The following is a 51,836-nucleotide window of genomic DNA, read 5'->3' on the forward strand; positions in this document are numbered from 1 at the left end:
AAGATCCGGGGCAGCCGTCCGCTGCGGTGCAGCCACCAGTCGGCGATCAGCGTGAACAGGGGCGGCACGGAGGCGGCCAGCGCCAGCAGGGTCGGCCACACGCCCCAGCGCAGGTGGACGGCCGAGACCAGGCAGATCAGCACGTAGAGGACGAAGGCGATCCCGTGCAGCATGCCGAAGACCTCCACGCCCCTCTCGTTCCCGCTCCCGAGGTACTTGACGTACATGCCCGCCAGGAGTCCGACCCAGGTCAGGGCCTCGACGACGGCGATCACGCGGAAGACGATCGCGTTCACCAGGGCTGCGATGTTCACGGGTTCCCTCTGGTCACGGTGGTACGGACACGGTCGATCCCGACGCGGGCGCACCGGGATCGGTCCCAGGCTAGGCCACGGTTCCGGACATCCGATTCCGGGGTCGCATGTCCCTCCCGTGTTTCCCACGGCACTGGGAGGGCTCCCGAAAGGTGACAAAAGCCTCACTTCCGACATGTTTCGGGGATGTTTCCCCGCGCGCCGGTGGAACCGGCGGCGCGTCGGCGGACGAATCCCTCGATCTCCGAGGGATGTCGTGACCTGTGCGGATCCCGCGGACTCCGGGCTCCCCGGAGGTTAGGTGTGCCTAACCGAGGGGCTCCGAAGCGGTCGGGTTGTGACCCGGGCCACGGATCGGCCGCTGTTGACAGCGGGGAGCGGTCGGCCGGAGACTTGCCGCGGACTTCTTAGGTAAGGATTACCTAATTGCCGGGTCAACGATTTGGAGAGAGGAGAAACCGCAGGTGAGCGAGAAGGGCATCGACGGCAGCGTCTCCGTGGTCACCGGTGCCGCGAGCGGGATCGGCCGCGCCGTGGCGCTGGACCTGGCCGAACGCGGTTCCCGCGTCGCCGTCGCGGACATCGACCCGGTCGGCCTGGCCGCCACCGCGGACCTCTTGGCGGAACGGGGCCACAAGCCCCTCGCCCGCGCCGTCGACGTCAGCGACCCCGCCCGGGTCGAGGAGTTCTTCGACGAGGCCGAAGCCGACCTCGGCCCCGTCGACACCGTCGTCTCCGCCGCCGGCGCCCTGGCCACCGGCCCCGTCGCCGACTGCGCCGACCAGGTCTGGCACCGGGTGCTCGCGGTCAACGCCACCGGCGTCTTCGCCGTCGGCCGCGCCGCCGCCCGGCGTCTGGGACCGCGCGGCCGCGGCTGCCTGGTCACCGTCTCCTCCAACGCCGGCGGGGTCCCCCGGGCGGGCATGGCCGCCTACGCCGCCTCCAAGGCCGCGGCCACCGCCTTCACCAAGAGCCTCGGCCTGGAACTGGCCCCCCTCGGGGTGCGCTGCAACGTCGTCTCGCCCGGCTCCACCGACACCCCCATGCTGCGCGCCATGACCGCGGACACCGGCTACGCGCCGCTCCTGGCCGGGGACCCCGCCGCCTTCAAGGTCGGCATCCCCCTGGGCCGGGTCGGCACCCCGCAGGACGTCGCCGCCGCCGTCCGGTTCCTGGTCTCCGACGCCGCCCGCCACATCACCATGCACGAGCTCTACGTGGACGGCGGGGCCACCCTCCGCTGACCGCCCCCACGCCCCCGGCCGAGTACCCAGGCCACCCCCGCGGCCCACCCGGCCGCCCCTTCGCGCGCCCGACACAGAAAGGCCCCCGACCCATGCCCGAACAACGCGCCGAGACCCCCGCCGCGAACGCGGGCGACCTCCTGGCGGCCTACCGGCCGGGGGACTCGTTCCTCGCGTCGCCCGCCGGGGTCCTGCACGGCACCGGAACGCTCGCCGTCCTGGACCGGTTGGACGCCCTCTCCGACGCCCTCGCCGACGCCGGACCCGGGGCCGTCGCCCTGGGAGCCGTCCCCTTCGACACCTCCCGGCCCGCCCACCTGGTCGTCCCCGAAACCGTCCGCACCGCACCGCCGCTGCGCGAGGGCGCCGCGGCCCTGAGCTGGCGGGCCCTGCGCGGTGAGTGGACCCTCACCCCCGACCCCGCCCCGGCCGAGCACACCGCCGCCGTCGAGCGGGCCGTCAAGCTCATGGCCGAACACCCCGAGCTGCGCAAGGTCGTCCTCGCCCGCCGGCTGCGCCTGGAGGGCGGGCAGGACATCGACGTCCCCACCGTCCTGGGCAACCTGCTGCGCCGCGACCCCGACGCGCACGTGTTCGCCGTCAACCTGCCCGAACGCGGTGCCGGGACGCGCACCCTCATCGGTGCCAGCCCCGAACTGCTCGTCTCGCGCAAGGGCCGCGACGTGCTGTCCAACCCGCTGGCAGGCTCCGCCCCGCGCAGCGCCGACCCCACCAAGGACCAGGTCAACGCGGTGGAGCTGCTCACCTCCGCCAAGGACCGGCACGAGCACGCCGTCGTGGTGGAGGGCGTCGCCGACGCGCTCGCCCCCTACTGCGAACGGCTCACGGTGCCCGCCGAACCCGAACTGGTCAAGACCGCCACCATGTGGCACCTGTCCACCCGGGTGACCGGCCGCCTGCGCGACACCGACACCCCGGCGCACGCCCTGGCCGCCGCACTGCACCCCACCCCGGCGGTGTGCGGCACCCCCACCACCGCGGCCTTCGACACCATCGGCGCCATCGAGTCCTTCGACCGCGGCTTCTACACCGGCGCCGTCGGCCACAGCGACGCCGACGGCGACGGCGCCTGGGTGGTCACCATCCGCTGCGCCGACGTGGCCGGACCGGCCCTGGACCTGTTCGCCGGCGGCGGCATCATGCCCGAGTCCGACCCCGAGGCGGAACTCGCCGAGACCTCCGCCAAACTGCGCACCCTGCTGCTCGCCCTCGGCGTGGACCGGACGGCCTGACATGGACGACACCGCCGCCACCCCCCGCTCCCCCGGCGCCGACCGGCGCCGCCGCTTCGTTCCCGAGGGCTGGGTCCCCTATCCGGAGGAGTTCGCGGCCCGCTACCGGGCGGCCGGGTACTGGACCGGGGAGAACTTCGGCGCGTTCCTGCGCGAGCGGGCCCGGCGCTTCGCCGGCCGCACCGCCGTCGTCGCCGGGGACACCCGCCTGACCTACGCCGACCTGGACGCCCGCGCCGACTCCCTGGCCACCGGGCTGGCCCGGCTCGGCCTGGGCGAGGGCGACCGGGTCATCGTCCACCTGCCCAACGTCGCCGAACTCTTCGAGGTGGTCTTCGGCCTGTTCCGACTGGGCGCCGTCCCCGTCTACGCGCTGCCGGCCCACCGGCGCAGCGAACTCGTCCACATGGCCACCGTGTCCGGAGCGCGCGCCCTGGTCACCGCCGGGGTGCACGCCGGGTTCGACCACCGCGTCCCGGCCCGCGAGGTCCGCGATGCCGTGCCCACGGTGGAGCACCTGGTCATCGTCGGCGACCCCGGGCAGGAGCCCGGGCTCACCGCCCTGGACTCCCTGCGCGCGGACCCCGACCCGGCCCTTGCGGCCGACCCCCACCCCGAGGGCGTGGCGTTCCTCCAGCTCTCCGGCGGCACCACCGGCCTGCCCAAGCTCATCGCCCGCACCCACGACGACTACCTGTACTCGGTCCGGGCCAGCGCCGACATCTGCCGCCTGGACACCGACACCGTCTACCTCGGGGTGCTGCCGGTCGTCCACAACTTCCCGATGAGCTCGCCCGGTTTCCTGGGGGTGTTCCACGCCGGCGGCACCGTCGTGCTCGCCCCGGACCCCTCGCCCGCCACGGCCCTGGGCCTGATCGAGTCCGAACGCGTCACCCACACCGCCGTGGTCCCGCCCATCGCACTGCTGTGGGCGGACGCCGTCGAGCACGGGTCCCAGAGGGACCGGGACCTGTCCTCGCTGCGGGTCCTCCAGGTGGGCGGCGCACCCTTCGGGGCGGAGGCGGCCCGCCGCATCACCCCCGTCCTGGGCTGCTCCCTACAGCAGGTGTTCGGCATGGCCGAGGGCCTGGTGAACTACACGCGCCACGACGACTCCGACGAGGTCGTCACGACGACCCAGGGACGTCCCATCAGCCCCCTGGACGAGATCCGCATCGTCGACGACCTGGACCGACCCGTCCCCGAAGGCGAGCCCGGGCACCTCCTCACCCGCGGCCCCTACACCATCCGCGGCTACTTCCGGGCGGCCGACCACAACAGGGACGCGTTCACCGCCGACGGGTTCTACCGCACCGGCGACCTCGTCCGCCGCACCCCCGACGGGAACCTCGTCGTCTCCGGGCGCGCCAAGGAGCAGATCAACCGCGGCGGCGAGAAGGTCGGCGCCGAAGAGGTCGAGGACCACCTGCTGGCCCACCCCGCCGTGCGCGACGCCGCCGTCGTCGCCGTCCCCGACCGCTATCTGGGAGAACGCGTGCACGCCTACGTCATCGCCCGCGGGGAGCCGCCCGCCCGCGGCGCCCTCCCGGCCTTCCTGCGCGAACGCGGCCTGGCCGCCTACAAGATCCCCGACCGGATCGAGTTCGTGGAGGCCTTCCCGTCCACCGCCGTCGGCAAGGTCTCCAAGCGGGACCTGCGCGGCACCGCCACCGATCACGACCAGGACCGCTGATGGCACTGCCCACCATCGCCCCCTATCCACTGCCCTCCGCCGCCGATCTGCCCCCGAACAAGGTCGACTGGCCGCTGGACCCCGACCGCGCCGTCCTGCTCGTCCACGACATGCAGCGCTACTTCCTCGGCCCCTACGACGCCGACGCGGAACCCCTGTCGCCGGTCCGCGCCAACATCGCCGACCTGCGCCGGGCCTGCCGCGACGCCGGGGTGCCCGTGGTGTACACCGCCAAGCCCGGCGACATGACCCCCCGCCAGCGCGGCCTGGAACGCGACTTCTGGGGCGCCGGCATGAAGGCCGTCGCCGAGCACACCGACATCGACCCGGCACTGGCCCCGGCCGGTGACGACGTGCTCCTCACCAAGTGGCGCTACAGCGCGTTCGCCCAGACCGACCTGGCCGAGCGCATGGCCGCCCAGGGCCGGGACCAGATCGTCGTCACCGGCGTGTACGCGCACATCGGCTGCCAGCTCACCGCCGCCGACGCGTTCATGCGCGACATCCGGCCGTTCCTGGTCGCCGACGCCGTCGCCGACTTCAGCGCCGACCACCACCGCTCCGCCCTGCACTACGCCGCCGGGCGCTGCGCCCGGGTCGTCCTCACCGGGGACGCCCTGGCCGAGCTGGGCGCCGCCGACGCCCGTACCGGGGCCTGACCGATGGCCCCGCAGCAGAACCACCACAACGAAGGGACCACGGTGTCCACAACTGACCGCCCCGTCCACGACCTGGTCGGCGTGGGGTTCGGCCCCTCCAACCTCGGCCTGGCCATCGCCCTGGCCGAACGCGACGCGGCCGGGCGGGGGCCCGCCCTCAGCGGGGTGTTCCTGGAACGCCAGGACGCCTTCGGCTGGCACCGGGGGATGCTCCTGGAGGACGCCACCATGCAGGTGTCGTTCCTCAAGGACCTGGTGACGCCCCGCAACCCGGCCAGCGACTTCAGCTTCCTGGCATTCCTGCACCACGTGGGCCGCCTGCACGACTTCATCAACCACAAGACCCTGTTCCCGCTGCGCCGGGAGTTCCACGACTACCTGTCCTGGTGCGCCGACCGGGTCGCGGACCGGGTCCGCTACGGGCACGAGGTGGTCGAGGTCCGGCCGGTGCGCGGCGCCGGGGACCGGATCACCCACCTGGACGTGGTGGCGCGCACCGCCGACGGCACGGAGACCGTGCTGCGCGCCCGCAACGTGGTGTTCGCCCCCGGCCTGCGCCCGCGCATGCCCGAGGGCGTCGAGACGTCCGCCCGGGTCTGGCACAACGAGTACCTGCTGGACCGGCTGGGTGAGCTGGGCCCCAAGGCGTCCCCGCACGCGTTCGTGGTGGTCGGCGCCGGGCAGAGCGCCGCCGAGGTCGTCGAGCACCTGCACCGGCGCTTCCCCGCCTCCCAGGTGCACGCCGTGTTCTCCCGCTACGGGTACAGCCCCTCCGACGACAGCCCCTTCGCCAACCGCATCTTCGACCCCGAGGCCGTGGACGCCTTCCACGCCGCCCCCCAGGAGGTCAAGGACAGGCTCGTCGGCTACCACCGCAACACCAACTACTCGGTGGTGGACCCCGACCTCATCGACGCCCTCTACCAGCGCCACTACGCGGAGAAGGTCGAAGGCGTCCAGCGCCTGCACCTGCACAACACCGCACGGGTCGCCGGGCTCATCGAGAGCCCCGCGGGAGTGGCGGTGGCCGTGGAGGACCTGGTCACCGGCAAGCACACCCCCATCGCCGCCGACCACGTCGTGTTCGCCACCGGTTACCACCCGGCCGACCCCCGGCCGCTGCTGGGCGACCTGGCCGAGCTGCTGGTCGCCACCGACGGCGGGCGCCCCGCGGTGGAACGGGATTACCGGGTTCTGACCAGCGACGACCTGACCTGCGGGCTCTACCTCCAGGGCGGCACCGAGCACACCCACGGGGTGTCCTCCTCGCTGCTGTCCAACGTGGCCACCCGCGCCGCCGAGATCATCGACTCCATCGCGGCCCGCGCCGCCTGACCCACAGAACAAGGAGGCGCCGCGTGGCCGCCGTCCTCACCGTCGAACGCCTGCTCGCCGACATCGCCGACGCCCTGGGCGAGCCCGTCGCCGACCTGGACCCCGACGAGAACCTCTTCGACCGCGGGCTGGACTCCGTGCGGCTGATGAGCCTGGTCGAGGCCTGGCGCACCGCCGGGGCCGAACCCGACTTCGCGGCCCTGGCCGAACAGCCGACCGCCGCCGCCTGGGCCCGCCTGCTGCACGGCTGAGCCCGCCCCGCCCCCGATCCCGTCCTTTTCCTGAGGAGTCCCCGAACCATGGCCTTCGACGTCACCCGAACGGGCCTGACCGGCGCCCAGGCCGGTGTGTGGTACGCGCAGCAGGCGGCACCGGACAGCCCGGTGTTCAACGTCGGCCAGTACACCGACATCCCGGCCGACCTGGACACCGCCCGGTTCTCCGCCGCCGTGCGCGCCGTCGTCGCCGACACCGACGCCCTGCGGGCCCGGGTCGTCGCCGACGGCGGCCGCCCCGTGCAGGAGGTCGCCGCCGAGGTGCCGCGGGACGTCGAGGTCGTGGACCTGACCGGCGACGACGGGGAGGAGGGTGCGCTGGCCCGGGCCTGGGCGTGGGCCGGCGCCGACCTGGCCCGGCCGGTGGACGTCACCGCCGAACCCCTGTACCGGTACGCGCTGCTGCGGGTGGGGGCGCGGCGGTGGCTGTGGTTCCAGCGCTACCACCACCTGGCGGTGGACGCGTACGCGATCATGATGATCGCCCGCCGCGTCGCCGACGTGTACACCCGTCTGGGCGCGGGGGAGGAGGCCGCGCCCTCCGGGTTCGGCCGGCTGGCCGACGTGGTCGCCGACGAGGAGGCCTACGCCGCCGGGGAGCGGCGCGCCGCCGACCGGCAGCACTGGCTGCGGGTGCTCGCCGACCGGCCCGCCCCGGCGCTGCTGTCCACGGCGCCGCCCGCGCCCCACGCGGGCTTCCTGCGCGAACGCCTGGAGGTGGCCGCGCCGGTCGCCGCCGGTTTGGACACCCTCGCCAAGGCGACCGGGGCCACCTGGGTGGACGCCCTCACCGGGGCGTTCGCCGGGTACGTGCACCGGCTGACCGGTGCCCGCGACCTGCTGCTGGGCGCCCCCGTCATGGGGCGGTTGGGCACCCCGGCGCTGCGCACCCCGGCCATGGTCGTCAACGTGCTGCCGCTGCGGTTGGGCGTGCACTCCGCGGACACCGTGCTGGAGACCGCCGACACCGCCATGGCGGCGGCCCGGGGGCTGCGCGCCCACCACCGGTACCGGGCCGAGTGGCTGCGCCGCGACCTGTCGGCGGTGGGGGAGCGGTTCGGGCTGTTCGGACCCGAGCTGAACATCAAGCTGTTCGACTACGTGCTGGAGTTCGACGGGCACCGCGCCGACACCGTCAACCTGTCCGAGGGGCCGGTGGACGACCTGGCGGTGTCGGTGTACCGGCCCGCCGGGGGCGGCGGCCTGGTGCTGGAGGCCAACGCCAACGCCGAACGTTACGACCGGGACGGGGCCCGCGCCCGGCTGGCGGGGTTCGCCCGCCTGCTCACGGAGTTCGCGGCCGCCGACCCGGACACACCGCTGGCGGCCCTGGACACCGTCGACCCCGCCGCGGCGCGCCTGAGCGCGCCGCGGCCCGCCGAACCCGCCGGGAACGGCCGCAACGGCGCGGCCCCCGGTGACCGGCCGGCGGCGGGCGGGTCCGGCCCCGCCCGCCCGGCCGGTACCCCGTTCACCCCGGTGACCGCTCTACTGGCCCGGTCGCTGGCCGCCGACCCCGGGCGCACCGCGATCGTGCACGGGGACGAGCGCCTCACCCGCGCGGAGTTCCTGGACCGGGTGGACGCGCTGGCCCGCCGCCTGCGCGCCCTGGGCGCGGGCCCGGAGCGGTTCGTGGCCCTGGCGCTGCCGCGCTCGATCGACCTGGTCGTCGCCCTGTTCGCGGTGCTGCGCTCGGGTGCCGCCTACGTGCCCCTGGACCCGGACCACCCGGCCGAGCGCACCGCCCACGTCCTGGAGGACACCCGCCCTGTACTGGTGCTGACCCGCACCGATGTCGCCGCGGGGCTGCCCGGTCCCGGCGGTGCCCGCATCGTCCACCTGGACGCCCTCGACACCGGTGCGCCGCCCATCGCCGCCGATGCCGATACGGCGGGTGCGAACCCCGCGGACGTACGGGATGCCGCCGACGCCCCGGCCGCGTCCGGGGCCGGGACCGGGGAGGACGCCGGGGGACCGCCCCGGCCCCGGCCGGGGGACGCCGCGTACGTCATCCACACATCCGGGTCCACGGGGCGGCCCAAGGGGGTCGTGGTCGAGCACCGCTCGCTCGCCGCCCTCGCGGTGGCACAGGCGGAACAGCTCGGCCTCCCGCCGCACTCGCGGATCGGGCACATCGGGGCGTTCACCTTCGACGCCTCCTGGGACACACTGCTCGGCCTGGTGCACGGGCACGAGTTCCACCTGATCGACACCGACCTGGTCTTCGACCACGCCCGACTGGGCGACCACCTGGCCGAACAGCGCATCGACCACCTCGACACCACCCCCGCCTACCTGTGGACCCTGCTGGACAGCGGGCGGCCGCGGCACATCCCGCGCCTGCTCACCTTCGGCGGCGAGGCCTGCCCGCAGCCGCTCTGGGACCGGCTGCGCGAGCTGCCCGGGGTGCGGGCGCTCAACTTCTACGGCCCCACCGAGAACACCGTCGACGCCCTGGTCGGCGACGTCGCCGACACCCCCGACACGGCGATCGGCCACCCCGTGGCCGGGGTCGGCGCCCTGGTCCTGGACGCGGCCCTGCGGCCCGTCCCGCCCGGCGTCCCCGGCGAGCTGTACCTGGACGGCGACCGGCTGGCCCGCGGCTACCTGGGCCGCCCCGACCTGACCGCCGAACGCTTCGTCGCCTCTCCCCTCGGCCCGCCCGGCGCCCGCATGTACCGCACCGGCGACCGCGCGGTGGTCGGCCCCGACGGCGCCGTCCGCTACCTGGGCCGGGTCGACGACCAGGTCCAGGTCCGCGGGTACCGGGTCGAGCCCGCCGAGATCGACGCCGCCGCCGAGGCCCACCCCGGGGTCGCCCGCTGCGCCACCGTGGCGCGCACCGGTCCCACCGGCGCGGTCCGGCTCGTCGCCTACGCCGTGGGCGCCGACACCCTCACCGAGGACGACCTGCGCACCCACCTGGCCGCCCGGCTGCCCGACCACATGGTGCCCTCACGGGTGGTCGTCCTGGACCGGCTGCCGCTCAACTCCAGCGGCAAGGTCGACCGCGACGCCCTGCCCGACGCCCCCGAGCACACCGCCGGAACCGAGGCGGCCGACCCGGTGGAGCGCACCCTCACCTCGGTGCTCGGCGAGGTCCTGGGCACCGCCGTCGGCGTGTACGACGACTTCTTCCGCCTGGGCGGCGACAGCATCCTCGCCATCCAGGCCGTCAACCGGGCCCGCACCGCGGGCCTGGGGATCACCGTCCGCGACGTGTTCGAGGCGCCCACCGCCGCCGCCCTGGCCGCACGTGCCCGCACCGGGGCGGCCGCCGCCCCCGCCCACGACGACCCGGTGGGCGAGATCGTCCCCACCCCGGTGGCCGCCGCCCTGCTGGAGCAGGGCCCGCCCCCGGCCGGATTCACCCAGGCCCAGGCGCTGTGGACCCCCGCCGGGGTCACCGCCGACACCCTGGAGCGGGCGCTGGCCGCGGTCGTCGCCCACCACGGCGCCCTGCGGCTGCGGGCGCGCACCACCGGCGACGGCACCGTTCTGGAGGTCCCGCCCGCGGCCGAGGCCCCCGACCGGCTCATCGAGCGGATCGCCGCCGAGCCCACCGACGAAGCCGTCACGGCGGCCGCCGCCGGCCTGCGCGAGCGCATCGACCTGGAGCGGGGCCGCCCCCTGGCGGCCTCCTGGTTCGACGCCGGACCCGACCGCCCCGGAGTACTGCTCCTGCGCGTCCACCACCTCGCCGTCGACGGCGTTTCCTGGCGGGTCATCGGCCCCGACCTGGCCGCCGCCGTCGCCGCCCTGGACGCCGGTCGGGACATCGACCTGCCCGCCGCCGGGACCTCGCTGCGCCGCTGGACCGCCCTGCTGGCCCAGGAGGCCCGCCGCCCCGAGCGGGTCGCCGAACTCGGCCACTGGCTGGCCGTCACCGACCCCGCCGCCCACCGCCCCCGGGGCTCCCGCCCCGTCGACCCGGCCCGCGACACCGTCGCCGACCGCCGCACCCTCGACCTGGTGCTGGACCCCGGGCTCACCCGTTCCGCCCTCACCGACCTGGGCGGGCGTTACCGCGTCAACGCCGAGGACGTGCTGCTCACCGCCCTGGCCCTGGCCGGGGCCGCCGACGGCCGACTACTCGTGGAGGTCGAGGGCCACGGCCGCCGCGACCTGCACGCGGACGCCGACCCCGCGCGCACCGTCGGCTGGCTCACCAGCACCCATCCGGTCGCCCTCGACCCCGTCGGCCCCGACCCCGTCCGGGCCCTCAAGCGCACCAAGGAGATGCTCCGCGCCGTCCCCGGCCACGGCCTCGGCCACGGGCTGCTGGCCCGCCTCAACCCCGACACCGCACCCCTCCTGGCCGGCCGCGCCCGCCCCGACGTGCTGTTCAACCACCTGGGCCGGTTCGGCGCCCCCGGCACCCGGCCCTTCGAGACCGCCCCCGTCACCGCCCGCGTCATGCTCGGCGAGGACCCCGACCAGCCCCTCACCCACGGCCTGGAACTGGGCTCGGCCGTCCACGAGGGCCCCGACGGCCCCCGCCTGCACCTGACCTGGCGCTGGGCCCCCGGCGTCTGGGACACCACCGCGGTCCACGCCCTGGCCGACGCCTTCACCGAGGCCCTGCACGCCCTGGCCGCGGCCGCCCACGCCCCCGGCCCGCACGCCCTCACCCCCTCCGACGTGCCCCTGGTCGACCTGGACCAGGACCGCATCGAACGCGTCGAACGCGCCTGGGCCGACCGCTCCGGCGACCCCGGCGCCCGCCTCGCCGACCTGTGGCCGCCCACCCCGCTCCAGGCCGGGCTGGTCTTCCACGGCCTGTACGGCGACGGCCACGACGCCTACACCGCCCAGTCCGTCACCCGCATCCGGGGCCCGCTGGACCCGGCCCGGCTGCGCGCCGCCGCCGACGCCCTGCTGCGCGACCACCCGGGCCTGCGCGTCGGCTTCCTCACCGACGGCGAGGACCTGGTCCAGTTCGTGCCCGCCGCCGTGCCCGCCCGCTGGGCCGAGGCGGACGTGTCCGGCGCCGCCGACCCCGGCGCCGAGCTGGAGGGGCTGTGCGCGCGGGAGCTGGCCACCCCCTTCGACCTGGCCCACCCGCCGCTGATCCGGTTCACCCTGGTGCGCCGCGCCGACGACGACCACACCCTGGTCGCCACCGACCACCACACCCTGCTCGACGGCTGGTCCACCCCGCTGTTCCTGCGGGCGCTCTTCGACCGCTACGCCGACCCGGCCGCCCCCGCCCCCGCCCTGGGGTTCCGCGACCACCTGGCCTGGCTGGCCTCGCGCGACGCCGAGGCGGCCGACGCCGCCTGGCGGGCCGAGCTCGACGGACTGGACGGCCCCACCCTGATCGCCCCCGGTGCCCCCGCCCACGGCGGCGCCGGGCAGGACGTCCTCACCGGCGCCCTGGGCGAGGAGTCCACCGGGGCGCTCTCCGCCGCCGCCCGCGGCCTGGGCGTCACCGTCAACACCCTGGTCCAGGCCGCCTGGGCGCTGGTCCTGGGCGGCGCCACCGGCCGCACCGACGTGGTGTTCGGCGCGACCGTCTCCGGGCGGCCCGCCGACCTGCCCGGGGTGGAGTCCATCCTCGGACTGTTCATCAACACCGTCCCGGTCCGGGTGCGCACCGACCCCGGCACCGCGGTCGCCGACCTGGCCCGCGACCTCCAGCGCCGCCAGGTCGCCCTGGCCGACCACCACCACACCGCGCTCACCCGCACGCAGGAGCTGGCCGGGGCATCGCCCCTGTTCGACACCCTGCTGGTGTTCGAGAACTTCCCGGCCCGCGACGCCCTCGCCGACCGTGACCACGCCGGGGTGCGGCTCACCGACGTGCGCGTGGAGGACGCCACCCACTACCCGGTGTCCCTCAACGTGTTCCCGGGCGAGCGGCTGGGCCTGCGGCTGTGCCACCGCCCCGACGCCGTGGACGCCGCCACCGCCCGCACCCTGCTGGAGCGGCTGCGCGACACCCTGGCCGCGATCGCCGCCGACCCCGGGCGCACCGTCGCCGCCACCCCCGCCACGACCGGTGCCGAACGCGACCTGCTGGCCGGCTTCAACACCACCGACCGGGAGATCGACACCGACCGGCCCTGCGACGCGCTTGCCGCCTGGGCCGTGCGCACCCCCGACGCGGTCGCCGTCGTCGACGCCGAGGGCGAGCACACCTACGCCCGGCTCGCCACCCGGGTCGAACGCGTCATCGCCCTGCTGCACGCCCGCGGGGTGCGTCCCGGGCAGGTGGTGGCGGTGGCGCTGCCGCGCACCGCCGACCTGGTGGCGTCGCTGCTGGCCGTGCAGCGCGTCGGCGGCGTGTACCTGCCGCTGGACCCGGAGTTCCCGGCCGACCGGATCGCGTACATGCTGGAGGACTCCGGCGCCGCGCTGCTCATCACCGGCGGCGGCACCGCGGCCCCCGCCGGGTCCCCGGTCCCCGTTCTGGACCTGGACACCGCCGGGCCGGTCGCCGTGCCCGCCGACGCCGACGGACACGACCCGGTCGCCTACATCCTCTACACGTCCGGCTCCACCGGCCGTCCCAAGGGTGTGGTGGTGTCCCACCGCAACCTGGCGAACTTCCTCACCGACATGGCGGAGCGGTTCCCGCTGGCGCCGGGGGAGCGGTGGCTGGCGGTGACCACGGTCGGTTTCGACATCTCCGCCCTGGAGCTGTACCTGCCGCTGCGGTTCGGTGCGACGATCGTGCTCGCCGACAAGGACACCGTCCGCGACCCCCGACTCCTCGCCGGCCTGCTCGAACGCAGCGGGGCGACCATCGCCCAGGCCACCCCGTCGCTGTGGCGGTCCCTGACCGAGTACGACCCCGCCGTCCTGGCCGACCTGCGGGTCCTGGTCGGCGGCGAGGCCGTCCCCGCGGACCTGGCCGCGCTGCTGGCCACCGGCGCGGCGGCCGCCCACAACGTGTACGGGCCCACCGAGACGACCATCTGGTCCACCACCGCGCCGCTGACCGCGGACGGCCCGGTCACCATCGGCCGCCCCATGGCCAACACGCAGGTGTACGTCCTGGACGCGGCGCTGCGCCCGGCGCCCGTCGGCGTCCCCGGCGACCTGTACATCGCGGGTGAGGGGGTGGCGCTGGGCTACCACGGCCGGCTGCCGCTGACCGCGGAGCGGTTCGTGCCCGACCCGTTCGGCCCGCCCGGTTCGCGGATGTACCGCACCGGTGACCTGGCCCGCTGGAACCCCGACGGCACCCTGGACTTCCTCGGCCGCGCCGACTTCCAGGTCAAGGTGCGCGGCTTCCGGATCGAACTCGGCGAGATCGAGACCGCACTGGCCGCCGCCGACGGCGTCGCCCAGGCCGTCGTCACCGCCCACACCGACCCGGCCGGGAACGCCCGGCTGGCCGCGCACATCGTCCCCGACCCCGGCGGGACCGCACCCGCTCCGGCAACGCTGCGCGCCCACCTGGCCCGGAGCCTGCCCGACTACATGGTCCCCTCGGCGTTCGTGTCCGTGGACGCGTTCCCCCTGACCGCCAACGGCAAGATCGACCGCAAGGCCCTGCCCGACCCGGGGGCGGCGGAGGCAACCGGGGCCGGGGGCCGCGCACCGGCCACCGACCGCGAGGAGATCCTCTGCCGCCTGTTCGGCGACGTCCTGGGCCTGGACCGGGTCGGACCCGACGACGACTTCTTCACGCTGGGCGGTCACTCGCTGCTGGCCACCCGCGTCGCCGCCCGCGCCCGCGCCCTGCTCGGCTGCGACGTGGGTGTGCGCGACCTCTTCGAGGCGCCCACCCCGGCCGCCCTGGCCCGGCACACCGAGCAGGCCGGGACGGGCCGCCCGCCGGTGGTGCCGCTCGCCGACGGCCGCCCGCGCCTGTCCCACGCCCAACGGAGGCTGTGGCTCATCGACCGGGTCCACGAACCCGGCGGCGCCTACAACGTCCCGCTGGCCGTGCGCGTCGCGGACGTGCTGGACGAGGACGCCCTGCGCGCCGCCGCCGTGGACCTCGCCGAGCGCCACGAGGTGCTGCGCACCGTCGTGCGGACGGTCGCCGACGAGCCCGAACCCGTGCTGCTGGAGGCCGCCGCCGTCGCCGAGGACGTGCGCGCCGTGCGCGTGGACGGGCCGGTGGAGGACGAACTGGCCCGGCTCACCGCGATCCCCTTCGACCTGGCCGCCCGGCCGCCGCTGCGGGTGCGCCTGCTCACCGGCCCCGGGGTGGGACAGGGGTGCGTGCTGCTGATCGTGCTGCACCACCTGGCCGCCGACGAGTGGTCCTTCGGTCCGCTGCTGGCCGACCTGGACACCGCCTACCGGGCCCGCCTTCAGGGGAGCGCCCCGCGGTGGGCACCGCTGCCGGTGCGCTACTCCGACTACGCCGCCGCCCGTGCCGACTGGCTGGGCGAGGCCGCCGACCCCGACAGCCCGCTCGCCGCCCACCTCGACCACTGGCGGCGCGCCCTGGAGGGCCTGCCCGACGAGCTGTCCCTGCCCGTCGACCGGCCCCGCCCCGCCCTGGCCTCCCACCGCGGCGGTCTGGCCCAGGTGCCCGTGGACCCCGACCTCGACGCCGCCCTGCGGGAGCTGGCGGTACGCCACGGCGTCACGGTGTTCATGGTCGTGCAGGCGGCCGTGGCGGTGCTGCTGCACCGGCTCGGCGCCGGGGACGACATCCCCCTGGGCAGCCCGGTCGCCGACCGGGCCGACGAGGGCACCCAGGACGCCGTCGGGTTCTTCCTCAACACCCTGGTCCTGCGCCTGGACCTGAGCGGGCGGCCCACCTTCGCCGAACTCCTGGAGCGGGTGCGGGCCGTGGACCTGGCCGGTTTCGCCCACGCCGACGCCCCCTTCGACGCGGTCGTGGAGGCGCTGGCCCCCGAGCGGTCGGTCAGCCGCCACCCGCTGTTCCAGACCATGGTGTCCCACCAGCGGCGCCCCGCCGGGGTCGGCGGCCTGTTCGGGTCGGCCGCGCACCTGGTGGAGGTGCCGTTGGACACCGCCAGGTTCGACCTGGAGTTCGCCTACATCGAGGACCCGGAACAGGGCGTCCGGCTGGCGCTCAACCACTCGGCGGACCTGTTCGACCCCGACAGCGCCGAGCGGATCGCCCGCCGCCTGGTGCGGGTGCTCGCCGCGGCCGCCGCCGACCCGGAGCGCCCGGTGTCGGGCATCGGGGTGCTGGAGGACGCGGAGCGGGAGCGGCTGGCCGGGTTCAACGCCACCGACGCCGCGATCACGGCCGCCCGCCCCTGCGACGCCCTGGCCGACCGGGCCGTGCGCACCCCCGACGCGGTCGCCGTGCGGGACGCCGCCGGGGAGCACACCTACGCCGAGGTGGACGCCCGGGTGGGGGAGATCGCCGCGCTGCTGCGCGCCCGCGGGGTGCGTCCCGGGCAGGTGGTGGCGGTGGCGCTGCCGCGCACCGCCGACCTGGTGGCGTCGCTGCTGGCCGTGCAGCGCGTCGGCGGCGTGTACCTGCCGCTGGACCCGGAGTTCCCGGCCGACCGGATCGCGTACATGCTGGAGGACTCCGGCGCCGCGCTGCTCATCACCGGCGGCGGGACCGCCGCGCCCGCGGGGTCGGCGACCCCCGTTCTGGACCTGGACTCCGCCGGGCCGGTGCCGGCCGCCGGGGAGACCACCCGGGTGTGGGACACGCGGACCGACCCCGACCGGGCCGCGTACATCCTCTACACCTCGGGTTCCACCGGCCGTCCCAAGGGTGTGGTGGTGTCCCACCGCAACCTGGCGAACTTCCTCACCGACATGGCGGAGCGGTTCCCGCTGGCGCCGGGGGAGCGGTGGCTGGCGGTGACCACGGTCGGTTTCGACATCTCCGCCCTGGAGCTGTACCTGCCGCTGCTCTTCGGCGCCACCGTGGTCCTGGCCGACAAGGACACCGTCCGCGACGGCGCCGCCCTGGGGGAGATGCTCGCCTCCGGCCGCATCGGCATCATGCAGGCCACCCCCACCCTGTGGCGCATGCTCCTGGAGACCGGGCCCGAAGCCCTGGACGGCCTGCGCGTCCTGGTCGGCGGCGAGGCGCTGCCCCAGGACCTGGGCGAGGCGCTGGCCTCGCGCGCCGCCGCGGTCACCAACGTGTACGGGCCCACCGAGACCACCATCTGGTCCACCACCGCACCCGTGCGCCCCGAAAGCCCGGTCACCATCGGCCGCCCCATGGCCAACACGCAGGTGTACGTCCTGGACACCGACCTGGCCCCGGTCCCGATCGGGGTGCCCGGCGACCTGTACATCGCGGGTGAGGGGGTGGCGCTGGGCTACCACGGCCGTCTGCCGCTGACCGCGGAGCGGTTCGTGCCCGACCCGTTCGGCCCGCCCGGTTCGCGGATGTACCGCACCGGCGATCTGGCCCGCTGGAACCCCGACGGCACCCTGGACTTCCTCGGCCGCGCCGACTTCCAGGTCAAGGTGCGCGGCTTCCGGATCGAACTCGGCGAGATCGAGACCGCACTGGGCCGGGTCGACGGTGTCACCCAGGCCGTCGTCACCGCCCGGGAGGACACCGCCGGACACCACCGGCTCATCGCCCACGTGCTGGCCGACACCGCCGTCACCGGCGCCGGGCTGCGCGCCGCACTGGCGGCCACCCTGCCGGACTACATGATCCCGTCGGCGTTCGTGTCCGTGGACGCGTTCCCCCTGACCGCCAACGGCAAGATCGACCGCAAGGCCCTGCCCGACCCGGCGCCCGACACCGGCCGCACCGTCGGCCGCGCACCCGCCACCGACGCCGAACGCGCCCTGTGCGCGGTCTACGCCGAGGTCCTGGGCCTGGACCGGGTCGGCGCCGACGAGGACTTCTTCGCCCTGGGCGGCGACAGCGTCCTGACCCTGCGCCTGGTCGGCGCCGCCCGCAAGGCGGGCTGGGAGGTCACCGGCCGCCAGGTCTTCCGCCACCCCGTCGTCGCCGACCTGGCCGCGGTCGCCGCGCCCGCCGCCGACACCCCGCCCGAACCCGCCGCACCGGAGGAACCCCTGATCGCCTTGGCCCCCGACCAGATGGACCGACTCGCATCGATGTGGAGGAAGCGGCGATGACGGCGCAGGAGAACACCGGGACGATCGCCGACGTCCTGCCGCTGGGGCCCCTCCAGGAGGGGTTGCTCTTCCACCACGTGCTGGCCGACGGCGACGGCACCGGCGACGTGTACAACATCCAGGTACGCCTGGAGCTGCTGGGCCCGGTCGACCCCGGCCGGCTGCACCGGGCCGCCACCGCGCTGCTGGAGCGCCACCCGCACCTGCGCGCCGGGTTCTGGCACGAGGAGCTGGACGAGCCCGTGCAGTTCGTGCCCGCCGACGCGGACGCGGACTGGCACCTCACCGCCCTGCCCGCCGAGGGCGCACAGGAGGCCGAGGACCGCGCCGCCGAGGCCGAGTTCGCCCACCGGTTCGACCTGGCCGCCCCGCCGCTGATCCGCTTCCACGCGCTCACAGGCGGGCCCGGGCGCACGGTCCTGCTGGTCACCGCCCACCACATCCTCCTGGACGGGTGGTCGCTGCCGCTGCTGGTCCGCGACCTGTTGCGGCTCTACGGCGCCGACGGTGCCGAGCTGGAGCCCGCGCCGCGCTACCGGGACCACCTGGCCCGGCTGGCGCGCCGCGACCGCGAGGCGGACCTGGCCGCTTGGGGTGCGGCCCTGGCGGACCTGGACGGGCCCACCCTGCTCGCCCCCGGCGCCGATCCCGCCGGGACGGTCCACCGGATCGAACGCACCCTCGACGAGGGGACGGGTGAGCGGTTGCGCGCCCTGGCCGCGCGGGCCGGGACCGGCGTCAACACCGTCCTCCAGGCGGTGTGGGGGCTGACCCTGGGCGCCGCCACCGGCCGCACCGACACCGTGTTCGGCCAGCCCTTCTCCGGGCGGCCCGCCGACCTGCCCGGGGTGCAGGACATGATCGGCCTGTTCACGAACACCCTGCCGGTGCGGGTGCGCCCGCGCCCCGACGAGAGCGCCCTGGACCTGCTGGGCCGCCTGCACCTGGAGCAGGCCGACCTGCTCGACCACCAGTGGGCGGGGCTCGCCGGGATCCAGCGGGCGGCCGGGCACGGCACCCTCTTCGACACCCTCCTGGTCGTCGAGAACTACCCGCTGGAACCCGAGTCCGGTGCGGCCGGGGTGCGCCCCGGCCGGGTGCGGGTACGCGACGCCACCCACTACCCCGTGGTGCTCACCGCCCTGCCCGAGGAAGGGGCGCTGTACCTGGACCACCGCGGCGTGCCCGGGGAGGACGCACACCGCGTCTTCGCGCTCTTCGCGCACCTGCTGGAGCGTGTCCTGGACGCCCCGGACGCGCCGCTGTACGCGCTGGACCCGCTCACCGCCGACCAGCACGCGGTGCTGCGCCGACACAACGACACCGCCGTCCCGGGCGCCCGCACCACGCTCACCGCGCTGCTCGCCCCGGCGGCCGCCGTCCACGCCGAGAGCACCGCCGTCATCGACGGCGACCGCGAACTGACGTACACGGAGCTGCACGACGCCGCCGGAAGGCTGGCCGCCCTGCTCGCCGAACACGGCGCCGGGCCGGAGAAGGTCGTGGCCGTGGCCCTGCCCCGCGGCGCCGACCTGGTCACAGCGCTCCTCGCCGTGGTCCGCACCGGCGCCGCCCACCTGCCGCTGGACCTGGACCACCCGCCCGCGCGCCTGGCCGACATGGCCCTCCGCGCCGACGCCGTCGCCCTCATCACCGATACCGCGACGGCCCCCGCCCTGACCGCCGCCCTCGCCGACGGTGCCGATGCGCCGGGTGGGGCGCGCGGCGCCGGCGCGGCGCCCGCCGACGGCGACGCCGCGACCCCCACCGGTGCCGCCACCTCGGTGGACGTGCCACGTGGGACGCATGTGGTCGGTGCGGCGGCAACCGGCACGAGCGCCGCCGGCCGCACCGGCGGCGGTGCCCGAAGGGGCGGGGTGGCGGTGCTGGAGGTGGATGCGGCGGGGACGCGGGAGCGGCTGGCCGCGGCCGACCCGCTGCCCTGGGTGGAGCCGCACCCCGACAGCCTGGCGTACACCGTTTTCACCTCCGGGTCGACGGGGCGGCCCAAGGGCGTCGGGGTCGCACACCGGGCGCTGGCCAACCGGCTGGAGTGGACCCAGGACCGGTACCGGCTCGGCCCCGGCGACCGGGTCGCGCAGAAGACCCCGGTGGGCTTCGACGTCGCGGTGTGGGAGTTCTTCTGGCCGTTGGCGGCGGGCGCCGCCATCGTCACCGTGCCGCCCGGCGGCCACCGCGACCCCGCGCTGCTCGCCGACCTGTTCACGACCCGGGGCGTCACGGTCTGCCACTTCGTGCCGTCCATGCTGCGGCCCTTCCTGGACGAGCCGGCGGCCGCCCGGGTCCGGGGGCTGCGGCTGGTCATCGCCAGCGGCGAGGGCCTGCCCGGCGATCTCGCGCGCGACTTCGGCCGGGTGCTGCCGACGGCGGTCCTGGAGAACCTCTACGGCCCCACCGAGGCCGCCATCGACGTCACCTCCCAGACCGCCGCCCCTGTTGCGCAGAGCGCCACCGTGCCCATCGGCGCCCCCGTCCACAACACCGTCCTGCACGTCCTGGACCCCTGGCTGCGCCCGCTGCCGCCCGGCGTCCCCGGCGAGCTGTACCTGGGCGGTGTCCAACTCGCCCGCGGCTACGTCGGCCGCCCCGACCTGACCGCCGAACGCTTCGTCGCCGACCCCTTCGGCGACGGCGGCCGCCTCTACCGCACCGGCGACCTCGTGCTGCGCCTGGACGACGGCACCGTCGTCCACCTCGGCCGTACCGACGACCAGGTCAAGATCAACGGGGTGCGCGTCGAGCCCGGCGAGATCGAGGCCGCCCTGGCCCGCCTGGACGGGGTCGCCGCGGCCGCCGTCGCCGTCCGGCCCGGACCCGGCGGAGCACCCCGGATCACCGGCTACGCCGTCCCCGCGGCGGGAACGGCACCCGACCCCGCCGCCCTGCGCGAAGCCCTGGCCCGTGACCTGCCCGCCGCCATGGTCCCCACCGCGGTCCTGCTCCTGGACGCCCTGCCGCTGAGCGTCAACGGCAAGCTCGACCGGCGGGCCCTGCCCGCACCCGACCCGGCCGCCACCGCGACGGGAGGCCGCCCCGCGCGCACCGAAGCCGAGCGGGCCCTGTGCGCCGCCGTCGCCGACATCCTCGGCCTGCCCCGGGCCGACGCCGACGCCGACTTCTTCGCCCTGGGCGGCGACAGCATCACCGCCGTCCGCCTGGTCGGCCGGGCCCGCGGCGCCGGACTGGAGTTCACCGTCCGCGACGTGTTCGACCACCGCACCCCCGAACGGCTGGCCGCCCACGCGGCCCCCGCCGCCCCCGGGCCGGACCCCGCGCAGGACGGGGGCGACCCCTTCGCCGACCTGCTCGACGCCGACGGAGTGGACGAACTCCACCGGCTGTGGGGCCCGGACGCATGAACCACCGACCCACTCGACAAGGAAAGGGCACCATGACCGCCAACCCCGGGGGTCCCGGCGACATCCAGGACGTGCTCCCCCTGGCCACTCTCCAGGAAGGGCTGCTGTTCCACTCCGTCAAGGACGAGCAGCCCCTGGACGTCTACACCGTCCAGAACGTCTTCGAGTTCACCCGCCGCGTGGACGCCACCGCCCTCAGGGCCGCGGCCCAGGCCGTCCTGGACCGCCACCCCGCGCTGCGCGCCGGGTTCATGCACGAGGGCGTGGAGCGGCCCGTCCAGTTCATCCCCCGGTCGGTCCCCGTCGCCTGGCAGGAGGTCGACCTGTCCGACCTGCCCGAGGCCGAGGCCCGCCGCCGGTTCGACCTGGTCCGCGTCGCCCAGCGCGAACGCCGCTTCGACCTGGCCCGGCCGCCGCTGATCCGGCACGTCCTGGTGCGCCTGGGCCCCGACCGCGACGCCCTCGTCCTCACCTTCCACCACATCGTCATGGACGGCTGGTCGGGCGAGCTGTACAACGCCGAGCTGATGGAGCTGTACCTGCGCGGCGGCGACCCCGCCGGGCTGCCCGAGCCCCGCCCCTACCGCGACTACCTGGTGTGGCTGTCCCGCCAGGACCGGGCCCGCTCCCTGGCCGCCTGGCGCACCGCCCTGGCCGGGGTGGACGAGGGCACCCTGGTCAGCCCGGGCGAGGGCGGCGACGCCACCCTCATGCCCCGCACCGTCGACGGCGTGCTGGAGCCCGCCCTGGTCGACCGGGTGTCCGCCCTGGCCCGCGAGCTGGGCGTCACCGTCAACACCGTGCTGCTCGCCGCCTGGGGGCTGGCCCTGCGCTCCCACACCGGCCGCGACGACGTCGTGTTCGGCAGCACCGTCGCCGGGCGCCCGCCCGAGATCGACGGGGTGGACGCCATCATCGGCGTCTTCTTCAACACCATCCCGGTGCGGGTCCGGCTGAACCCCGCCGAGACCGTCCGCGACCTGCTGGTCCGGGTCCAGGGGGAGCAGGCCGAGCTGCTGCCCCACCACCACGTCGGCCTGGCCGACATCCAGGGCGCGGTGGGCGGCCGCCGCCTGTTCGACACCCTGTACGTGCAGCGCAACATCCCCCGCGACGACGAGGGCTACGAGAAGGTGCGCGAGGCCACCGGCCTGGAATCGGTGACCGGTTCCGACGCCACCCACTACCCGCTGACGTTCGTCGCCCAGCCGGGCGAGGAGTTCCGGCTCAGCCTGGCCTACCGGACCGACGTCGTCACCGCCGACACCGCACAGGACCTGTTCGACCGGGTGGTGCGGCTGCTGGAGCACATCACCGCCGGACCCGACGCGCCCCTGGGCGCCCTGCGCCCGCTCACCGACGCCCAGGAGCGGGCCGCCCTCCTTCCGGGCCGCGGACGCGACCGGGAGCTGCCCGGGTCCACCCTGGCCGAGCTGTTCGAGGAGTCCGCCCTGCGGTGGCCGGACCGCACCGCCCTGGTGACCCGGGACGAATCCCTCACCTTCGCCGACCTGGACGGGCGTGCCGAACGCCTGGCCCGGCTGCTGGCCGGGCACGGGGTGCGGCCCGAGACGAGGGTCGCCATCGCCCTGCCCCGCTCCGCCGACTGGGTGGCCGCCCTGTTCGCCGTGCTCAAGCTGGGCGCCGCCTACGTCCCCCTGGACCTGGAGCACCCCGCCGAGCGCCTGGGCCACATGCTCCGGGACGCCGACCCGAGCGTCACCGTCACCACCGCGACCGCCGCCGCCGGGCTGCCGGACGGCCCCGGCGGGCACCGGCTGCTGCTGGACGCCCCGGAGGTCGCCGCCGCCCTGGCGGACTCCGACGAGCCCGCGCCCCGGTTCGCGCACCGGCCCGACCACCTGGCGTACGTCATCTACACCTCCGGCTCCACCGGCCGTCCCAAGGGCGTGCAGATCCCCTACCTGGGGCTGGTGAACATGCTGGTCAACCACCGCGCCGAGATATTCGGCCCGGTGGTCGCCGAACAGGGCGGCCGGGTGCTGCGGGTGGCCCACACCGTGTCGTTCTCCTTCGACATGTCGTGGGAGGAGCTGCTGTGGCTGATCGACGGGCACGAGGTCCACCTCATGGACGAGGAGCTGCGCCGCGACTCCGCGGGCCTGGTCTCCTACTGCGCCGAACACGGCATCGACGTCGTCAACGTCACCCCCTCCTACTGCGGCCAGCTGCTGGAGGACGGACTGCTCGACGCCGGGCACCACCGGCCCCCGCTGGTGCTGCTGGGCGGGGAGGCCGTGGGCACCACCGTCTGGGACACCCTGCGCGACACCCCCGGGGTGCTCGGCTACAACCTGTACGGGCCCACCGAGTACACCATCAACACCCTGGGCGGCGGTACCGCCGACAGCGACACCCCCACCGTCGGGCGGCCCATCTCCGGTACCGACGTGCACGTCCTGGACACCGCGCTGCGTCCTGTCGCCGCCGGGGTCCCCGGCGAGCTGTACGTGACGGGGGTGGGCCTGGCCCGCGGCTACGCCGGGCGTCCCGACCTGACCGCCGAACGCTTCGTCGCCGACCCCTACGGCCCGCCCGGGGCGCGCATGTACCGCACCGGCGACCTGGTCCGCTGGAGTGCGGACGGACTCATCGACTACCTGGGCCGGGCCGACGACCAGGTCAAGATCCGCGGCGTGCGCATCGAACCCGCCGAGGTCGTCGCCGCACTGGAGGACCACCCCGCGGTGGTGCAGGCCGCCGTCATGGTCCGCGAGGACACCCCCGGCCTCAAACGCCTGGTCGGCTACCTCGTCCCCGCCGACGGCGTTGTCCACAGGGCGCCGGGGGCGGACTCGCCCGGGGGGCGCGCTCCGGGGGACACTGGAATTCGGGGGGCCACCCCACCCGACGGTTCCGCCGTGCCCGCCTTCGACGCCGAGGCCGTCCGCCGCGACCTGCGCGCGGTCCTGCCCGACGCCATGGTGCCCTCCGCCCTGGTCGCCCTGGACCGGCTCCCGCTCACCGTCAACGGCAAACTCGACCGCGCCGCGCTGCCGGCCCCCGCCGGCCGCGGCACCGCCGGGCGCCCGCCGCGCGACGCCGTCGACCGCGACCTGTGCGCCGACTTCGCCGCCGTCCTGGGCGTGCCCGAAGTGGGCGTCGACGACGACTTCTTCGACCTGGGCGGCCACTCCCTGCTCGCCATGCGGCTGGTCGGCCGCATCCGCAAGCGCACCGGGCAGCGGTTGCGGGCGGGCGACCTCATCGCCGCGCCCACCGTCGCCCGCCTGCGCGACTACCTGGAGTCGCCGCGCCGCGAGGACCTGCTGGCCACCGTGCTGCGGCTGCGCGAGGGCGGCCGCAGACGGCCCCTGTTCTGCCTGCACCCCGCCAGCGGCTTCTCCTGGGGGTACGCCGGACTCGCCCCGCACCTGGACCGGGAGCGGCCCGTCGTCGGGCTCCAGTTCCCGGGCCTGCGCGGCGAGGAGGTGCCGCCCGCCCTGGACGACCTGGTCGACGTCTACCTGCGGCACGTCCGCACCGTCCAGCCCGACGGCCCCTACCACCTGCTGGGCTGGTCCTTCGGCGGGCAGATCGCGCACGCCCTGGCCACCCGGTTGCAGTCCGACGGCGAGGAGGTGGCGTTCCTGGCGCTGCTGGACACCTACCCCATGGACGCCGAGCCCGTCCGGGCCGCCGGGGGGCCGATGAGCGAGGCCGAGGCCGAGCAGGAGGCGTTGGAGTTCCTGCTCGCCAGCGGTCAGCGCGACCTGCCCGAACGCCTGGTCCCGCCCTACCGGCGCGAGGACGTGGTGGAGTTCCTGCGCGACAGCGAAGGCGTGTGGGCCGACTTCGACGCGGCCACCATCGACCGCGTCGTGCGCGCCCGCATGTACACCACCGAGGTCATGCACGATCCCCGCTACCGGGTCTTCCGGGGCGACCTGCACTTCTTCACCGCCACCGCCGGGCGCGACCCCTCCTCCGGGATCACCGCGGAGCTGTGGAAGGAGCACGTGGACGGCCGGATCGTCGAGACCGCCGTGGACCACCACCACAACGACCTCACCGGTCCGGCGGCGCTCGCCGTGGTCGGCCCGGTCCTGGACGCGGCGCTGCGCGCCACCCGCTCCGGGCCCGGAAGGTGAGGTCCGCCTGACCGGAAAGCGACCCCCGGCATCCATGGCCGATTAGGTTAGGCTATCCTTATCCGGCCTGGGCGTTCGGGGTGCGACGGGCCGCCCGCTCACCGGCCCGACCCCCCACCCCTTCCCCCACCACGACACACAGGAAGCGACCACAGTGACACACCGGACGACCCACCTGCGCGGCGGCGCCCTGACCGCCGCCGGTCTCTCCCTCCTCCTGGCCCTGACCGCCTGCGGGAGCGACGCGGCCGACGGGGACACCGACGGCGGCACCGACGCCGCCACGGGCGAGACCGTCACCGTCGAGACCGACTACGGGCCCGTCGAGATCCCCGCGGACCCCCAGGCCATCGTCGCCCTGGAGTTCGGCAACGAGGTCCTGCTCGAAGCCGGCATCGACCCCGCCGGAGCCATCGAGCCCGGCCCCGGCCTCTACACCGAGGAGCAGCTCGGCATCCTGGAGCAGGTCCCCGTCGTCCAGGCCACCGACCTCACCATCAACATCGAGGCCGTCGCCACCGCCGAACCCGACCTCATCATCGGCGGCGTCCGCGAACAGAGCCACGCCGACTTCGAGGCCCACAAGGCCGACCTGGAGGAGATCGCCCCCACGGTCCTCTTCGACTTCGACGGCGCCGGTGACGAGCTGCGCGAGATGTCGATCGAGCTCGCCGAGGTCGTCGGCGACGGCGAGCGCGCCGCCCGGGCCAAGACCGACTTCGAGGAGCGCTCCGCCCAGATCGCCGAAACCTACGCCGAGCAGCTGGAGGACACCACCTTCGCGGTGGTCTTCGCCGTCGAGGGCCAGTTCGCGGTCGTCAACTCCAACGCCTGGGGCGCCTACACCCTGGACAGCCTCGGTGTGAACCTCACCGGCGCCATCGAGCCCGCCGGGGACGACTTCGCCGCCTGGTACTCCCTGGAGGAGATCGACGCCCTCGACGACGCCGACGTCATCTTCTACGAGACCGACGTGACCCTCGAAGCCGACCCCATCACCGAGGAGCTGATCGGCAACGAGCTGTGGGCTTCTCTGCCCGCCGCCGAGAACGACCGGGTCTTCCCGCTGCGCTACAGCTTCTCGCGCACCTACGGGCAGGCCAACGACGTCCTCGACCAGGTGGAGACGGTCCTGGCCGACCTGTGACACCCCCGCAACCCGAGTGAGGAGCAGACCCATGACCAACCCGTTCGACGACCCCGACGGCACCTACCTCGTGGTCGTCAACGACGAGGACCAGCACTCGCTGTGGCCGGAGTTCGCCCCGGTCCCCGCCGGGTGGACCACCGTGTACGGCCCCGTCTCCCGGGACGAGGCCCTGGAGTACGTCGACACCCACTGGACCGACCTGCGCCCCCGCAGCCTGCGGGAGGCCATGGCCTGACCCGCCCCTGACGCGGCGGGGGTCGGCTCTCCCGTCCCCCGCCGCCCCCGCCCCGGACACCGCCGTCCACCGAACCCGCGACCCGCGAAGGAATCCGTGAAGCTCTCCCGGCTGATGGTCGACACCAGCCCCCTGCGCCTGAGCCGTGAATTCAGGATCGTCTTCACCGCCAGGCTCATCTCCGTGTTCGGACTGGGGTTCGCCGCCGTCGCCCTGCCGTTGCAGGTGTACCAGCTGACCGGCTCCTCCCTGATGGTGGCCACCGTGCACACCAGCACCGCCGTCAGCATCCTGGCCGGGACCCTCATCGGCGGCCTGCTCGCCGACCGGGGCGACCGGCGGCGGCTCATCGTCATCGGCCGCGCCTCCGCCGTCGTCGGCTTCGGCGCCCTGGCCGCCAACACCCTGGTCCCCGACACCCCCTGGCTGTGGGTGATCTACGCGGCCGCCGTCGTCAACGGCCTGTTCGGGTCCTTCAGCGCCGTCGCCCTCCAGGCCGCCGCCCCCGGGTTCGTGCCCCCCGAGAGGCTGCCCGCCGCCGGGGCCCTGCTCGCCCTCAACGCCGAACTCGGCTCCGTGCTGGCCCCGGCCCTGGGCGGCGTCGTCATCGCCGCCTGGGGGACGGGCACCAACTACGTCATCACCGCCGCCCTGTCCCTGGTCACCACCGCCCTGGTATGGCGGCTGCCCCGGCTGGACGCGCCGCCCGCCGAGGGCGAGCGCCCCTCCGCCCTGGCCGACCTGCGCGAAGGCGCGCGGTTCGCGGTCCGGCACCGGGTGGTGGGGCCGCTGCTGCTGCTCGGCCTCGTCCAGATGCTCTTCGCCGCGCCCGCCGTGCTCATCCCCGAGTTCACCGACAAGGTGCTGGGCGGGGGCGAGGCCCTGGTCGGCCTGCTGTACACCGCCCCCGCGCTGGGCGCGCTCATCGGCTCGCTCACCAGCGGCTGGGCCGGGCGCGCCCACCGCACCGGGGGGCTGCTGCTGGCCGCCGTCGCCCTGTGCGGGACGGCCGTGCTGGCCCTGGGTGCGTCCCCCTGGGCGCCGCTCGCGTTCGCGTTCCTGGTGTTGCTCGGATTCGGCCAGGTCGTGGAGGAGATCCTGCGCTACGCCCTGCTACAGTCGCACACCCCCGATCGGCTGCGCGGGCGCGTCAACGCCGTGTGGACCGCCCAGGCCACCGTCGGCGACTCCACCGGCGCCCTCACCCTGGGTGCCCTGGCCCCGCTGATCGGCGCGGCGGGCGCCCTCGTGGCGGGCGGCGTCCTCACCCTCGCCTCCACCGGCCTCATCGCCCTGGCCTTCGTCGGCCTGCGCACCGGCCGGGTGCTCACCGCCCGGCCCGAAGACCCCTCCGTCCCGTAACGGAGTCCCAACCGCAAGGAGTATGGAATGACCACCCCGACTCACGAGCGCCGCCTCCAGATGTACCCGCTGCGGCCGCGCGTGCTGGAGGTCGCCGAGGTCGAGCGCGTCACCCCGCGCATGATCCGCGTCCACCTGTCCGGCCCCGACCTGGAGGGGATGCGCAGCGACAACTTCGCCGACCACGTCAAGCTGTGGTTCCCCAACGAGGACGGGGAGCACGTCCTGCCCGTGGTGGAGGACGACCGCTGCCTCAACTTCCGCGCCCCCGGCGTGATCTTCCGCGACTACACCGTGCGCGCCCTGGACGGCGAGCGCCTCACCGTCGACTTCGTGTCCCACGACCACGGCCCCGCCGGGCGCTGGGCGCAGGCCGCCCGGCCCGGTGACAGGCTGGGCGTGCTGGGCCCGCGCGGCACCGCGTGGATCACCGGGGAGTTCGACTACCACGTGCTGCTGGCGGACGAGACGGCGCTGCCCGCCGCCGCCCGGTACGTGGAGGAGCTGCCCGCCGACGCCCGGGTGTTCGCGTTCTTCGAGGTGGTGGACGCCGCCGAGGAGCAGAAGCTCGACGCCCCCGAGGACGCGCGGATCACCTGGCTGCACCGGGGCGAGGCCGAAGCCGGCACCACCGACCTGCTACTGGAGGCGTTCCGGGCGCTGGAACTGCCCGAGGGGGACGGGATGGTGTACGCGGCCGGGGAGGCGAACACCCTCAAGCCGATCCGCCGCCTGCTCAAGGAGCGCGGGTTCGTCCGCAACGTCACCTGCGAGGTGGACGGGTACTGGCGGCGCGGGACCGCCAACCTCGACCACCACGAGGCCGAGGACGACGAGTAGCCTGCCCGCCGTGTGCGCCGCGCCCCGGAGCCCGGCGGGTTCGAGGGGGCGTCGCGACACCGATCGAACCGAACGGGTTCCGGCGGACGCTCGGCCGGGGAGTCCCGGCCGAGCGTTCCGCGTGGACGGCGCTTCGGCTTCTGAGCGACGTGCCCGAGATCCAACGGCCCGTGGACGGACGGGTCCGTGCCCTTGGGGAGGTACCGCCGCAGCGGGATGGTGTCCCACCGAGTGGTGTGGCCTCGTTCGACCCCCTGGTCCCGGGGGTGACGACGCACTGGTCGGCGATCCGTTCTTGTTCGAACAGCCGTTGTTCTCACACCACTCGACGGGACACGACCCGCAGCGGGCCGTCGGTGTTCTCGTTCGACCCACGCCCCGAAGCCGGGGCGTGGGTCGTCCCGCGGGCGCTCAGTCGACGGGCCGGCGGGTGATCCGCCGGGGCGGCCGCCCGGCCAGGGTCGCGGCCGCCAGGCCGACCACGGCGACCGTCGCCGCCAGCACCGCCTGCACCCCCCACAGCGGAACGGTGTCCAGCCAGGCGCCGCCCACCCCCACCGAGCGGTTCCAGGCGACCCGGTAGGCGCCCAGGGCGACCCCCGCCGCCAGGCCGAGCGGCAGTCCGGCGGCGAGCACCAGCACCGCCTGGGTGAACGCGAACCGGCGCAGGAACCGCGGGGTCGCGCCGACCGCGTTCATCGTGGCGAAGTCCCGCCGCGACTGGGTGCGGGCCAGCAGCAGCGAGATCGCGGCCGCCGCCACGGCCAGGGCGGCGAGCAGGGCGATGGGGACCAGCCCCTCGGTGTACCCCCACGGGTGCCGGTACGCGGGCTCGGCCATCCTCACCAGTGCCGTGTGCCCCTGGACGATCTCCCTGGCCCGGTCCAGCTCGGCGTGGGTGAGCTCCCGGGACAGGACCGGGTACTCGGCGATGTACGCGAGCCCGGTGACCTCCAGTTCCCGCGCCGTGTCCGGGGAGAGCGCGGCCCTGGGGGCGAACCCGCGCAGGAACGCCCCGGGCAGCTCCACCACCCGTTCGGCGGTGTCCTCGTCGGGCAGCGGCTCGGCGGAGAGTGCGACCCGCACCGTGCCGTCCTCCGACAGCACGGCCGCGTTGTTGACCACCACGCCCCCGGAGTCCAGGACCCGTGCGGCCTCCCGCGCCCCGGGCAGTCCCGAGGCGCGCAGCGCGTCCCCGGTCAGGACGAAGGCGTCCGAACCGCCCCACCAGGCGGTGGACATCCCCGGGGAGTAGGCCTGCTCCCGGTCGGTGCAGGTCAGCGGTGCGCCGACCGTGATCGCCGAGGCCGTGTCGGGGTAGCGGTCCTCGGGACAGGTGCGGCCCTCGGGGAGCAGGGGGGCGAAGTGCACGACCTCGACGCCCTCGGCGGACTGCGGCGAGCGGATCGGCTCGTGGCCGACCACGGGCAGTTCCTCGGCGAGCGCGTCGATGGTGTCGGTGACGACCAGCCTGTCGAACCCGTCTCCGACGGGGACCTGTGCGCCCAGCACCAGGTGTCCGCCCGCGACCGCTTCCCCTGTCCGGTTCCTCTCGTTGGCCGTGGTGGAGCCGGCCATGACCGCCAGGTGGGCCGCGGCGCACACCGTGACCAGGACCGCGAGGGCGGCCGGGAGGAACCGGGACCGGTGGTCGGCGGCGTCGCGCAGGGCCAGGCGCGGTGCCACGGGGAGGCGACCGGCGAACCGGGCCCCCGCCACGGTGATCGACCGCACGCACAGCATCAGCCCCGCCACGGCGCACCCGAGGGTGAGCACCAGCAGAACCACGGTCGGGCCCGATCCGGGTGGCGGCCCCATCGGGGGCAGGTGCTGCGGGCGCTCCGGCACCGGCAGGGCCAGGCCCGCCGCCCCCGTCGCGACCGCGGCCGCGAGCAGGAGCGGTCCCGCGGCGTCGGACAGCAGGCGCACCGCCGGCCGGTCCGCGCCGCGACGGCGCCGGGACGGTCGGTCCTTGAGGGCCTCCACCGGTTGCAGGCGCGCCGCGGCGCGGGCCGGGACCAGAGTGGACAGGACGCCCAGCAGCACCGCCACCCCGACCGCCGCCGGGAACACCCACCATGGGAAGTGGACGGCCGGGTCGACCAGCCCGGGGTCGGTCCGGCGCATCCGCGCCAGGACCAGGTCGGCGGCGAACGCCAGGCCCGCCCCCAGACCCGCGCCCAGCACGCCGCCCGCCAGGCCGACCAGGAGCCCCTGCGCCGTGATGGTGCGGCGCAGGTCCGCCGGGGCGGCGCCGGTCGCCGCCGCCAGCCCCAGGGTGCGGCGCGCCTGGTCGGCGGACACCGCGAACGCCGGGGTGGCCAGGAACAGCACCAGCATCCCGCCCAGCACCGCGGTGAGGACCACCGAGACCACGGCCAGCAGCACCTGACGCGGATCGACCGGTACCGGGTACAGGCCGTCCGGCCCGGGGTAGCCGTCGGTGAGCACGTGCCGCGACACCACGAACGCCTGCAACGGGTTGACCGCCCGCGCCTGTTCCCAGGTCACCGGGGCCGGGCCGACCACCAGCCAGTGCCGGTCGATCCCGGCCGGGTCCGCCTCGGCCAGCCGGGACACCCAGGCGTCGTGCGCCCAGGCCAGCGGCTCGGTGCCGGTCGCGATCCCGGAGACCCGGTAGGCGCGCTGGGAGTCCTGCACGGCGTCGCCGATCCGCCCGTCCGTGCTGAGCCAGCCGTTGAACGGCGGGGCGACGAAGGTGAGCGGGTCCCCCACCCCCAGGTCCAGGCGGTCGGCCAGGGCGGAGGTGACCACGACCTCGGTCGCGTCCGCCGGGGCGGCCCCCTCGACGGGTTCGGGCAGCAGCAGGTCCAGCGCCTCGCCGCCCGCCTCGGTCATCCGCGCGGTGGCCACCTCCGCGAGGTCGACGCCCTCCACCACGTGGGCGCCCGCGGGGGCCTCCTCGCCCGGTGCCAGGTCGATCCCCGTGGTGACCAGCAGCTCCGGCGAGTTCCAGTAGGGGAGCAGCCGGTTCTCGGCGGGCAGGTGCGCGGACACCTCCTCTCGGGAGGCGGGCATCTGCTCGGTGTCGTCCACCCATGGGCCGGGCGCGCCCTCGGGCAGTTGCGGGAAGGGCTCGCCCGTGCGGTGCACGGCCGTGGCGGTCACCACCGCCTGCGCCCCGTCCGGGACGCCCGCCAGGGCGGTCTCCCGGGCCGGCGGCCCCGAATCCGTCAGCGAGGTGCCCGTGATCAGTGCGGCCACCGGCAGCGCGACCAGCAGGGCGGCCAGGACGGTGCGCACCCGGTGGCGGGCCGCGTCCCGGACGGCCAGCCGCAGCAGGGGGCGCCACCGGTTCCAGCGGGTCACCGGCCCGCGGGGGAACGCCTTCACCACCCGGCACCGCCCAGCAGCTCGTCGGCGTCGGAGGGTCCGGTCTCGTCGATGATCCGGCCGTCGCGCAGGAACACCGTCCGGTCCGCCCAGGCGGCGAACCGCGCCTCGTGGGTGACCATCAGCACCGCCGCACCCGCGTCGGCGCGGTCGCGCAGCAGCCGCAGCACGGCCATCCCCATCGCCGAGTCCAGCGCCCCCGTGGGTTCGTCGGCCAGCAGCAGGCGGCGCGGCCCCACCAGCGCCCGGGCGATCGCCACGCGCTGGGCCTGTCCGCCCGACATGTCCTCGGGGCGGCGGTCGGCCAGGTCTCCCACACCCACCTCCGCCAGGGCGTCCAGCGCGGCACGGCGGGCCGCGCGCGCCGACCGGCCGTCCAGTTCCAGGGGGAACGCCACGTTCTCGACCGCGGTGAGGGCGGGCAGCAGGTTGAAGTCCTGGAACACGTACCCCACCGAGCGGCGCCGCACCACCGCACGTTCGGCGGCGGAGAGCGCGCCCAGGTCGACGCCCTGGACCAGGATCCGGCCCGAGGTCGGTGCGTCCAGGCCGCCCGCCAGGTGCAGCAGTGTGGACTTGCCCGAGCCGGAGGGGCCCATGACGGCGACGAACTCGCCCGGGTGCAGGACCAGGTCGGCGTCGACGAGGGCCGTCACGCGCCGGGCGTTCTCGCCGTGGACGCGGGTCACTCCGGACAGGGCCAGCACGGGGGTCGGGGCGGGCGATCGGGTGGAGGCGTCGGCGGGGGAGGGGTGGTTCATCGGTTCACCTCGGAACGTTCGGCGTCGGCGGTGGGGGCGGGGGCGGCCGGGACGTGTCCGGCGCGGGCCACCTCGCCCTCCACCGCGTCCAGCCAGCGCAGCTCGGCCTCGGTCGTGAAGATGTGGTGGTCCAGCACCAGCCGCGCGGTCAGGTCGCCCGGTTCGACCGCGCGCCGGGCGCGGGTGACGTCGTGCAGCAGGCGCTGCATCGCCGACCGCTGCCGTTGCACCAGGGCCGCCACGTCCACGTCCGGGACGGCGACCGCCAGGGCGAGTTTGACCATCAGCTCGTCGCGGCCCTGGTGTCTGCGGGACACCGGGCTCAGCCACCAGCGGGCGAGCTCGTCGCGGCCGGCGGCGGTCAGGTGCCAGGGCTCGGCCGCGGCGTCGCCTGCGGAACCGCCGTCGCGTTCGAGCAGGCCGTCGCGTTCCAGGCGGCGCAGGGTGGTGGACACCTGGCCGATGTTCAGCGGCCAGGTCCGGCCGGTGGTGAGGTCGAAGTCCTTCTTGAGCTGGTAGGCGGTGCCGGGGCCGCGGGAGAGCAGCGCCAGCAGACCGTATTTCACCGGCATGCGAACCTCCGGGGGTCTCATCGAGCGAGGGGTTACCCGGTAATCGGGTTACTCGGTAACCATAGGCGCACAAAGGACCGCCCTTCAACTCGGAAGGGCGGCCCTGCGGGGTGCTCCGGAGGTCAGGCGGCCTCGGCGGTCGCCTTGAGGTGGCCCAACCAGGTGTCCAGGGCGGCGTCCAGGTCCCGCTGCGCCGCCGCCACGTCGGCGAGCACCCGCTCACCGCTCCAGGACTCGTGGCTCTGGGCCAGCACCCCGCCGTCGACGGGGGTGAAGATCCAGGCATGGATCCCGGTGGTGCCGAAGCTCGTCCCGCTCCACAGGGTCCGTTGCCCGGGGACCACCTCGTGGACCGTGGAGACGATGTCGCTGCCCTGGGTGAGCCAGTGCAGGGTCATCCCCGGGGCCAGCGCGGGCTCGGTGCCCAGCACCTTGTCGATGCCGGGGTGCCAGACGGGCCAGGAGGTGTGGGCGGCGTGCAGGTTCCACACGGTGCGCAGCGGCGCGGCGATGGTCAGGCTGCGGCGGGAGATGACGGGGGCGTCGAGGTCGATGCCGTTCACAGGGGCCTCTTCCGAGGAGCGGGCGCGCGGCGGCGCCCGGCGATGACGGTGGACGTGCATCCGGGAGTGCGGTGCCCCGAAGGTGCGAACGGGAACCGATATCCCAATACACACGAACCACCACCGCACCGTCAAGCGGGCCCCGCCGGGCCGGGGCGGTCGGGGGATGTCAAGTCAAGTGAGATGTTGACCTGGCCGAACACTCTGTGATGTGCCCTCCCGGCGGCGGGCCGGGTCGTTGATCCATACCGTCTCGGGCAGACGGGGTGGTTCCGGCCGCCGGGAGAACCGCTCCGGACGGGCGGCATAGGCCTCGGCCAACGTAGCGGCCCGCTGGTCGCGGACCTGACCGGCGGTGCCGAAGTGCGCCGATGCCGGGGTGTGGTAGCCGATCCCCGCATGGCGGTGCTCGTGGTTGTAGTAGGCCATGAACCCCTCCGGCCACTCACGGGCATGGGCCGGCGACGCGAACCGGTCCGGGTGGTCCGGCGCGTACTTGAGGGTTTTGAACCGCGCCTCGGAGTAGGGGTTTCGGGTAGGGGAGGGGCACCCGTTCTCCCATGGACACCGGGGGCGGGAACAGTCTGTGGTCGGATGCAGGAGTCTACACCTGGGTGTGCGTCTCAGTAGCCAACAGGGAAAATTTCTCCGAGAACAAGCTCTAAAGGCACATGGAAGCAATGTTCGCGGGTTACGGTAACTAGTGTCAGACCCTTGACGCAGAGATATCCGGGAGGTGGCGGCCGTGCTTCTGCGGTTCCGTGTGGCGAACTGGGAGTCCATCCGAGACGAACAGGAGTTGAGCTTGGTCGCCGCCGACGAACACGACGACCTCGCCGTGCGGGACATCCCGGGCACGGAGCTGAAAGCCCTGCCCGTGGTCGGGGTCTTCGGTGCCAACGCCTCGGGCAAGTCCAAATTGATGAGGGCGATGGCCTACGCACGCGACGCCGTCCGGTACTCGCACGGCCGCTGGAACCCTAGGGGTGGAACCGGGCGCATCGCCTTCGCAATGCAAGCGGACGTTGCGGCGCGGCCCTCGGAGTTCGTCTTCGACTTCGTTCTGGACGGCGAACGCTACGAGTACGGCTTCGCGGTGGACGACCGGGCGGTGGTCTCCGAGTGGCTGTACACCTGGCCGCGGGGCCGGATGCGGGTCCTCTTCGAAAGAGACGGACCACAGGAGATCGAGCTCGGTCCCGGTCTACGCAGAGGTTTCGGAAACCGGACCCGCATGGTGTGGGAGACAGTGCGTCCCAACAGCCTCTTCGTGTCGGCCGGCGCGGCGGGCAACCACCCACTGCTCACAAAGGTTTTCGGGTGGATCGACCGGATGACGATGGCGTTCGACGGGAACGCTCAGACACGTCTGGACCTCACCCTGCGTATGCTCACGGGGCCCGAGCGGGAACTGTGTCATCTCCTGACGCAGTACGCCGACCTCGGTATTTCCGGTATCCGTTCGGAGGAACGGGAACTGCCGAAGGAGGCCGCGGCGCACTTTGCGGCGGGCTTTCGCGTACTCCACCCGGACGGTCCTCCGATGACGGAAGAGAACTGGCGCCAGTCACCGGAGATCGTCGTCTCGCACCGGACTCCCGACGGAACCGTGGAACTGCCGTACGCGGCGGAGTCCCATGGCACGCACACCTGGTTGGAACTGGTGGGTGTCGTGGTCAGGGCCCTGGAGCAGAAGCGTGTTCTCGTGGTCGACGAGCTGGACGCCCGGCTGCACCCCAATCTGGCAGGCCAGCTGGTCCGGCTCTTTTCTGAGCCGGAGACCAACCCCCGTGGTGCCCAGCTCGTGTTCAACACACACGACGTCACACTGCTGAGCAGGCGCTCCTACGGCTACCTGACGAGAGACCAGGTGTGGTTCGCGGAGAAAGGGTCGGACGGGGCGACAGAGCTGGTCGCTCTAAGGGAGTACAAGGTACGTGATGATCGCGACGATGTGGTCAAAAAATACCTTTTGGGCGCTTATTCTGCCGTGCCCATATTTTATGGTGATGTGGGGCGAGAACTCACCCGTCTCATCGCCGAACGTGCGGTAGCGTTTCGGGGTGGCGCTGAAAAGGAAGAAGCGGAACAGTTCCCTCGACCCGAAGCGGATCGGGATGAGGAATCCCAGGAGAAGGTACCTCCTCTTCTGTGAGGACACTTATGGTGGGACGACCTACTTTACCGAGATGAGAAGACGGCAGCGCTTCTCGAACGTGTCGATCGAGGTCGGCCCCGATCACGGAGAGCCGTCCAAGCTGGTCAAGGCCGCACGGAAGCGGATGGGCGCTGCGGGCGGGAGGCGCAGGGACCAGGGCACTGAGTACGATGAGGTGTGGTGTGTGGTCGATGTCGAGGCGCCGCGTGCGCACGACTCCCTGGACGAAGCGATGAGCCTGGCGCGTGAATGCGGTATCCACGTCGCCTACGCCAATCCGTGTTTCGAACTCTGGCTGCTCCTGCACCAACAGGATATCGGTGGATATCTGAGCACCGATGGCGCCATGGACAAGATGAAGAAGCTGAAGTGCTGCTACACCGGCAGCAAGGATTTCAATGCCGCGCACTTCTTCGGTGATCCGCAGCGCGAGGCGATCAAGCGCGCCGAACGGCTGCATGGGCGGCACAAGGGGACGGCACACCCGCGCGATAGGAACCCGTGGACGGACATTCATCTCTTGGTCCGCCGCCTGCTCGACCAGGAGTGAGGTTCCGTGTCCGAGGTGTCGACGAGGCGGGGTGGCCGCTCTGTCGGCACGGCGCTTTTGCGGCCAAGGATGTTCGACGTTCACGCGGTCGGCGCGGACGCTGTGCAGCGAGCCGCTCGCCCCTGGCCGCGCCCTCCCCGACCCTCCAGGGGAGGGCGCGGCCAGGGGCCGCCGGTCGGGCTGCAAGAAAGGGGCGGACAGCGGTGCCGCCGTGTGCTGTCTGGCCCCTATTTTATCGGCCGCGGGTTTTTGCGGGTGGTTTCCACAGAAAACCCGAGAGGATTTCCTCGGCGGTGCATGAGGGGATTGTCCGTGTGCTTTTTGCGCCGCCCGTCGAGTCTGCGGCTGCCGCTCGGCCGCCGTGCCAGAGATCGCCCGGCGGACGCTCGTGTCTTCCGGCGCAAGCGCCGAACCGAACGAAAGCATCCGCCGAACACGCCCTAGGAGCGTCATCCCCGTGTCCACGTGCTGCTCGCTGATGGGCGTTCACCCCACCAGGTCGTCCTCGGTGTAGATGACGACCCGTTCCACCTCCTCCGGGGTGCTGCGCTCCAGGATGGCTCCCGCGGACAGGGCCTTGCGGGTGGAGGCGTACGCGAACCGGTCATCGGCGTGGTGGTCGATATCCGCCCCGGTGCCGGTGTCGATCGCGTACACCCCCAGGCGGGCGTCGAACTCCTCCGCCAGGGCGGCCGGTCGATGGCGGACGCGGAGGCGGACGGCGACGGCATCGCCGGTTCCGGGTCGGCGCCTTCGCAGCCGACCAGGGGTAGCAGGGCCGACAGGGCGGCCGGGGCCGGGTGGCGGACGGAACGGGGGATCGCTCAGGGGATCTCTTCGAACTCGGACGGTAGCGGCACCGGGGTGCGGGCGGCCGCCCGACCGCCCCGCACCCCGGGGGGTCAGCCCAGTTCGTCGACCACGATCTCGGTGGCGTCCGCGATGATCTCGTTGATCGGCTCCGCGTCCTGGGCGTCCTGGCTGGTGTAGACCGCGATGACGATCGGGTCGGCGCCCTCCTGCGGCCACACGAGCGCGATGTCGTTGCGGCTGCCGTAGCCGGCCGAGCCGGTCTTGTCACCGACGATCCAGCCCTCGGGGACGCCCGCGCGGATGGTCTCGTCGCCGGTCGTGTTGCGGACGAGCAGGTCGATGAGGACGTCCTGCTCCTCCTCGGGCAGGGCGTCGCCCAACGTGTACTCGCGCAGGCTGTCGGCCATCGCCTGCGGGGTGCTGGTGTCGCGGACGTCGCCCGGGGTGGCCTCGTTGAGCCCGGTCTCGTAGCGGGCGGGTTCGGTGACCTCGTCGCCGATCGCGCGCAGGTCCTCCTTGAAGGCCTCCACGCCGCCGAGTTCCTCCAGGATCAGGTTGGCGGCGGTGTTGTCGCTGAAGCGCACCGCGGCGTCGATGATCTCCATCCGGGTCATCCCGGTGTCGACGTGCTGTTCGGTGACGGGGGAGTACTCCACCAGGTCGTCCTCGGTGTAGGTGACCACCTCCTCCATCTCCGCCGGGGTGTGCTCGGCGAGCAGCGCCCCCGCGGACAGGGCCTTGTGGGTGGAGGCGTAGGCGAAGCGTTCGTCCGCCCGGTGGGCGACCTCCTCGCCGGTGCCGGTGTCGACGGCGTAGACCCCGAGTCGGGCCCCGTACTCGGTCTCCAGGGCGGCGAACCCGGGGTGGGCCGAGGGCGACTCCGAGGGGGTGGCCGACGCTCCCCGGGGTTCGGCCTCGGAGGTGCCGCAGGCGGTGAGGGCCAGCAGCGCCACGGTGGCGGCGGCCGGCCGCAGCCCGGTGAGGCGGGCGGTGCGGGTGAGCATCAGTGGTGCCTTTCGTCTACGGATGAGCGTGCCGGGGCCGGGGAACGCCGGGGCGGTGCGGCCCCGCCAGCAGTCTGCCCCCCGGACTCTCATGCCGTCCAAGACACAAATCGCTGTTTCCATGCGTTCACGGCATAATCTCGGCTCATGGATCTGGTCGGTGCCTGTCGGGCCTTCGTGTACGTGAGCGATCGGGGCGGTTTCACCCCCGGCGCGGCCGCCGCGCGCATTCCGCAACCGGTGGCCAGCCGCCGGGTGGCGGCGCTGGAACGCCATCTGGGCGGCCTGCTGTTCGACCGGTCCACGCGCGGGGCGGTGCTGACACCGTTCGGACGCGAGGTGCTGCCCGCGGCGCGGCGCCTGGTGCGGCTGGCGGAGGAGCTGGAGTACGACGCCGAACGCGCCCGGCACAGCCCGGTGCGGCTGGCGGTGCCCGAGACGTGTGCGACACGGGATCTGGCGGCGCTGGGCGCGGCGGGGCGCGACGCGGGACTGCGGCTGGACTTCCGGCCGGGGCCGCCCGCGGTGCGGGCGGCCGCGCTGCGCGACCGCGAGGTGCGGGCCGCGGTGGTGGCGGTGCCCCCGGGGGACGCGACGTGGCGGGTGCCGCTGGGGGTGGGCTCGGCGACGGCGTTCGAGGTGCGGACCCTGTACCTGGAGACGCTGCGGGTGGGCCGCGGGGAGCGGCCCGGTGGCCGCCGGCTGTGGATCCAGCCGGAGGACGACGTGCCGCACGTGCGCGATCCGCTGTCGCGGGCGCGCGACGCCCTGGGGCTGGGGCCCGGGCAGGTCCTGGTCGCGCCGTCCCTGGCGGACGCGGCGACGGAGGTCCTGGCCCGCGGTGACCTGCTGGTGTGCCCGGCGGCGCAGGCGGAGGCGCTGGGGCTGTACTGGTGCGGGCTGGGCGAGCCGGTGCTGGAGCGCGGCTACGATCTGGTGGCCCGGGGGCCGGAGGAGGCGGAGTCGTTGCGGGTTCCGCTGGCCGCGGCCCTGGCCCACTGCCTGGACGCCGTCCCCGTCGCCGTCCCCGATCCCGGGAGGACCCTGTGAACGTCGCCACCACCACCGCCCTGCTGCGCGGGCTGCGCCGCGAGCTGGAGGAGGGGGGTCTGCGGGGGTCCTTCCTGGTGCGGGACCTGCGGACGGGGGAGGAGATCGGGATCGAGCCCGAGGTGGAGTTCCCGTCCGCGTCGCTGGTGAAGGTCCCGCTGGCGATCGCGGTGCTGGAGCGGGTGCGGGCCGGGGAGCTGGACGGGGCGGAGCAGGTCCCGGTGGACCCCGGTCGGGTCACCACGTTCGGGCCGATCGGCATCTCCCGGTTCCGCCATCCGGCCCGGGTGGCGGTGGAGGACCTGGTGTACCTGAGCACGTGCCTGAGCGACGGCGCGGCCGCGGACGCCCTGCTGGCGCTGACCCCGCCGGAGCGGGTGGCGGCCTCGCTGCGGGCGGCGGGGATCGCGGGCATCACGGTCCGGCACGCGATGGAGGACCTGCACCACACGCCGGTGGACCGGCTGGACCCGGACGAGGCGCACCTGGCGCACAGCCTGGCCATCGACGCGGGGACGGCGGGCCGGGGCCACCGGATTCCGCAGCTGGACGTGGCGCGGGCGAGCACGGGGACCGCGCGGGCCTTCGTCGACCTGTTGCAGGCGCTGTGGACGCCGTCGAGGATCCACCCGGAGGTGGCGGCGCGGGTGCGGGGGCTGATGGCGCACAACGTGCTGCGGCACCGGCTGGCCCCGGATTTCGCGTCGGACGCGACGACGTGGTCGTCCAAGACGGGGAGCCTGCTGAACCTGCGCCACGAGGTGGGTGTGGTGGAGCACGCGGACGGCGCGGTGTTCGCGGTGGCGGCGTTGACGGAGTCGCGGGTCCCGGCGGTGCACCAGCCGGGCGCGGAGGCGCTGATGGCGCGGGTGGCGCGCACCCTGCGCGACCGGCTCAGGTCCGGGTGAGACGGCCCCCGGACCTCGGTCCCGCCGGTCACAGCGGTCGTCTCCCGGCGAGTGGTGTGAGGACGGCGGCCGCGCGGACAAGAACGGACCGCCGACCGGCGCGTCGTCACCTCCGGGGCCGGGGCCGGGGGCACCCGAAGCCGCACCATCCGGGACGCCACCGGTCACAGCGGGTGCAGGTGGGCGGCGGCGTGGCGGCGGACCACCTCGGTGAGCCGGTCCAGGGCGGGGGAGCGCAGGTTCCAGCGCTGCCAGTAGAGGCGGACGTCGACGGGGTGGTCGGGGGCCAGGGGGACCAGCTCCCCGGCGTCCAGGGCGTCCCGGCACTGGCCCTCGGGCACGGCGCCCCAGCCCATGCCCAGGTGGACGGCGCGGGCGAAGTCCTGTGAGGCGGGGATGTAGTGGCGCGGCCCCTGCGGGCCCTGCCCCAGGACCTCGCGCAGGAACCGGTCCTGGAGGTCGTCGCGGCGGTCGAAGTTGACCATGGGCGAGCGGGCCAGGAGTTCGGGGTCGCCGCGGCCGCCCAGGTACCGGGCGTCGAACTCCGGCGTGCACACCACCAGGTAGCGCATGGTGCCCAGCCCTTCCACGGTGCAGCCCTGGACCGCCTCGGGGGTGGAGGTGACCGCGGCCATGACCGTCCCCGAGCGCAGCAGGGACGTGGTGTGCTCCTCGTCCTCCCGGTGGACCTCGAACGCCACCGGGAGTTCCTCGGTGACCACGGCCAGCGCCTCCAGGAACCAGGTGGAGAGGCTGTCGGCGTTGACGGCGACGGGCAGCAGGCGGTCCCCGTCGTCCGCGCCGAGCTCCCCGAGCGCGTCCTCGTCCAGCACCAGGACCTGGCGGGCGTGGCGCAGGACCACGTCCCCGGCGGGGGTGGTGGTGACCGGTGTGGTGCGGCGGACCAGCACCTTGCCGACGGCCTGTTCCATGGCCCGGACGCGCTGCGACACCGCCGAGGGCGTCACGTGCAGGGTCCGGGCGGCGGCTTCGAAGGTGCCCTCGTCCACCAGGGCGGTGAGGGTGCGCAGGTGCTCGAACTGAAAAGGCATATTAAGCCTCTCTTAGGGGTTCTAAGAAAGTTTAGCTTTACTGCGCACGGGTGCGGTTCTAGCGTTCCCCTGTGAACGCGACTCTTCTTCCCGCGATGCTCGGTCTGGGTACCGGGCTCGCCCTCATCATCGCCATCGGCGCCCAGAACGCCTTCGTCCTGCGCCTGGGCATCGCCGGGCGCACCGCCACGGTCCTGCCGGTGGTCCTGGTCTGCTCCCTGTCCGACGCCCTGCTGATCACGCTGGGCGTGCTGGGCATCGGCGCGGTGATCACGGCCCTGCCGGGGCTGGTCACGGCGGTCCGGGTGCTGGGGGCGGGGTTCCTGCTCGTGTACGGGGCGATGGCGGCCCGGCGGGCGCTGCGCCTGGGCGGCGAGGCGCTGGACGCGAACGTGGGCGAGGTGGTGGGGCGCGGCGCGGCCATCGCCACCGCGGTGGTGCTGACCTGGCTCAACCCGCACGTGTACCTGGACACGGTGCTGTTCCTGGGCTCCCTGGCCAACCAGTACGACGGCGCCCGCTGGTGGTGGGCGGCCGGTGCGGTCAGCGCCAGCTTCCTGTGGTTCTTCTCCCTGGGGTTCGGCGCGCGGCTGCTGCGGCCGGTGTTCGCCCGCCCGGGCGCGTGGCGGGTGCTGGACGGGGTGATCGCGGTGGTCATGCTGGCGCTGGGCGTGCGGATGGCCCTGGGCGGCTGAGGCCGGGGCCGGCCTCAGCCGCCCGCGCGGGTCAGACACCCCGTCAGCGGTCCGGCCTCCCGGCCGACCGGCAGGGGCACGGTCCGACCCCGGAAGTCACGCGCTTCAGGAGAGGAAAGCGCTCACCTGCCGGCGGGCCACGGCATCGAGTCCCTACGACCTGACGACTCCCATCAGGCGCGGCGGTACCGCAGCAGGACCACCTGGGAGTCGAACACCCGGGACTCCGCCAGGGTCAGGCCCAGGCGCCCCACGGAGTCGGGGAACACGGGCTTACCGCCGCCCAGGGCGACCGGGTGCACGAAGACGCGGTACTCGTCGATGAGCCGACGGCGGGTGAGCTCGGCGGCCAGGTCGGAGCCGCCGAACAGGACGAGGTCCCCACCGGCGGCCTTGAGGTCGGCGACCTGCTCGACGTCGTCGAGGACCCGGGTGTTCCAGTCGGCCTTGTCCAGGGTGCGCGACACCACGACCTTGGGTTTGGCCCGCCAGATGGGGGCGAAGGCCAGGTCGTGGGGGTCGTCGGAGAAGTCCTCGGCGCGGGGCCAGAAGCCCGACATCATCTCCCAGACCACCCGGCCGTAGAGGAACGCGTCGGCCCGCTCGCCCAGGGCACGGGAGTCCTCGGACAGCTCGGGCCCCATGACCGGCCAGTCGAACTCGCCGTTCGGCCCTTCGATGCAGCCGTCCAGGGACTGGTGGACGAAGTGGACGAGTTCGGCCATCGGGGGCTCCCGCGGGTTCGGTGCCCGGTCCTGACCGCCGGGCGCGCGCCCACCGTAATCCTCGCCTGCGACGTTCGGCGGGTTCCCCGCGGCGGTGGGCGTGTGACGGACGCGCGGCGGGCCGGCCCGCCGCGCGTCCGGGCGGATCGGCGGCGCCTACGGCTTGCGGGCCAGGCCGCAGTACTGGGGCAGGTCGCGGACGTCGCCGACCTCGGTGGACTCGGGGCGCCAGCGCAGGACCGTGACCACACCCGGGTCGAGCAGCTCGAACCCGTCGAAGTACCGGGTGAAGTCCTCCACCGAACGCATGTGGTAGTCCTGCGCCACACCCTGCCGCCACAGTTCCATGGCCTCGGCGACGTCCTTCTCCCGGAGGGGTTCGATGTGGGCGTCGACCCCGTCGCAGACCGCCAGGAAGCTGCCGGAGGGCAGCGCGTCCATGTAGGCGCGGACGATGCCCAGGGCCTCCTCCACGTCGCCGAAGTGGCCCATGGTGCCCATGAGGGTGAGGCCGATGGGCCGGTCGAAGTCGAGGGTCTCGCGGGCGGCGGCCAGCACGGTGTCGATCTCGCGCAGGTCCGACCCGACGAACCGGGTGGCGCCCTCGTCGGTGCCGCGCAGCAGGGCGCGGGCGTGGGCCAGGACCAGGGGGTCGTTGTCGACGTAGACGATGCGGGCGTCGGGCGCGAGCCGCTGGGCGACCTCGTGGGTGTTGTCGGCGGTGGGCAGGCCGGTGCCGATGTCGAGGAACTGGCGGACGCCCTCTTCCCGCACCAGGTGGGTGACGGTGCGGCGCAGGAACAGGCGGTCGCCGCGGGCGGCCTCCACGACCTGGGGGAAGAGCTTCGCCATCCGGTCTCCCACCTCGCGGTCGACCGGATAGTTGTCCTTGCCGCCGAGCCAGTGGTTCCAGACCCGGGCGGTGTGCGCGACGGTCGTGTCGATGGGGGTGTCGGTCATGGGGGGCCTTTTCCTTCCGGGGAGGACGCGTCACGAGATTACCCGCTGTGCGGATGCGAAACCCTTGCCCTGTCGGGCTTTGCGCACGGCAGAGCGCCCTCCCCGGAGGGCGGGGGAGGGCGCTCTGCGGTGGTTTCAGCCGGCGGTCGGGCGGGTCCCGGCGGCGCCGGTGTCCTCGGCCTCGGCGATGACCTGTTCCGCGGGTTCGGGCAGGTCCAGGCTGTCGCGCAGGCGCACCCGGGGCAGCAGGACGCCGACGAGGACGCCCACGACGGCGATGCCGGTGGCGACGAGGAAGATGTCGCCGGTGGCGGAGCCGTAGGCGTCGGCGACGATGTCGCGGAGGAACGGCGGCATGGCGTCCAGGTCGAGGGTGCCGCTGCCGGAGGCGGCGGCACCGGCGGTGTCCGCCCCGGCGGCGGTCAGGCCCTCGGTGATGCCGGTGGCGACCCGGTCGGCCAGGACGGCGCCCAGGACGGACACGCCGATGGTGCCGCCCAGGGAGCGGAAGAACGTGATGGCGCCGCTGGCGGCGCCCAGTTCGCTCAGGGGCACCGAGTTCTGCACCACCAGGACCAGGTTCTGCATGGACAGGCCCACGCCGGTGCCGACCAGGAGCATGCCCAGGCCCACGTAGGGCAGGGGGCTGTCGGCGTCGATGGTGGACAGCAGGAAGAACCCGGCGGCGAGGGTGACCAGCCCGGTCATGACGTAGGACTTGACCCGGCCGGAGCGGGAGACCATGCGCCCGGAGACGGTGGAGGCGACCAGTACGCCCAGCATCAGCGGGATGGTGAGCAGCCCGGCCTCGGTGGGCGAGTGGCCGCGGGCGAGCTGGAAGTACTGGCCCAGGAACACGGCGCCGCCGAACATGGCCATGCCCACGGCGACGCTGGCCAGGATGGCGACGGCGGTCTCGCGGCGCACCACCAGGCGCAGCGGGATGACCGGCTGGGACACCCGGGACTCGACCCACACGGCCAGGCCGAGCAGGAGCGCGGCGCCGCCGACCATGGCGGCGCTCTGCCAGGAGATCCAGGCGAAGTCCCCGCCGACGAAGGTGATCCACAGCAGCAGGAGGCCGACCCCGGCGGCGATGAGGGTGGCCCCGGCGTAGTCGACCCTGGTGTCGGGGCGGCGCACGTCGTCCAGGTGCAGGGTGCGGGTCAGGACGACCAGGGCGGCGAGCATGAAGGGCACGCCGATGAGGAAGCACCAGCGCCAGCCCAGCCAGGAGATGTCGGTGATGGCGCCGCCGATGAGGGGGCCGCCGACGGTGGCCACGGCCATGATGGCGCCGATGTAGCCGTTGAACCTGCCGCGTTCCCTGGGGCTGACCAGGGTGCCGATGACGACCTGGACGAGGACCTGGGAGGCGCCCATGCCCAGGCCCTGGACGGCGCGGAAGGCGATCAGCTGGCCGGTGGTCTGGGCCAGGCCGCACAGCAGCGAGGCGACGATGAAGATGACGATGGAGAGCTGGAGCAGCCGCTTCTTGTCGAAGAGGTCGGCGAGCCTGCCCCAGACGGGGGTGGAGGCGGTGGAGGCCAGCAGTGCGGCGGTGACGACCCAGGTGTACTGCGACTGGGTGCCGTTGAGGGAGCCGACGATCTGGGGGAGGGCGACCGAGACGATCGTGCCGCTGAGCATCGTGACACCCAGGACCATGAGCAGCCCGGTGAGGGACCGCATGACGGTCGGGCGTGCCTCGGCGTCGGATAACGGACGTGATGCGCTCACATGCACCCCTGCGGAGAAAAGTAAACGGAGTTGACCTGCGCGCACCAGCATACATGCACGGTGCGCAAATATGCCTTACAGGCAATTTTTCAGTCCATGTAACATGTCACCATGGACGTCTCCCCCGGGCTGCGCGAACGCAAGAAGGAGCGGACACGGCTGCGCATCCACCGGGCCGCCCTGCGGCTGGTCGTCGAACACGGCCTGGACGCGGTGACCGTGGAGGAGATCGCCGCCGGCGCCGAGGTCTCCCGGCGCACCTTCTCCAACTACTTCGCGGGCAAGGAGGACGCCTGCCTGTACGGCGACGCCGCCCACATGGACGACTTCCTCGCCACCCTGCGCGCCCGACCCGCACACGAGTCGGCCTGGACCGCCCTGCGCGCCACCGCCCGCACCGTCCATGCCGCCCGTGACCTGTCGCCGGACCGGGAATGGGTGCAGACCACCCGCCTGGCCCTCAAGCACCCCGCCCTGCTGGGCCGGCGCCTGGCCGGGCGGCAGGGGTTCCTGCGCGAGACGACCGCGCTGCTGGGCGGGCGCACCCTGCCCGCCGGGATGCACCGCCCCGGACTGCTGGCGTCGGTGTTCCTGTCGGCGCTGCTGCACGGACTGCACGAGTGGACCGAGGAGGGCACCGGACCCCTGGACGAAGTGGTGGAGGCCGCCCTGGACGAGGTCGGCGCCGCCTTCACCGACCCCGCCCCGCCCCCCTGATACTGGGGGGTATGGACCAACGCCCACCGCTGCCCGCCACCACCGCACCGCAGGAGGGCGCGCGCACCCCGGCCGCCGCCGTCCTGCCCGTGGGAAGCCTGGAACAGCACGGCCCCCACCTGCCGCTCACCACCGACACCCTCATCGCCTGCGCCCTGGCCGAACGCGTCGCCGACGCCCACGCGCTGCGGGCGCTGCCCCCGCTGGCGTTCGGCTGCTCCCACGAGCACGCCGCCTGGCCCGGCACCGTCAGCGTCTCGGCGACCACCCTGCACGCCCTGGTCACCGACATCGCCGAGTCACTGGGCGGGGTCCCGCTCCTGATCGTCAACGGGCACGGCGGCAACCACGTGCTCGCCAACACCGTCCAGCAGTCGGGCGGGCGCATGGCCCTGTTCCCCGGCCCGGGCGAATGGGAGGCCGCCCGCACCGCGGCGGGCATCACCACCACCAACGACCAGGACATGCACGCCGGGGAGCTGGAGACCTCCGTGCTGCTGCACACCCACCCCGGCCTGGTCCGCCCCGACTACGCACAGGCCGACCACCGGGCCGACGAACGCGACCACATGGGCACCCTGGGGCTGGCCGCCTACACCCCCAACGGGGTGGTGGGCCTGCCCTCACGGGCGAGCGCCGCCAAGGGGGAAGCCCTGCTGGACTTCCTCACCCGGCGGGCCGCCGGGCACCTTGCGGCCCTGGAACAGGCGCGCCGCCGGCACAACGAGGCCCGGTAGCGCCGCCACCAGCGCCAGCACCCCGTAGACCACCGACACCGTCAGGCCCTGTTCGGCCCCCAGCCCGGCGGCACCGAACGCCGCCGCCGTGGCCGCCTCGCGCGGGCCCCACCCGCCCACGTTCAACGGCAGGCTCATCGCCGCCAGCGCCAGCAGCGCGAGCGGCACCAGCCGCAGCGGCGGGGCGTCCACACCCACCAGGTGGGCCGCCACCAGGAACAGGGCCACGTGCCCGGCCAGCGCCGCCGCCGACAGCGCCAGCACCGCCGGGGCGCGCCCCAGCAGTCCGGTGCGCACGTCGCGGACGGTGGCGGCCAGGAACCGGCCCGGGCGGGAGGCCCGGAGCCGGGGGACGCGGGACAGCGCGGTGAGCAGGGCGGCGGCCGCCGCCAGGAGCAGCAGGGAGGGCACCGCCGCGCCCCAGCCCGGACCCCACAGGGCCGAGGGCAGGGTGAGCACCAGCGCCGCCACGGCCAGGGACAGCACCGCCTGCCCGGCCAGGCGTTCCAGCACCACGGCGCGCACCCCGCGGCCCAGGTCGCCGTTGGCGCGGCCGTGGCCGATCGCCCGGTGGGCGTCGCCCAGGACCCCGGCGGGCAGCACCGCGTTCAGCAGCTGCGCCAGGTAGTAGTCGGCCACCGCCCGGGCCGGGGACAGCCGCAGGCCCACCGCCCGCGCCACCACCAGCCAGCGGGCCGCGCACAGCACCGTGGTGACCGCGCCCAGGGCCAGGGCCGCGGCGACCGCGCCGGCGTCCACCACCGCCGGCGCGGCGGCGAACGCCTCCAACGGGTACCACCACAGCACCCCGCCCAGGACCAGGGCGCCCGCCCCCGCCCGCAGCACCGCGCCCCGGCGGCGGCGCCACCACCCCCGAGCACCGGGCCCCGGGGCCGGTACGCGGGGACCGCCGGTGTCGTCGCCGACGGCGACGGCCGGCGCGGTCGGGGGCGGGTGCAGCGTCATGGCCGGTCCTCGGGGGGCATGAGCAGCAGGTCGTCGTGGTGGACGACGACGGTCAGCCGCCCCGCGTCCAGCTGCTCCAGGCGGCGGGCGAGGTAGTCCTCCAGCGGCAGGTTCGGGTCCTGTTCGGCGGCGGCGCCCACCCGGCCCGCCAACCACATGCGGGTGACCGGTGCCGGGTCCGGGCCCAGCCGCCAGGGGCTGGGGAAGGTCGTCGCCCGGTAGCCGCGGCGGGCGAACACCTCGATCGCGGCCTCCACGGCGTCGGGGCCCAGGCGTCCGTCCCGGCGCTGGTGGGCGTTGAACGCGGCGGCCACCGCCGCGTCCAGGGGGTCCTCGGGGGTGAGCACGACCCGGCCCGCCACCGACAGCGTGAACCAGGCGGGGAGTCCGGTGGCCGCGACCGCGTCGGCGATGCTCCGGACCTCCTCCTCGGTGAGCACGTCAAGGAGGGCCGAGGCGGCCACCAGGGTGGCCCCGGCCAGGTCCTCGGGGCGCAGCCGGGCCAGCTCCAGCAGGTGCGTCTCCACCCGGGGCACCGGGATCCGGCCGCCGGCCAGGGCCAGCAGGCGCGGGTCGCGGTCGAACAGCATCCAGCGCCGCACCCCGGGCAGGCGCGGGGCGGCCCAGCGGGCCAGTGATCCGGTGCCGCAGCCCAGGTCGGCGACGGCGGTGCCGTGCGCGGCCAGAGCGGCCAGCGGGCCGCGGGAACGGGCACGGGCGTCGGCGTCCTCGCGGGCGGCCAGCCATTGTGGTGTGAACTCCTGGGTGTCTGCGGTGCTCACGGGGTCCCCTCCCGGTCGAGGACGGCGCTCACCGAGCGGGCCGTCTCATCCCATCCTGTCAAGTCGGTGCGGCGACGGCGGGCCGAACTCCGAAGCCGTTCCCGCAGGGGCGGGTCGGTGAGCCAAAGGCGCAGCGCGCGGGCCAGGGCACCCGGATCCTCGGGCGGGACGAGCAGGCCGGGCCGGGCGCCGGCGGGGTCGCGGCCCAGGGCCTCGGGCACCCCGCCCACGTCGGTGGCCAGGACGGGCACGGCGCGGGCCAGGGCCTCGGTGACGACCATGCCGTAGGTCTCGGCGCGGGTGGGCAGCACCAGCAGGTCCGCCGTGGCATAGGCGGTGTCCAGGTCGGTGCCGGTGAGCGGCCCGGGCAGTGCCACACGGTCGCCGAGGGAGCGGGCCGCCGCCCGGACCCGGGCCGCCCACGCGCCGCCGCCATCGGCGGACAGGCCGGGGCAGGAGCACGTCCAGGGCAGGTCGCGCACCCGGTCCAGGGCGGCGAAGAGGAGGTCGTGGCCCTTGCGGGGGGTGGGGGAGGCCACGCACAGCAGCCGTGTCCCGTCGCCGGGGTCGGCCTCGGGGGCCGGGTCCACCCCGGGCGGGGCGACGGCCACCCCGGCCAGGCCGTGGCGGGCGGCCAGGTCCCGGGCCGCCGCCGCACCGGTGGCGATGACGGCCGCGGCCCCGCGCAGCACCGCCCGCTCCCGGGCCTGGAGGTCGGCGGCCTCGGCGGGGTCCAGTCCGGTCTCGTCGGCCAGCGGCAGGTGAACCAGCACCACGATCCGCAACCGCCCGGCGCGGGGCAGGACCACCTCCGGCACCCCGCAGGCCACCAGCCCGTCCAGCAGCACCGTCGACCCGTCGGGCAGGCCCGCCAGCAGCCGTTCCAGGTACGCCCGGGCGTCCGCGTCCGGCCGCGGCCACGACCCGGGGACCTGCGTCCGGCCCAGGCCCAGGGCCCGGGCCAGACGCAGGTCGTAGGTATGGCCGCCGCTGGGCGCGGTGGGCTCGGGCACCACGAACACGGTCACAGGTCCCTCTCGTAGGAGGCCCACGCCACGTGGGACTCGTGCAGTGTCACCGCGACCCTGGACAGGCCCCGCGCCGGGGCGTCCAACCGCTCCACCAGCCGGTCGGCCACCACCCGGGCCAGGAACTCGGTGGTGGTGTTCACCCCGGCGAACTCGGGCACCTCGTCCAGGTTCCGGTGGTTCAGTTCGCCCACCACCCCGGCCAGGACCCGGGAGAACTCGCCGATGTCCACCACGATCCCGTCGGGGTCCAGCTCCGCGCGGTGCACGGTGGCGTCCACGACGAACGTCGCGCCGTGCAGGGCCCGGGCGGGCCCGAACACCTCGCCGTGGAAGCTGTGGGCGACCATCATGTGGTCGCGGACCGTCACACTGAACACCGGATGCTCCTCCTGTAGACGATCTAGTAGACGATGCGGTGGCACAGGGCGGGCAGTGAGCCGTCGGCCAGCCGCGGCAGCACCGAGGGCAGGTCCCCGAAGGGGCTCTGGCCGGTCAGCAGGGCGTCGAAGGCCGGGTCGGCGAGCAGCCGCAGCGCCAGCCCCAGGCGTTCGGTGTGGTCGTAGCGCGAGCGGCGGGCGGGGGAGATCATCCCGACCTGGCTGGCGCGCACGGTCAGCCGCTGGGAGTGGAACTCCCCGCCCAGCGGCAGGATGACCCGCCGGTCCCCGTACCAGCTGAGCTCCACGACCTCGCCCTCGGCGGCGAGCAGTGTGAGCGAGCGGGTCAGCCCGGACTCGGTGGCGCTGGCGTGGAAGACCAGGTCGCAGTCGCCGTCGGCGTCGTCGGGCGCGGCGAAGTCCACTCCCAGCGCGGCGGCGGTGCGGGCGCGTTCGGGGGCCACGTCCACCAGCTGCACCCGTGTTCCGGGGATCTGCGCGGCCAGGCGGGCCACGCAGCAGCCCACCATCCCGGCGCCCACGACGGCGATGCGGTCGCCGACGAGGGGGGAGGCGTCCCACAGGGCGTTGACGGCCGTTTCGACCGTCCCGGCCAGGATCGCGCGCTCGGCGGGCACCCCCTCGGGAACGGGGGAGACCGCGGTGGCGGGGACGGTGAACAGGTCCTGGTGGGGGTAGAGGGTGAACACCGTCCGCCCGACCAGGTCGGCGGGGCCCTCTTCGACGGTGCCCACGTTGAGGTACCCGTACTTGAGGGGGCCGGGGAAGTCGCCCTCCTGGAAGGGGGCGCGCATGACCCGGTACTGGTCGGGCGGGACGCCGCCGCCGAACACCAGTGTCTCGGTGCCGCGGCTGATCCCGGTGTAGCGGGTGCGCACCAGCACCTCGCCGGGCCCGGGGCCGGCCAGGGGCTCCTCGCGGATCTCCCCGTGGCCGGGGGAGCGGGTCCAGAACGCCCGTGCGGTCCGTGCCATGGTCCTCCTCGTCGTGGACGTCACCGCCCTCACCCTTTCGGCTCAGGCCCGGCTGCGGTGCAGCCAGGCGATGTCGCGGCCGAAGGACCACACCAGCAGTGCCAGGGCGGCGGCGACCACCGGGGCACCGAACGGTGGCGGGACCACCGGTGCCAGGGCGGCCACCAGCGCCACCCCCTGGACGGCGGCCACGACCTTGCGGGCCCGGTCGGGCGGCAGCGGCGCGGACAGCCAGGGCGCCCACCGGGCCGCCGCGGCGAACGCGTACCGCATGGCGCCGATGCCCAGGGTCCAGGGGCCCAGCAGCGGTGCGGCGGCGAGGCTGAGGACCAGCAGCAGGAAAGCGTCGGCCTCCATGTCGAAGCGCGCCCCGAACGCGGTGGCGGTGCCGGTGCCGCGGGCCACCGGCCCGTCCGCGAGGTCCCCGGCCAGGGCGAGCGAGGCCACGGCCACCACCGCCCAGGGGT

The 51,836-nt window shown here is 74.6% G+C and carries 38 protein-coding genes; 20 read left to right on the forward strand and 18 right to left on the reverse strand.

Annotated elements, in window-relative coordinates; translation table 11 throughout:
- Positions 1–314: DUF3817 domain-containing protein (locus QJS33_RS18395; protein WP_306369242.1), on the reverse strand; the 314-nt coding region annotated here is incomplete at its 3' end.
- Between the two features lie 464 nt (positions 315–778).
- On the opposite strand from QJS33_RS18395, the gene QJS33_RS18400 reads away from it, so the two are divergent.
- From QJS33_RS18400 to QJS33_RS18460, 13 genes are all read left to right on the forward strand, one after another.
- A complete protein-coding gene (locus QJS33_RS18400; RefSeq protein WP_306369243.1) occupies positions 779–1,558 on the forward strand; it encodes an SDR family oxidoreductase in 780 nt (259 codons plus the stop codon).
- A gap of 92 nt (positions 1,559–1,650) precedes the next feature.
- A complete protein-coding gene (locus QJS33_RS18405; RefSeq protein WP_306369244.1) occupies positions 1,651–2,811 on the forward strand; it encodes an isochorismate synthase in 1,161 nt (386 codons plus the stop codon).
- A gap of 1 nt (position 2,812) precedes the next feature.
- Positions 2,813–4,504, forward strand: coding sequence for a (2,3-dihydroxybenzoyl)adenylate synthase (locus QJS33_RS18410; protein ID WP_306369245.1), 1,692 nt, complete (start codon positions 2,813–2,815; stop codon positions 4,502–4,504).
- Entirely contained in the window at positions 4,504–5,163 is a 660-nt protein-coding gene (locus tag QJS33_RS18415; protein WP_306369246.1) for an isochorismatase family protein, read from the forward strand. Before QJS33_RS18410 ends, QJS33_RS18415 begins: the two co-directional genes overlap by 1 nt.
- A 3-nt stretch (positions 5,164–5,166) precedes the next feature.
- The gene (locus tag QJS33_RS18420) at positions 5,167–6,498 is read left to right on the forward strand and encodes a lysine N(6)-hydroxylase/L-ornithine N(5)-oxygenase family protein (protein ID WP_306369247.1); all 1,332 of its coding nucleotides are present in this window, start codon (positions 5,167–5,169) and stop codon (positions 6,496–6,498) included.
- Positions 6,499–6,521: 23 nt separating this feature from the next.
- The gene (locus tag QJS33_RS18425; protein ID WP_372339679.1) at positions 6,522–6,749 is read left to right on the forward strand and encodes a phosphopantetheine-binding protein; all 228 of its coding nucleotides are present in this window, start codon (positions 6,522–6,524) and stop codon (positions 6,747–6,749) included.
- 48 nt (positions 6,750–6,797) lie between these two features.
- Positions 6,798–17,780 carry a non-ribosomal peptide synthetase gene (locus QJS33_RS18430; protein ID WP_306369248.1) on the forward strand — a complete coding sequence of 3,661 codons (10,983 nt, stop codon included), beginning with the start codon at positions 6,798–6,800 and terminating at the stop codon, positions 17,778–17,780.
- Positions 17,777–21,160, forward strand: coding sequence for an amino acid adenylation domain-containing protein (locus tag QJS33_RS18435; protein WP_306369249.1), 3,384 nt, complete (start codon positions 17,777–17,779; stop codon positions 21,158–21,160). Before QJS33_RS18430 ends, QJS33_RS18435 begins: the two co-directional genes overlap by 4 nt.
- Before the next feature lie 32 nt (positions 21,161–21,192).
- Positions 21,193–25,272 (forward strand): amino acid adenylation domain-containing protein, encoded by a 4,080-nt coding sequence (locus QJS33_RS18440; protein WP_306369250.1) that lies wholly within the window; start codon positions 21,193–21,195, stop codon positions 25,270–25,272.
- Positions 25,273–25,426: 154 nt separating this feature from the next.
- On the forward strand, positions 25,427–26,419 hold the full coding sequence (locus QJS33_RS18445; protein WP_306369251.1) for an ABC transporter substrate-binding protein: 993 nt from the start codon (positions 25,427–25,429) through the stop codon (positions 26,417–26,419).
- 31 nt (positions 26,420–26,450) lie between these two features.
- Positions 26,451–26,657 (forward strand): MbtH family protein, encoded by a 207-nt coding sequence (locus QJS33_RS18450; RefSeq protein WP_306369252.1) that lies wholly within the window; start codon positions 26,451–26,453, stop codon positions 26,655–26,657.
- Between the two features lie 96 nt (positions 26,658–26,753).
- A complete protein-coding gene (gene entS / locus QJS33_RS18455) occupies positions 26,754–28,019 on the forward strand; it encodes an enterobactin transporter EntS (protein ID WP_306369253.1) in 1,266 nt (421 codons plus the stop codon).
- A 27-nt stretch (positions 28,020–28,046) separates the two neighbouring features.
- Positions 28,047–28,859 (forward strand): siderophore-interacting protein, encoded by an 813-nt coding sequence (locus QJS33_RS18460; RefSeq protein ID WP_306369254.1) that lies wholly within the window; start codon positions 28,047–28,049, stop codon positions 28,857–28,859.
- 411 nt (positions 28,860–29,270) lie between these two features.
- Here QJS33_RS18460 and QJS33_RS18465 read toward each other — a convergent pair whose 3' ends face one another.
- The 5 genes from QJS33_RS18465 to QJS33_RS18485 form a co-directional block, all read right to left on the reverse strand.
- Entirely contained in the window at positions 29,271–32,213 is a 2,943-nt protein-coding gene (locus QJS33_RS18465; protein ID WP_306369255.1) for an ABC transporter permease, read from the reverse strand.
- Positions 32,210–32,974, reverse strand: coding sequence for an ABC transporter ATP-binding protein (locus QJS33_RS18470; protein WP_306369256.1), 765 nt, complete (start codon positions 32,972–32,974; stop codon positions 32,210–32,212). The genes QJS33_RS18465 and QJS33_RS18470 overlap by 4 nt, the downstream gene beginning before the upstream one ends.
- Positions 32,971–33,546, reverse strand: coding sequence for a PadR family transcriptional regulator (locus QJS33_RS18475; protein WP_306369257.1), 576 nt, complete (start codon positions 33,544–33,546; stop codon positions 32,971–32,973). Before QJS33_RS18475 ends, QJS33_RS18470 begins: the two co-directional genes overlap by 4 nt.
- A gap of 122 nt (positions 33,547–33,668) precedes the next feature.
- A complete protein-coding gene (locus tag QJS33_RS18480; RefSeq protein ID WP_306369258.1) occupies positions 33,669–34,109 on the reverse strand; it encodes an SRPBCC family protein in 441 nt (146 codons plus the stop codon).
- Positions 34,110–34,283: 174 nt separating this feature from the next.
- Positions 34,284–34,958, reverse strand: coding sequence for an integrase core domain-containing protein (locus tag QJS33_RS18485; RefSeq protein WP_306369259.1), 675 nt, complete (start codon positions 34,956–34,958; stop codon positions 34,284–34,286).
- Here QJS33_RS18485 and QJS33_RS18490 point away from each other — a divergent pair.
- A complete protein-coding gene (locus QJS33_RS18490) occupies positions 34,855–36,264 on the forward strand; it encodes an ATP/GTP-binding protein (protein WP_306369260.1) in 1,410 nt (469 codons plus the stop codon). The two genes, QJS33_RS18485 and QJS33_RS18490, sit on opposite strands and share 104 nt — an antisense overlap.
- 34 nt (positions 36,265–36,298) lie before the next feature.
- Positions 36,299–36,817: an RloB family protein gene (locus QJS33_RS18495; protein ID WP_306369261.1), complete on the forward strand. Its 519-nt coding sequence runs from the start codon at positions 36,299–36,301 to the stop codon at positions 36,815–36,817.
- A 486-nt stretch (positions 36,818–37,303) separates the two neighbouring features.
- On the opposite strand, the gene QJS33_RS18500 is transcribed toward QJS33_RS18495, so the two are convergent.
- Entirely contained in the window at positions 37,304–37,474 is a 171-nt protein-coding gene (locus QJS33_RS18500; protein ID WP_306369262.1) for a hypothetical protein, read from the reverse strand.
- Between the two features lie 245 nt (positions 37,475–37,719).
- Positions 37,720–38,634: a class A beta-lactamase gene (gene bla / locus QJS33_RS18505; RefSeq protein ID WP_306369263.1), complete on the reverse strand. Its 915-nt coding sequence runs from the start codon at positions 38,632–38,634 to the stop codon at positions 37,720–37,722.
- 147 nt (positions 38,635–38,781) lie between these two features.
- Between bla and QJS33_RS18510 the strand changes: the two genes are divergently transcribed.
- Both QJS33_RS18510 and QJS33_RS18515 read left to right on the forward strand, forming a co-directional pair.
- Positions 38,782–39,684, forward strand: a complete 903-nt coding sequence (locus tag QJS33_RS18510) for a LysR family transcriptional regulator (protein ID WP_306369264.1) — start codon at positions 38,782–38,784, stop codon at positions 39,682–39,684.
- A complete protein-coding gene (locus QJS33_RS18515) occupies positions 39,681–40,592 on the forward strand; it encodes a serine hydrolase (protein ID WP_306369265.1) in 912 nt (303 codons plus the stop codon). Before QJS33_RS18510 ends, QJS33_RS18515 begins: the two co-directional genes overlap by 4 nt.
- A gap of 164 nt (positions 40,593–40,756) precedes the next feature.
- Here the strand turns inward: QJS33_RS18515 and QJS33_RS18520 are convergent, their stop codons facing one another.
- A complete protein-coding gene (locus QJS33_RS18520; RefSeq protein ID WP_306369266.1) occupies positions 40,757–41,644 on the reverse strand; it encodes a LysR family transcriptional regulator ArgP in 888 nt (295 codons plus the stop codon).
- A 95-nt stretch (positions 41,645–41,739) separates the two neighbouring features.
- Here QJS33_RS18520 and QJS33_RS18525 point away from each other — a divergent pair, with 95 nt between their 5' ends.
- On the forward strand, positions 41,740–42,339 hold the full coding sequence (locus QJS33_RS18525; RefSeq protein WP_306369278.1) for a LysE/ArgO family amino acid transporter: 600 nt from the start codon (positions 41,740–41,742) through the stop codon (positions 42,337–42,339).
- A 173-nt stretch (positions 42,340–42,512) separates the two neighbouring features.
- Here the strand turns inward: QJS33_RS18525 and QJS33_RS18530 are convergent, their stop codons facing one another.
- From QJS33_RS18530 to QJS33_RS18540, 3 genes are all read right to left on the reverse strand, one after another.
- Positions 42,513–43,064, reverse strand: coding sequence for a dihydrofolate reductase family protein (locus QJS33_RS18530; protein ID WP_306369267.1), 552 nt, complete (start codon positions 43,062–43,064; stop codon positions 42,513–42,515).
- Between the two features lie 156 nt (positions 43,065–43,220).
- Positions 43,221–44,024 carry an SAM-dependent methyltransferase gene (locus tag QJS33_RS18535; RefSeq protein WP_306369268.1) on the reverse strand — a complete coding sequence of 268 codons (804 nt, stop codon included), beginning with the start codon at positions 44,022–44,024 and terminating at the stop codon, positions 43,221–43,223.
- A gap of 135 nt (positions 44,025–44,159) precedes the next feature.
- Complete coding sequence (locus QJS33_RS18540; RefSeq protein ID WP_306369269.1) at positions 44,160–45,716, reverse strand: MDR family MFS transporter; 1,557 nt, start codon at positions 45,714–45,716, stop codon at positions 44,160–44,162.
- Between the two features lie 159 nt (positions 45,717–45,875).
- Between QJS33_RS18540 and QJS33_RS18545 the strand changes: the two genes are divergently transcribed.
- Positions 45,876–46,481, forward strand: coding sequence for a TetR/AcrR family transcriptional regulator (locus QJS33_RS18545; RefSeq protein ID WP_306369270.1), 606 nt, complete (start codon positions 45,876–45,878; stop codon positions 46,479–46,481).
- An 11-nt stretch (positions 46,482–46,492) separates the two neighbouring features.
- On the forward strand, positions 46,493–47,218 hold the full coding sequence (locus QJS33_RS18550) for a creatininase family protein (protein ID WP_306369271.1): 726 nt from the start codon (positions 46,493–46,495) through the stop codon (positions 47,216–47,218).
- Here the strand turns inward: QJS33_RS18550 and QJS33_RS18555 are convergent.
- From QJS33_RS18555 to QJS33_RS18580, 6 genes are all read right to left on the reverse strand, one after another.
- Entirely contained in the window at positions 47,105–48,184 is a 1,080-nt protein-coding gene (locus tag QJS33_RS18555) for a lysylphosphatidylglycerol synthase domain-containing protein (protein ID WP_306369272.1), read from the reverse strand. The genes QJS33_RS18550 and QJS33_RS18555 overlap by 114 nt on opposite strands.
- Entirely contained in the window at positions 48,181–48,966 is a 786-nt protein-coding gene (locus tag QJS33_RS18560) for a class I SAM-dependent methyltransferase (RefSeq protein ID WP_306369273.1), read from the reverse strand. The genes QJS33_RS18555 and QJS33_RS18560 overlap by 4 nt, the downstream gene beginning before the upstream one ends.
- Positions 48,963–49,994, reverse strand: coding sequence for a glycosyltransferase family 4 protein (locus tag QJS33_RS18565; RefSeq protein WP_306369274.1), 1,032 nt, complete (start codon positions 49,992–49,994; stop codon positions 48,963–48,965). Before QJS33_RS18565 ends, QJS33_RS18560 begins: the two co-directional genes overlap by 4 nt.
- The gene (locus tag QJS33_RS18570) at positions 49,991–50,374 is read right to left on the reverse strand and encodes a 6-carboxytetrahydropterin synthase (protein ID WP_306369275.1); all 384 of its coding nucleotides are present in this window, start codon (positions 50,372–50,374) and stop codon (positions 49,991–49,993) included. The genes QJS33_RS18565 and QJS33_RS18570 overlap by 4 nt, the downstream gene beginning before the upstream one ends.
- Positions 50,375–50,397: 23 nt before the next feature.
- On the reverse strand, positions 50,398–51,369 hold the full coding sequence (locus QJS33_RS18575) for a zinc-binding alcohol dehydrogenase (protein ID WP_306369276.1): 972 nt from the start codon (positions 51,367–51,369) through the stop codon (positions 50,398–50,400).
- A 42-nt stretch (positions 51,370–51,411) separates the two neighbouring features.
- A partial coding sequence (locus QJS33_RS18580; RefSeq protein WP_372339680.1) for a CDP-alcohol phosphatidyltransferase family protein occupies positions 51,412–51,836 on the reverse strand: 425 nt, incomplete at its 5' end.

The organism is Nocardiopsis sp. CC223A, assembly GCF_030766825.1.
Taxonomy (GTDB): Bacteria; Actinomycetota; Actinomycetes; order Streptosporangiales; family Streptosporangiaceae; genus Nocardiopsis.

Excerpts from the sequence above, each read along its gene's own strand:
- QJS33_RS18405 (WP_306369244.1), top strand. The coding sequence starts at position 1,651 with ATGCCCGAACAACGCGCCGAGACCCCCGCCGCGAACGCGGGCGACCTC.
- QJS33_RS18410 (WP_306369245.1), top strand. The coding sequence starts at position 2,813 with ATGGACGACACCGCCGCCACCCCCCGCTCCCCCGGCGCCGACCGGCGC.
- QJS33_RS18415 (WP_306369246.1), top strand. The coding sequence starts at position 4,504 with ATGGCACTGCCCACCATCGCCCCCTATCCACTGCCCTCCGCCGCCGAT.
- QJS33_RS18420 (WP_306369247.1), top strand. The coding sequence starts at position 5,167 with ATGGCCCCGCAGCAGAACCACCACAACGAAGGGACCACGGTGTCCACA.
- QJS33_RS18430 (WP_306369248.1), top strand. The coding sequence starts at position 6,798 with ATGGCCTTCGACGTCACCCGAACGGGCCTGACCGGCGCCCAGGCCGGT.
- QJS33_RS18435 (WP_306369249.1), top strand. The coding sequence starts at position 17,777 with ATGACGGCGCAGGAGAACACCGGGACGATCGCCGACGTCCTGCCGCTG.
- QJS33_RS18440 (WP_306369250.1), top strand. The coding sequence starts at position 21,193 with ATGACCGCCAACCCCGGGGGTCCCGGCGACATCCAGGACGTGCTCCCC.
- QJS33_RS18450 (WP_306369252.1), top strand. The coding sequence starts at position 26,451 with ATGACCAACCCGTTCGACGACCCCGACGGCACCTACCTCGTGGTCGTC.
- QJS33_RS18460 (WP_306369254.1), top strand. The coding sequence starts at position 28,047 with ATGACCACCCCGACTCACGAGCGCCGCCTCCAGATGTACCCGCTGCGG.
- QJS33_RS18470 (WP_306369256.1), bottom strand. The coding sequence starts at position 32,974 with ATGAACCACCCCTCCCCCGCCGACGCCTCCACCCGATCGCCCGCCCCG.
- QJS33_RS18475 (WP_306369257.1), bottom strand. The coding sequence starts at position 33,546 with ATGCCGGTGAAATACGGTCTGCTGGCGCTGCTCTCCCGCGGCCCCGGC.
- QJS33_RS18485 (WP_306369259.1), bottom strand. The coding sequence starts at position 34,958 with ATGTCCCGCACGGCGAGGTCGTCGTGTTCGTCGGCGGCGACCAAGCTC.
- QJS33_RS18495 (WP_306369261.1), top strand. The coding sequence starts at position 36,299 with ATGAGAAGACGGCAGCGCTTCTCGAACGTGTCGATCGAGGTCGGCCCC.
- bla (WP_306369263.1), bottom strand. The coding sequence starts at position 38,634 with ATGCTCACCCGCACCGCCCGCCTCACCGGGCTGCGGCCGGCCGCCGCC.
- QJS33_RS18510 (WP_306369264.1), top strand. The coding sequence starts at position 38,782 with ATGGATCTGGTCGGTGCCTGTCGGGCCTTCGTGTACGTGAGCGATCGG.
- QJS33_RS18520 (WP_306369266.1), bottom strand. The coding sequence starts at position 41,644 with ATGCCTTTTCAGTTCGAGCACCTGCGCACCCTCACCGCCCTGGTGGAC.
- QJS33_RS18525 (WP_306369278.1), top strand. The coding sequence starts at position 41,740 with ATGCTCGGTCTGGGTACCGGGCTCGCCCTCATCATCGCCATCGGCGCC.
- QJS33_RS18530 (WP_306369267.1), bottom strand. The coding sequence starts at position 43,064 with ATGGCCGAACTCGTCCACTTCGTCCACCAGTCCCTGGACGGCTGCATC.
- QJS33_RS18535 (WP_306369268.1), bottom strand. The coding sequence starts at position 44,024 with ATGACCGACACCCCCATCGACACGACCGTCGCGCACACCGCCCGGGTC.
- QJS33_RS18540 (WP_306369269.1), bottom strand. The coding sequence starts at position 45,716 with ATGCGGTCCCTCACCGGGCTGCTCATGGTCCTGGGTGTCACGATGCTC.
- QJS33_RS18545 (WP_306369270.1), top strand. The coding sequence starts at position 45,876 with ATGGACGTCTCCCCCGGGCTGCGCGAACGCAAGAAGGAGCGGACACGG.
- QJS33_RS18550 (WP_306369271.1), top strand. The coding sequence starts at position 46,493 with ATGGACCAACGCCCACCGCTGCCCGCCACCACCGCACCGCAGGAGGGC.
- QJS33_RS18555 (WP_306369272.1), bottom strand. The coding sequence starts at position 48,184 with ATGACGCTGCACCCGCCCCCGACCGCGCCGGCCGTCGCCGTCGGCGAC.
- QJS33_RS18575 (WP_306369276.1), bottom strand. The coding sequence starts at position 51,369 with ATGGCACGGACCGCACGGGCGTTCTGGACCCGCTCCCCCGGCCACGGG.